Origin of the sequence: Haloechinothrix sp. LS1_15, assembly GCF_033042135.1 — a bacterium.
Taxonomy (GTDB): Bacteria; Actinomycetota; Actinomycetes; order Mycobacteriales; family Pseudonocardiaceae; genus Haloechinothrix.
The window spans coordinates 114125-171586 of sequence record NZ_WBXM01000003.1 but is presented as its reverse complement, the minus strand read 5'-3'; the positions used below and the strand labels follow the sequence as shown (position 1 = coordinate 171586).

Sequence of the window (57462 nt, the reverse complement as noted above, 5' to 3'; positions counted from 1 at the left end):
CACGCGGGTGTAGCTCAATGGTAGAGCTCCAGCCTTCCAAGCTGGCGGTGCGGGTTCGATTCCCGTCACCCGCTCCACGTTTTCCCGGCCAACCACCGATCACACGAGCGACACCGGGTTCGCGGCAGCCACCAGCCACCTCGGTCGTGATATCTTAGTGTGGAGCATTTTACGCTTGAACCTTATCCGTGGTGGGGGCAGTTTATGACGCGACGAGCCGGATCCGAACCCGATGCGGTCGACCTCATGCTGGAGCAGTGGCGACGCGAGCGACCCGATCTGGACACCTCGGGGCTGGCCGTCTTCGGCAGGCTGCACCGGGCGTTCAATCGCTACCAGGCACAGCTCACCCAACTGTTCACGCAGTACGACCTCAGCATCTCCTCGTTCAGCGTGCTCGCCGCGCTGCGCAGGCTCGGCCACCCGTACCGGTGCACCGCGGGCAAGCTGGCCGACATCGATCTGGTTTCCACCGGGGGAATCACCCAACGGGTCGACAAGTTGCAGACGGTCGGGCTGGTGAACCGGGAACGGGACCCCGAGGACCGCCGCATCGTCTATGTCGAGCTCACCGAGAAGGGGCTCGCGGTGGTCGACGAGGTGGCCACCGCCCACTTCGCCAACGAGGCGCGGATGTTAGAAGGGCTCACCCATGGCGACCGCGCCCACCTCGCTCGACTGCTCAGCCGCCTGGAACGGTCGCTGGATCTGGCCGATATGCGCTCGCAGGCCGACGAGGACACCTGACCTACCGGGCCTTGCCCGGCGCCTATCCTGCCTACGGTGCCTACCGTGCGGCCCACGGGATCGGATCCGGATCGAGGCCGAAGTACACGCTCTTCTGTCGCATGTACGCCTTGATGCCGTCGGTCCCCTTCTCCACCCCCACCCCGCTGGCTTTGGTTCCGCTGAACGGGGTCGCGATGCTGAACTGCTTGTAGGTGTTGATCCACACTGTGCCTGCCTCGACACGCCGCGCCAGCCGCCAGGCGGTGCGGTAGTCGCGCGTCCAGATGCCGCACGCGAGACCATAGACCGTGTTGTTGGCGGCGGCCACCAGCTCCTCCTCCCCGCTGAAGGGCAGCAGCACCCCGACAGGGCCGAAGATCTCCTCCTGGCAGGTCTTGGCGTCGTTGGCCAGCCCGGCCAGCAAGGTGGGCAGGTAGTAGGCCCCCCGCGACAGCGCGGGCTCCGACGGCGCCTGTCCGCCACAGAGCACGATGGCCCCTTCGTCCCGTGCGCGGTCGACCATGGCGGCGACACGGTCGCGATGCTCCACGGTCGCCAGCGGGCCGACCTGGGTCGCCGGGTCGGTCCCCGGACCCACCCGCAGCGTGCGGGCGGCGGCGACCAGCCGCGCCGTGAACTCCTCGTAGATGTCAGCGTGCACGAAGATGCGTGAGCCGGCGACACAGCTCTGCCCACTGGAGGAGAAGATGCCGAACAGCACCCCGGCGACGGCCTGGTCGATATCGGCGTCGGCGCACACGATCGTGGGCGACTTCCCCCCGAGCTCGGTGGTCACCGGCATCACCTTGTCGGCGGCGATACGACCGATCGCGCGTCCCGTGGCGGTGCCCCCGGTGAAGGACACCTTGCCGACCGCGGGGTGACGCACGATGGCGTCTCCGACGACCGATCCCGGCCCCGGCAGCACCGAGACCAGTCCGGGCGGCAGGCCCGATTCGTCGAGCAGTCGCGCGAGCGCCAGCGAAACCAGCGGGGTGGCCTCCGCGGGTTTGAGCAGCACCGCGTTTCCCGCGGCCAAGGCGGGAGCCAGCTTCTGCGCGTCGCTGGCGATAGGTGAGTTCCATGGCGTGATCGCGCCGATGACGCCCACCGGCTCATGCACGCTCATCGCCAGGTGCTGCCCCCTCGGCGGGGTGACCACCCCTTGGCTGGTCTCCAGCACCGACGCGTAGAACCGGAAGGCGCCCGCGGCGCTGTCAACCAGCGCACGGGCCTCGGCGAGCGGCTTGCCGGTGTCCCGGGTCTGCAGCAACGCCAGCTCGTCCCGGTCGCGTTCGATCAGGTCGGCCGCCCGCGCGAGGAACCGCGCCCGCCGGTGCGGCAGCATCTCGCGCCAGGAGGGCTCCGCTGCCACCTCCGCGCCGTTCCGCGCGGCCTCGTCCACATCACCGACTCCGGCCGCAGCGACGGTGGCGATCAGTTCACCGGTGGCCGGATCGACCGACCGCAGCGACTCCCCCGTGCCCGCCCGCCACTGTCCCGCCACGGGAATGTGCTCGGCCCCGGCACCGCCACCTGTCACCGTGCTGCGTGCGCTCACCTGAAACCTCCTCCGAGTACGACACAACTAACTTAGCATTAAGAGAATTAGTCAGCCAAGTCCAGGAAGTACGGCACCGCACGCCCGCAGGCGGCGACCGCCGGGAAACGACACCGGGACATGGTCCGTTACCTGCTTGGGGAGCCCCCGCGGCCGATCGGCACGACATGGTTGCACCACACCCGGCTCGATGCTATAACACTTAGCAGTAGTTGATTTATATCTAAGATTTATTCACGACGACAGCCAGAGCCAGCTGCGGGACGGCCGCACACCGCACGACACCGCAGCCGACGAACCAGCAGAGCGCGAGGTGCTGAATCCGATGAGCCCCACCGAAACCGACACCACCCCGGCACTGAACGAGCTGATCGACAGCTGCATCGCCCGGCGGGACACCCGGCACGAGGACTGGGACACCCTCGGTTTCCAGGCGCAGACGGGCGAGCAGTTCAAGCGCGCCCAGATCCGCTACATCGGCTCCGGCGCCACCGGCGACCACGCCACCGACAACCGGATCCTGCCGTCCGAGCACTTCACCTTCTCCAACATGCGGCTGCCGGTCGGCGCCATCGGCCCGGAGCACACTCACCACGACGTGGAGGAGGTGTTCTTCGTCCTCGAAGGAACGCTCGAGGTCACTGTGCACGACGTCGACGACGGAACGAAGACGGCCAGCCGCGTGCTCGGCTACCGCGATCTCATCCGTGTCCCAGCGGGTGTCCCCCGCAGCCTGCGCAACATCGGTGACACCGACGCGCTGTTCTGCGTGATCATCGGTGCGCAACGGCCGGAGCTGCCGACCTACCCGCCCACATCCCCGATGCACGGCGTGCATCGAAGCTAGACCGCTCAAGAACGGGTCCGGTGATGCGATCATGAGCACGAAGGTCCAGGTGCAGCAGACGACCTGGCTCGCCTCCGGTGTGGTTCAGCTGGTGCTGCGGCACATCGACGGGGCCGCGTTGCCCGCGTGGGAGCCGGGAGCCCACATCGGGCTGCGGCTGCCGAACGGCCTTGTGCGGCAGTACTCGCTGTGCGGTGACCCCGCCGACGAGGACGGCTGGACGGTCGCGGTGCTGCACACCCCCGACTCCCGCGGCGGCAGCGAGTGGATCCACCAACGACTCACCGCGGGAACGGTGCTCGAAGTCGACGGGCCGCGCAACAACTTCCCGCTCGTAGCTAGCAGCCGGTACCTGTTCATCGCGGGCGGCATCGGCATCACCCCGCTGCTGCCCATGGTGCGCGCGCTGGCGGAAGATCCCGCACGGCGCGACCGGTGGCAGCTGCTGTACTGCGGCCGGTCACGGGAACGGATGGCGTTCCTGTCGGAGCTGGCCGGGTTCGGCGACGAGCACGTGTCCGTGCACGCCGACGACGAGCACGGCGGGCCGTGCGATCTCGCAGCGCGGCTGGCCACGGTCGAGCCGGGCACCACCGTGTACTGCTGCGGCCCGGAGCCATTGATCAGCGCGGTGGAGCAGGCCATCCCGGACGGGGTCGAGCTACACGTCGAGCGGTTCCGGCTCGCGACGACCGACAACCCGGTCGAGGCCGGGGCCGGGGTGGGTTCCGGGCTCGGCACCGAGGCGGAATCCGGTGCCTTCGACGTGGTCTGCGCCGGTTCCGGCGCCCGCGTGCGTGTCGAGCCCGATGTCCCGGTGCTCGACGCGCTGCAGCAGGCCGGGTTCGACATGCCCTTCTCGTGTCGGGAAGGCGTCTGCGGCAGCTGCGAGACCCCGGTGGTGACCGGCGAGCCCGACCACCGCGACGCGGTGCTGAGCGAGGCCGAGCGGGACAGCAACCACAGCATGATGGTTTGTGTCTCGCGCAGCCACTCCCCCGAGCTCGTACTCGACCTCGACGAGACCGCCGGGCGGTGATCGCTCATGACCGGCAGTGTCCCCGTGGCAACCACCGCACCGAAGCAACGATCCCCGCTCAACCACCGGGAACGCGCGCTGCTGCGCGCGGTCGCCCTCGGCCGCGCCGAGCTCACCGTCAGCTGCGAACCCGACCTGTTCATCGACGGACTGGCCTGCTGTGACCAGAGCACCGCCCACCGGCTGGCACGGCACGGCTACATCAACCCGAGAACCGCCGGACCGACCGGCATCCGTGCTCCGGCCGTGCTGACCGAACGTGGCGAGCACGCCCTGGCCCAGGCCCGAGCAGAACGTTAGGAGTATCCATGGCGCCGCACCCGCACCCGGTTCAGAGCCGGACCGCGCCCACGTCCAACTACGCCGACGCGCTCGCCGACGAGCTGGAAGCGATCTACAGCTCGGGGACCCACGACCTACCCGGCGTCGTCGCCGCGCTCAACGCTTCCGGCGTGCGTCCCCCGGATGGTCGCGAGTGGACCGAAGCCACGTTCACTGCGCAGCTCGCCGAGCTCGGCGCGAAGGAGGTGTAGCTCCGATGGCATCCACATCCCGCCGATCCCCCCGGTTCACTGCCGACGACCTGGTCGAGCTCGGGCTACGGGACCACTGGTACGCGCTGTGCCCGTCGACGCGGGTCCGCACCGGCGAGCTCATCCGCCTGGAGCGCGCCGGGGAGCAGCTCGTGCTGTGGCGCGACGCCTCCGGTGCCGTGCACGTGCAGGAAGACCGTTGCCCGCACCGCGGTGCGCGGCTGTCGCAAGGTGTGCACATGGGCGACCGGCTGGCGTGCAACTACCACGGCGTGCAGGTCGACGGCGAGGGCGTGGTCGTGTCCGTACCGGGTAGCCCCGGCTGCTCGCTGGAAGGCCGTGCGGCGCTGCGCACCTTCCCGGCAGCCGAGCACGCGGGCGCGGTGTTCGCCTGGTTCGGTGTGGACGAGACCGGCGAGGCCCCGCCACTGCGGCTACCGGCCCCCATCGCGGGAGGCGAGTGGGAACACTTCCTCTGCTACGTAGAGTGGGACTGCTCCTACCTCTACTCGCTCGACAACCTGCTCGACCCCATGCACGGCGCCTTCCTGCATCGCAACAGCCACACCATGTACGGCGGCAAGCGGGAAGCCGAGTTCCAGATCCGCGACACCGACACCGGGTTCGTCTTCGAGAAGACCGACCAGCGCGACGTCAACTTCGACTGGGTCGAGTGGTCGGACACCGGCCTGGCCTCGGTCACGCTGGACATCCCCTACCCAGCCAGCGCGGGGCCCGGTGGCCCGTTCACGATCGTGGCCACCCTTACCGCGATCAACGAGAGCCAGCACGCCGGTTTCTTCTGGCGTTGCCGCGAGGTGTCCGGCTGGGAGCGGGACAGCTGGCGCTTCCTGTTCAAGCACCGCCTGGAAGCCCGCCACTGGGAGGTCCTCGAACAGGACCGCGCCATGGCCGAAGCCCTGCCGTCCGATGCCTGGCAGCGCGAGAACCTCTACCAGCACGACATCGCCCTGGTCAGAATGCGTCGCAAGCTCAAGGCCGAAGCCACCCGCCAGGCCGAAGCGCTCACGGACAAGCGCGGCAGCGGCCGCCCCTCGGCAGGTGCCGCTGCCGGGGCGACGCGCTGAGGAAGGACCGGCCGCCAGCCGGACCCAAAGCCCGTCCCGACGGCCCCGAAGCGGGCGCCGAATCCGCTCGACCCCAAGGAGGCATGCCATGCCCGAACACCCACCCCCCATCGCCCGGCTGCGATCGCTGCGCTCGGTCACGCTGCGCACCACTCGTTGCGACGACTCCGCCGGGTTCTACAACGAGGTCTGGGGCCTGAGGCCCGTCGAGCGTGATTGGGGAGCCGTCTGGTTGCGCGGCACCGGCCAGGAGCACCACGTGCTGCAGCTGCAGCAGGCGGAACAGAACGCGCTCGGCAAGGTCGTCTTCTCGGTGGCCACCCCCGCCGAGATCGACGAGGCGGCGCGCAGGCTCGACGCGCACGGCGTCGCGCTTGTCACCGAACCTGGCAAGCTCGACCAGGTCGGCGGCGGTTACGGCTTGCGCTTCGGCGACCCAGAGGGAAGGCTGATCGAGCTCACCGCCAACGTCGAAGCAGTCGTCCCCGACGACCCGGACGGCCACCCCGCCGTGCCACGCAAGCTGGCGCACGTGGTGCTCAACACCGCCGACATCGACAACACCTGCGAGTTCTACACCCGCGTGCTCGGCATGCGCGTCTCCGACTGGTCCGAGCACCAGATGGCGTTCCTGCGTTGCAACGCCGATCACCACGTCATCGCGTTCAACCAGGCGCCGTTCCCCTCGGTGAACCACGTCGCCTACGAGATGCCCTCCATCGACCACTTCATGCGCGGAATCGGCAGGCTCCGGCACCACGGCATCACACCGCTGTGGGGGCCGGGACGGCACGGGCCCGGCAACAACACCTTCAGCTACTTCGCCGACCCCGGCGGTCTGGTGTGCGAGTACACATCCGAAGTGGAGCAGGTCGTCGAGGACGCCTGGTTGTGCCGGGTGTGGCGACGCACCCCCGAGCTGTCCGACCTGTGGGGCACTGCGGGCCCGCCGTCGAAGGACGTGCGCGCGCACATGGCGGGGGTTCCCGACCCGGGCTACACGGCGTGGTGGCAGGGATGAGAATCGGCGTGATCGGGGCAGGCTCAATCGGTGCGGTGGTGGCCGCGAAGCTGCGCGAGGGCGCCGTGCCCAGGGCGGAGCTGGCCGGGATCAGCCACAAGGATCCGAATCCCCCAGACGGGCTGCACGCGATGCCCTTCGACGAGATGCTCGACACGGCTGACTTGGTGGTCGAGTGCGCGGGCCAGCAGGCGCTGGCCACGCTCGGCCCCCGGATCCTGGACGCCGGCTGCGACCTGCTGATCGTCTCCGTCGGCGCGCTGGCCGACCAGCAGCTGTTCGAGCGGTTGCTCGGCGCGGGCCCAGGCGCGGTCCACCTGTCCACCGGCGCGATCGGCGGACTGGACCTGCTGGCCGCCGCAGCGGCCATGGGGCCGCTGCACCACGTGGAGATCGTCACCACCAAGCGCGCGGGCAGCCTGATCCAGCCGTGGATGGACGACGATCAGGCGCGGCGATTGCGCCACGCCGCAGCGCCCGTCGAGGTGATGCGCGGGCCCGCGCGCACCGTCACCGAGGCGTTTCCCGCCTCGGCCAACGTCGCCGCCTCGGTCGCGTTGGCCGTGCGCGACTGGGATGTCGTGGAAGCGGCCGTCGTGGCCGACCCGGCAGCGGAGCGAACCTCGCACGTCATCACCGCCGAGGGCGCGGCGGGGCACTACCGGTTCGACATCACCAACCAGCCGTCTTTCCGGACGCCGACCAGCAGCCGGGTCGTGCCGTACGCGGTGCTGTCGGCGATCGACGGTCTGGTCAACCCGAAAGGGGTATTCCGATGAGCACGATCACCGCGCGGCACACGATCCGCGGGATCCAGCTCCGCACGGCCGGCAGCGAGGGCACGGCGGTGGTACTGCTGCACGGCATCGGGGGTTCGAGCGCCTCGTTCGAGCGGCAGCTACCTGCGCTGGCCACCAGCCACCGCGCCTATGCCTGGGACGCTCCCGGTTACGGGGGCTCCACCGACGACGTGCCCGGCACGCTGACCGGCTACGCCGACCTACTGGTCGAGCTCCTCGACGAACTGATCATCGACACCGCCCACCTGGTGGGCGTGTCCTGGGGCGGGGTGATCGCCACCCGGACGGCATTGCGCCACCCCGGCCGAGTGCGTTCGCTGGTGCTGGCCGACTCCACCCGAGGCTCAGCGAGCTCACACGAATCGGCACAGCGGATGCTGCGCCGCGCGGACCAGCTGCGCTCGCTCGGTTCGGCGGAGTTCGCCCGGCAGCGCGGCCCGCGGCTGACCGCGCCCGACGCCGAGGCTGCCACCGTGGACCAGGTCGTGTCGATCATGAGCGAGCTCCGGCAGGTGGGTTATGACGCTGCGGTGCGCTCCATGGCCGAGACCGACCACACCGTCGACCTCGCGCGTATCACCGTCCCCACGATGGTCGTGGTGGGTGAGCAGGACGGGGTGACCGGCGTGACCGAGAGCGAGGAGCTCGCCAGCCGCATCCCCGGCGCGCGGCTCCGGGTGATCGGCGGGGGCCACGCCGCCAACCAGGAGCGCCCCGCACAGTTCAACGCCACCGTGTCCGGGTTCCTCGCCACGGTGGACGCGGGCGACCCGGCGGGGAGCAGCTGATGGCCCCACATGCCACCCCGGCACCCCCGACCACGCTGGACGGCCTCCGCATCGTCGTCACCGGTGCAGGCCGTGGCCTCGGCTACGCCATCGCCGCCGGTATCGGTGCCGCGGGCGGAACCGTGGTGATGGCCGAACGCCATCCCGAGCGGGCGACCGAGGCCGAACACGCGCTGTCCGCCGACGGCGTGACCGTCACCAGGATCGACACCGATATCGCCGATCCGGCATCGGTGCAGCACCTGGCCTCGCAGGCAGCGGCCACCGGCCCGGTGCACGGTGTGGTGAACAACGCCGCGCTGGCCGACAGTGTCGGCGGCAAGCACTTCGCCGAACTTGACGTCGCGGAGTGGGACCGGCTCATGACGGTCAACACCAGGGGCGCCTGGCTGGTCACCAGCGCGCTGTACCCGGCGCTGGCCGCCACCGGCCAGGGGCGGGTCGTCAACCTGGCCTCCGATGCCGCGCTGTACGGCTCGGCCCGGTTGGCGCACTACGTCACCTCCAAGGGCGCTGTCATCGCGCTGACCCGCGCCATGGCTCGTGACGCCGGCCCGGACGGCATAACCGTCAATGCCGTGGCCCCGGGGCTGACCGAGGTGGAGGCGACCGAAGCCGTGCCACGCGAGCGTCACGAGCTCTACGCGCGCAACCGGGCGCTGTCCCGGCCGCAGCGAGCCGAGGACGTCGTTGGCGCGGTGCTCTTCCTGCTCTCGGCGTCGGCCTCCTACATGACCGGGCAGACGCTGGTCGTCAACGGCGGATTCGTTTTCAGCTAGGAGCGAGCATGGATCTCGGACTCACCGGCCGCGCTGTGGTGGTCACCGGCGCCAGTTCCGGCGTCGGGCTGGCGACCGCTGGCGCGCTACTGGCCGAAGGCGCCCACGTCGCGGCGTGTGCCAGGGACGAGCAGCGGCTGGCCGCGGCACTGGCCGAGCTGCCACGTGCAGACGGCGCCCGTACCTACACTGCGGCCTGCGATGTCACCGACGGCGAGGCGGTGTCGGCCTTCCTCGACGGCGCGGCAAGCGAACTCGGCGGCATCGACGGGGTCGTGAACAACGCTGGCCGCTCGCTGCTCGCAGCGCTCGGCGACACCACCGACGAGCAGTGGCGCGAGGAGCTGCACCTGAAAGTCTTCAGCGTGCTGCACACCGTGCGGGCGGCGCTGCCGTGGCTGCGGTGTTCCGACTGCCCCGCCGTGGTCAACATCAACGCGATCCTCGCCAAACAGCCCGAAACGACGCTGGCTGCGACCTCGGCGGCGCGATCGGCGCTGCTGAACCTGTCCAGCACGCTGTCCGCCGAGTACGCCGCCGACGGGATCCGGGTGAACTCGGTCTGTCTCGGGCTGATCGACACCGGGCAGTGGCGGCGGCGCTACGAGCGATCCGGCAGCTCGCTGAGCTGGCGGGAGTGGACGGCGGAGCTGGCACGAGATCGCGGGATCCCGCTCGGCAGGCTCGGAGCCGCCGAGGAGGTGGCCTACGCAGTGGTGATGCTGCTGTCGCCGAGGGCTTCCTACATCACCGGCACCGCCATCGACGTCGGCGGCGGCATCAGCCGCTATCTGTAGGTCCCGACACGTCACACGGAAGGAGCGCGAGCCATGGCGGACCCCCGAGGCGGCGAGCTACTCGTCCACCTCATGCGCGAACACGGGGTCGACACCGCCTTCGGTGTCGTCAGCGTGCACAACCTACCCCTGGTGGAGGCCGTGGCCGGTCAGCTGCGCTTCGTTCCGGTACGGCACGAGGCCGCCGCGGTGAACGCCGCGGACGGCTACGCGCGCGCAGGCGGCGGGCTCGGTGTCGCCATCACCAGCACCGGAACCGGAGCGGGCAACGCGGCGGGGGCTATGGTCGAGGCGCTGACCGCGGGCAGCTCGGTGCTGCACGTGACCGGGCAGATCGAGGCCGAGTTCCTCGGCCAGGGACGGGGCGTCATCCACGAGACGCCCGGCCAGCTCGACATGCTCACCGCGATCTCCCGGTACGCCGCCACCGTCAGCTCTGCGGGCGCGGCAGAGAAGGTGCTGCGCGAGGCCATCGCCGTGGCGCTGGCGCTGCCTGCGGGGCCGGTCAGCGTGGAGTGGCCCATCGACCTACAGTACGCGCGGCAGCAGCCAGGTCAGGTTCCCCAGCCAGCCACGGCCTTCCCACTCCCCCAGCCCGGTCCGGACTCGGTGCGGCGCGCCGCCGAGCTGCTGGCCACGGCGCGGCGCCCGGTGATCTGGGCGGGTGGCGGGGCCGCCGCTGCCGGCGACCGGCTCCGCGCGCTCGCGGAGGCCACCGGTGCCGGGGTAGTCACCAGCAACGCGGGCCGCGGCACCATCCCAGAGGATCACGAGCTGGTGATCGGCAACTTCGCCAGCAGCCCCGAGGGCTCCACGTTGCTCGCCGAGGCCGACGTGCTGCTGTCGATCGGCACCCACTTCCGGTCCAACGAGACCAAGCACTACGCACTCCAGCTACCGCAGCAGCACATCCAGGTGGACATCGACGCCGCCGCGCTCGGCCGGGTCTACCCTGCGACGCTGCGGTTGCACGGCGAGTCGGGCGCGGTGCTGGACGGGCTGCTGGCAGAACTGTCCTCGCGGGCAACGTCGACCGAACCCGGATGGCGGGACCGGGTAGTCGCGACGCGGCACGCGGCGCGTGCCCGGCTCTGCGCGGCGATCGGCCCGTACCAAGCGATCTGCACCGAGTTACGTGCTCAACTGCCACGGGAAGCTGTCATCGCGCGCGATGTCACCATCCCGTCCAGCCAGTGGGGCAACCGGCTGCTGGAGATCTACCACCCCGAGACGAACATCTTCCCGCTCGGCGGCGGCATCGGACAGGGCCTGGCCACCGGCATCGGGGCGGCGGTGAGTAGAAGTGGATCGCCGACCGCGGTGATCGTCGGAGACGGCGGTCTCGCGGTGCACGTGGGCGAGCTGGCCACACTCGCGCAGGAACGACCGTGGCTGGTCCTGCTGGTATTCAACGACGGCGGGTACGGCGTGCTGCGCAACATGCAAGACGCCCACAGCGGCACCCGTAGTGGGGTCGACCTGTTCACCCCGGACATCGGCACGCTGGCACGGTCGGTTGACCTGCCCTACACGCTGGTGAACACCGAGGGGAAGTTCCCGGCGGCGCTGGCTGACGCGCTCGCCCGCCGTGGGCCGTCCGTGCTCGAGATCGATGTGACCGCGCTCGGTCCCACACCGGTGCCGTTCGTGCCCCCGGTCCACATCCCCGAGGACTAGCACGAGCTCGACGTGGCTCCGGCCAGGCCAAGGAGGTTGCCCGATGCACTCACCCAGCACATCCCCCGCGGCGGCCACCGCACCGGCCGCCACGGGGGCACAGGCGCATCACCACGCGCACGGTCCGGCGAACCGGCGCCGCCGGGTGGTGGATCCGGCCGCACCGTTGTTCGTGCGGTTCGCCCCGTCCGTGGCCGCCACCGCCGTCGTCGTGCTGCACGATGTCCGCGGGCTGACCGACGAGGCCGAGCGTGTCGTGCGGCAGCTGGCGGGGCGCGGGCACCTGGCGCTGGCACCGATCTTCTACCACGACATCGGCGGTCGCGTGCTGAGCGGGCCGCACGAGGCGGCCGTCGACACGCTGGCCACGAAGAGTCTGTCGCGGCTGCGCGACGACATCGCGGGCGCGTTGGATTACACCGGGCGCCGGTGCGGCATCCCGGCGCGGGACACCGCCGTGCTCGGCATCGGCTCCGGGGGCTACCTGGCGGCGCTGGCGGCCGCCGAGTACTCGCTGGCCGCCGCGGCAGGCGTGACGCCCTGGCAGGCCATGCCCCAGGAAGGCGCGCTGGCACTCGGCGAGCTCGTCAGCCGCACCACGACGCCGTGGCGCTCCGTCGACCAGGACGCTGAAGCCGTGTCCTTCGTCGCGGCCTCGCTGCGGGCATAGGTGGTCGGCCGAGCCGAAGGACTCCTCGGGTACTGAATATGTACCGAAGGAGTCCTTCGGCTCACCCCCGGCCCCATGGGGCGGGTCAGCGGGATGCGGCGCTGCCGGTGGTGGCCGGGGCGTCGAGCGGGACCGTCCAGGCGTCGTAGCCGTAGACCCAGCCGGCGTCGGTGGATTTCTTCAACCAGGTATTGCTGCGGGAGGAGATCTGGATGCGGCAGGTGCGGCCCTTGCGGGCGTCCTCGTAGCGCCGGAACGCGGCACGGATCCCGCCGGAGCCTTCCTCGCGCAGCGCGCGGGCGAGCACCACGGCGTCCTCGATGGCCATGCCCGCGCCCTGTGCCATGAACGGCATCATCGGGTGGCAGGCGTCGCCGAGCAGTGTGACCGGGCCGGAGGACCACTGCGGCAGCGGGTCGCGCACGTACAGCGCCGACTTGAGCACCTCGTCGCAGGCATCCAGCACGGCCCGCGCTTCGGGGTGGAAGTCCCGATACGCCTCTCGCAGCTCCATCACGCTGCCCGGCATGGTCCACGACTCGTGATGCCAGTCCGCCTGCGGCGTGGTGGCGAACACGAACATGTCCCTGCCCCTGTTCAGCGGGAAGGTGACGAGCTGGGTGTCCGCATCGGGTCCCCACCATTTGGTGAACGCCCCGGAGTTCGGCATCGTCACCCGCTCGGCGGCGATCACGGCGCGGTAGGCGACCACACCGGTGAACGTGGGGTGCTCCGGCCCGAATAGTGCCGTACGGACCGCCGAGTGGATGCCGTCTGCGCCGACGACCGCGTCGACCTCGGACTCGGTGCCGTCGGTGAACCGCAGCCGGGGGCATCCGGTCGCGTTGTCGGGTTCGAGCTCGACCAGTCGTTTACCGAACCGGATGGTACCGGCTGGCAGCGCCGCTTCGAGCGCCGCGAGCACGTCGGCTCGGTGCATGGTGAGCTGGGGCGAGCCGTAGGCCTGCTCGGCGGCTTCTCCCATCTCCAGCCGGGAGGTCTCGTTGCCGGTGTCCCACATCCTGCTGATGCGGTGGCTCGGCCGGGCAGCCGTTTCACGGAGCTGCTCACCGACCCCCAGGCCGTCGAGCGCCCGCACGGCATTCGGGGTGAGGTTCACGTCAGCGCCGACCCTGGCGAACCGCTCGGCCTGCTCGTAGACCTCGACGGGGTAGCCCGCCACGCGTAGCGCGATCGCGACCGCCAGGCCGCCGATGCCGCCGCCGACGATACCGATCTTCGGGTTGTCCATGTCACCTTCCTCAATGGATGTCCACTGTGTTCACGTCAAACGGAACTGGCGGTTACGCCGTGTGTGTCGGGGCGACTCCTTCATCCATATAGGACATCATGGTCTGGTTGAGCAGCTCGGACATATCCGAACGCAACGTGCGGGACCGGTCGGCGTCCCACCGGTTGGTCATCTCCAGCGGGTCGTCCACCAGGTCGAACAGCTCGCCTGCCTGCTGCCCGGCATAGGTGGTCAGCCGGGCCTGGCCGGTCAGCAGCGTGCGCATGCGGATCGGCCCCGGCAGTCCCGGCAGGCCGAAGATCTCGTCCTCCTCCACGAGCAGTGCCTCGCGCAGCCGCCTTGTCGGCTCGGACAGCAGCGGCTCCAGCGAATGACCCTGCGTGCCGCGATAGCTGTCGACACCGCAGAGATCCAGGATCGTGCTGGCGATGTCCAGCGAGCTCACCAGCGAGTCACTGCTACCCGCCTGGTAGCCGGGTGCGCGCACCACCAGCGGCACCCTGGTGCAGGCCTCGTAGTGCATGGCGTGCTTGAGCATCAGTCCGTGATCACCGAACATGTCGCCGTGATCGCTGGTGAAGATCACCACCGTCGACTCGTCGAGCCCCAGCCTGGCCAGCGTGGCCATGATGCGCCCAATCGCCTCGTCGATCATGGTGATCATCCCGAACTGCACGGCGGCGGCGACCCGGTACTGCTCCTCGGTGGCAGCCCACCCGGTGAACGCCCCCTGCGGCACACCCCGCTGCGCCACCATGGCCTGGTAGTGCGGCAGCGACCGTTCGTGCTGGTCGTGGAAGGACTCCGGCACTGGCACGTCGCCAGGCGAATACATGTCGTACAGCCGTCGGGGCGGGGCGAACGGATGGTGCGGGTCGGGGAACGAGCACCACAGCAGGAACGGGCTTTCCTGGTCGCGCTGCCCCTCGAGGAACTCGACGCACTCATCGGCGATGTAGCTGGTCGGGTAGAGGTCCTCCGGCATCGGGGTCTGCCAGACCTGCTCCCAGGAGCCGTAGGCGCGTTCGGCGTTGGCTCTGCCCTGCAGCCGTGTCGGGTCGACACCCTGCTGCAGCAGCCACTGGTAGTAGTGCCCCGCGGCACTCGCGGAGTTGCCCCCGACGAGCCGGACGTGCTCGAAGCCGTAGAAGTCTTCCGGTACGGCGACATACCGGGCGCGGTGCTCCTCGACGTTCTCCCACCGATCCCAGTTCTCCGGTCGCGGCCGGGTGACCGCGTCGCCGCTGGCCCTGGGCAGCCAGTGCGCCACCTGCTCGCTGCCGTGGCCCAGGTTCTGCAGGTGTGACTTGCCGACCAGGCCGGTTCGGTAGCCGTTGTCCCGCAGCACCCTGGCGAAGGTCATCGCGTCGGCATCCAGCGAGATGCCGTTGACCCGCGTGCCGTGCGCCGACGGCATGCGGCCGGTGAGGATCGACGAACGGTTGGGCATGCAGATCGGGTTGGCCACGTAGGCCCGGTCGAATCGCGTGCCGGATCCGGCGAGCGCGTCCAGGTTCGGAGTGCTGACCAGCTCGTGCCCGCCGAATCCCACGTGGTCGGCGCGCTGCTCGTCGGTCATGATCAGCAGGACGTTGGGGCGTTGCACGTTGGCCATTCGTTCCTCTCTCGGGCTCGTGCTCTGCTCGGGCAGTTGTCGTCGGGCGCACCCACCCGTCGCCTCGGAAGCACCGTGAGCGTTATCACAGATAGCGGGCAACAGATGCATCGCCTGACGTGGCAACCTCTTGCGTTCGAGGTCTATGTGAGGTAAGCCTCTTAGTACTAAAGTTCATAGCGCAAAGATATTTGATGGACCCCGACAGCACAAGGAGTGGTTTCGCGACCAGACGTTTCGAGTCCGCACCTGCGGATCGACCGGCCACCGACCGTGCCGCGCGGAACCGTTGCCCAGAACTGACAGGAGCCCGATATGCCTCGATCAAGCGGACCCCGGGGCCGCCGCGCCGTCTTCGCCACGCTGGCCGCGGGCGCGCTCGCGCTCAGCGCCTGCGAGACCGGCGTGGACGAAGCCGCCGCGATCGACGACGTTCCCAGCTGCGAGGAAATCGATCTCGGCGAGCCACCAGCGGATCCCGTGGAGATCCGCTTCGGCGCACAACCTGCCAACCAGGAACCCGCCTCGCTGCAGTACGCCGACCCGGAACTCGCGGGCGCCGAGCACTACGGCAGCTGGTACACCATCGACGCCGACATCTACCCGCCAGCCGACCGGCTCGACGCCTTCCAGGCGGACGAGATCCACGCTGGTACGGCCTCGGTCCCGCAACTGGCCCGCGCTGCCGCGCAGGACCTGCCGCTGCGCAGCGTCGCGTCGACCACGCTGGAAGCGGGTGACGGGTTCGCCACCGCCTTCGCCGCGCTGCAGGGTAGCGGCATCGACGACCTCGCCGATCTGGAGGGCAAGAGGATCGGCATTCTCGACCCGGTCACCTCGACCGCGTACTGGGCTCGCAGCGCGGTCTCGGCCGCCGACCTCAACCCCGACCAGGACGTGGAGCTGGTCGCGATCCCGCCAGCCGAGCAGGAGGAGGCGCTGCGCTCCGGCACCATCGACGTCGCCGTCCTGCCGCAGCCGTTCTACGAGATCGCCGAGCGCACCGGCGGCATCGAGGTCGTCTTCGACTCACGCACCGGCCCCGGTATCGACCAGGAGCTGATCCAGGTGTTCTTCGGCATCGACTTCATCGCCGAGAACCCCGAGGCTTACTGCGCCTGGCGCGAGGACTACCGGGCAGCGGTCGACGCCTACGAGGCGGACCGCGAGGGCGCGCTGCGCGCCATGCACGAGGCCGAGGCGATCCGGGTTCCCGACCTCGAGGTGATGATCGACGCTGAGGACTACGCCCGCCCCGAGGGCGGCGCCATCGACGTTGCCAACCTCGACGAGGTGATCGACAACATGGTCGAGGTCGGCTTCCTGAACCCCAACCAGTCGATCCCGGCCGATGAGCTCATTCTGGAGGGATTCTCCCTTGTCCGTTGACAACGCCACGCCCGTGACCACCGAGACCGCGACAGGCGCTACCACCATGGACCCACCGGCGGAACGACCCCAGCTACAGATCGCCGACCTCGGCAAGGCGTTCACCCGCAACCGCGCCACAGTGCACGCGCTACAGGACGTCTCCTTCGACGTGCCGCGCGGGCAGTTCCTCAGCGTCCTCGGCCCCAGCGGCTGCGGGAAGAGCACCCTGCTGCACATCATCGGTGGCTTCGAGCACGCCACCTCGGGCGCTGTGCTGCTCGACGGCACACCGATCACCGAACCCGGCAGGGACCGGGGCATGATGTTCCAGCAGGCCACGCTCTTCCCGTGGAAGACCGTCGAATCCAACGTCGCCTGGCCGTTTCTCGTGGACGGCTGGAAACGTGACGACGCCCGCGCTCGGGCGCGGGAGCTCCTGGCGACCGTGGGGCTGTCCGGTTTCGAGGGCTCCTATCCCGCCGAGCTGTCGGGTGGCATGCGGCAGCGCGCGGCACTGGCCCGCACGCTCGGCCTGTCCCCCGACATCCTGCTGATGGACGAGCCCTTCGGAGCGCTGGACGCGCAAACAAGGGAACTGATGCAGGAGGAGCTCACCCGCATCTGGGAGGAGTCCGGTCTGACCGTCATCTTCATCACCCACGACATCGACGAGGCGGTCTTCCTGGGCGATCGGGTGCTGGTGATGGGTGCCCGTCCCGGCCGCATCATCGCCGACGTCGACATCGAGCTTGGCCGCCCGCGGGGAACCGCGACCAAGAAGGACCCGCGGATGGCCGAGTACCACGCCCACTTCTGGGAGCTCATCCGGCAACAGGCAGGCCAACGGGAAACCGCCAGGGACAAGCCAATGAACGACCCGAGCGGGGGGTCGTCATGAGCACCACCGCCACCCGACCACAGCCCGCGCCCGAGGCCGCCGATCGCGACAGCCGGGCCTCGCTCGCCGAGTGGATGCTCGAGCGGCGCTGGCCGGTGGCACTGGCCGCGGTACTGATCGTGTTTTCGGTCTGGGAGCTGTACGGCAGGACGCTCGGCCTGCCCGAGTACATCCTCACCCCGAGCGCGATCCTCGCCTCGGCCGCCGAGCTCACCGCGTCCGGCAGGCTGGTGGAGCTGGCAGCCAGCAGCCTGCAGCGGCTGGTGGCGGGCTTCGTGATCGGCACCGCCTCCGGGGTGCTGCTCGGGCTGCTGTCCGGCGTCTCCCGGAGGTTCGGTGACCTGCTCGACGGTCCCGTCAGCCTGGTGTACCCCATCCCCAAGATCACCTTCTTGCCGATCATCGCGATCTGGCTCGGGTTCAGCGACCCGGCACGCATCATCGTCATCGCCACCGCGTGCTTCTTCCCCGCCTACCTGAACGCCCACGCGGCCACCCGGTCGGTCGACCAGTCGCTGGTGTGGGTCGCCATGAACGCCGGGGCAGGCAAGCTGCGCACCATCCTGCAGGTGGTGCTGCCCGCGGCACTGCCCCGCACCGTCGCCGGGATCCGGCAGGCGCTCGCGCTGGCGTTCATCTTCATGTTCGCCACCGAGGCGATCGGCAGCGGGACCGGCACCGACGCCGGGCTGGGTGGTGAGCTCTTCGCCGCGCGCACCACCGGGGACTACGACGTGTTGTGGGCCGCGCTCGCCGCCGTGGCCGTGCTCGGCGGCACCGCCGACGCGCTGTTCCGGTGGGCCGCAGGCAAGCTCACGATCGGACAGGAACTGGAGGCCGGCCGTGGCTAATCTCACCGCGACAGCGAGCTCGGCGCTGCGAAACGCATCCCCTGGCCCGACCCTGCGCAGGCTGCTCGGCATCGCGCTGCTGCTGGCCGTATGGGAGTTCGTCGCCGTCACCAGCGGCGCTCGGCTGATGCCGACGCTGAGCGAGATCGGCACCCGGGTCGTGTTCGACATCCAGACCGGTGCGCTGTGGTTCCACGCCCGGATCACCCTTGGGCTGGCGTTCGCAGGCCTGCTCATCGCGATTGTCGTCGGCTGCGCGATCGGGATACTCATGGCACGGAGCCGCTGGGCCGAGGCGATGCTGCAGCCGATCCTCGGTGCCACCTACCCGATCCCGCGCTTGGCGCTGTACCCCATCCTCATCCTGGTGTTCGGGCTCGGCGCGGCGCCGAAGGTCACGCTGGTCGCGCTGGAATGCCTCTACCCCATGGCGCTGGGCACCTATGTCGGCGCGCGGGCGGTCACCAAGGACCAGCTGTGGCTGGCGCGCAACATCGGCGCCGGCTGGTTCCGCACGTTGCGGGACGTTATCGTGCCAGCGGCGCTGCCCGCGATGCTGACCGGACTGCGCGCCGCCGCCCCGATCATGCTGATCGTGATCGTGGTGACGGAGATGATCGGCGAGAGCCGGGGGCTCGGCTACATGCTCATGCTCGCCAGGGCGAACTTCGAGCCCGACGGGGTCCTCGCGGTCGTCGCCGTGCTCGGCGTGCTCGGGTTCGCGTTCGACCGGCTGATCGCCCTGCTGACCAGGGTGCTGGTGTTCTGGGAACGCGGCGTAACGCTCTAGATGCGCCTCTCGATTCCCGTCGGAGCCCACCCCATGACGCGGGCAGGCAGCGTGGCACCCGCACGCGCTGCCTGCCCGTAGCCACCGCCCCGTGGTGGGGCGCACGGGCGCGGGTCACGCCGTCCCGGGACGCACCGCGCGTACCGAGACCGGCTGGCTGACTCCCTTGACGCGCTTGCGAAGCGGCTTGGACAGCCGGAGCCCGTCCAGCTCCCCGGCTTCGGTGATCACCGCTTCACTGGCCAGCACCTGTCCCCCGGCTGCCAGGTCGGTGATGCGGGCGGCGATGTTGACCACGTGGCCAACGAGGTCGTCCCTGGTCACTACCGCTTCCCCGGCATGTAGCCCTGCGCGGACCTTGAGCCCTTCCGGCCGCTGATCGACCAACTCCAGTGCCGCCCGCACGGCGTAGCCAGGGTCGGGAAACGTCAGCATCAACCCGTCGCCCAACCGCTTGACCACCCGGCCACCCCAGCGTCGCACGATCGGCCCGACCGCCCGGTGGTGCTCGTCCAGCAGTTCCCGAGCCGCGCTGTCCCCGTGTGTCGAGGTATAGCGCGTGAACCCCTCGAGGTCGGTGAACACCACGGTCACTCGGGCCTGCCCGGCGGCATCCCTGATCAGCTCGCCGTCTGCGGCGAGCACCTGGAGCGCACTCAGTCCCAACCGGGTCAGCGCGGATGGACGCCGCTCGACCGAACGTTCCAAGAACCGACGCATCACCGCCACGGGCGGCACCCGGGACATGGGATGCCGTCCCGGATCCTCGAGCCAGCGATGATCGATCACCCCCATCTCAAGTGCCTGATCACGGAACTCGGGATCCCGCTCCAGCAGTTCGGCGAGCCGCACCGCGACGATGGTGTTCACCGACGCGATCGTCGAGGGCACCACCGACTTCGCTCGGCGGAACCGTCGCACGGGCACGCCGTCACGCTTCCTGCGCCGGAACCTCGGCATAACCTCAAACCGTACAGCCCCGCACCGCAGCCCGCGCCACGACCACCCCATGCGCCGTACCGGCGGTACGTGCCCGCGAGCCCGGTAGCATGGCGACACGGGCAACGGCAGCCAGTACCGAGGCAGCACGAGCGGGGAACGTAACCATGACCGAGCTACTCATCGTCCTCATCGTCGGTGCCGCGCTTGTCGTCGCCTGGATCTACTTCTCCGGGCAGCAAGCCAGCCGTCGACAGCAAGAGCTGGAAGACGCCAAGGCCGAGGCGCGGCGGTGGATGGAGCGCCTCGGCGGCCAGGTGCTCTCCCTGACCGGCACCGACGTAGCGTCCCAGCAAGCCATCAGCGACGCTGCCGAGCGCTACACCGCCGCGGGCTCGCAGCTCGAGCAGGCGCGAACGGTCCGGCAGGCCAGGCTGGTGACCGATACCGCGATGGAAGGGCTGTACTACGTGCGGGCGGCACGCAAGGCCATGGGGATGGACCCCGGACCGGCACTGCCGGACGAGGCGGAGCGGGCCCGCGCGGGTGCGGTGACCGAGCACCGCGACGTGACGGTGTCGGGACACCGATACCAGGCTTCCCCGGAGCCCGGCGCCGAAACCCCGCACTACTACCCGGGCGGCCGCGTGGCCGGACGTCCTGTCCCCGAGGGGTGGTACAGCGAACCCTGGTGGCGCCCGGCGCTCGTGGCAGGGGCCTGGGGTATGGGTTCGGTGCTGCTGTTCAGCACCATGTTCTCCGGCATGGCCGGGGTGCCCAGCGCCCAGGCGTGGGAATCGGGCTACGACGCGGGCCAGGAGGACGCGCTCGAGTCCGGCGAGGCAGGCGACATGGGCGGTGACCTGGGTGGCGATGACGCGGGCCTCGGCGGCGGCGACATGGGCCTCGGCGACATGGGCTTCTGACGCCGCGCCCCGTTCACCCCACCTGATCAGCCGGACCAGCGTGGCAGGCCTGGCAGCGCGGGCACCAGTACAGCTTGCGTGAGGCCAGCGCGCGCAGCGCGATCGCGGTGCCGCAGACGTAGCACGGCTGCCCGGCACGCCGGTAGACGTAGACCTCGCCGCCGTGCCGGTCACGGCGCGGCGCGCGACCGGTCGCCTCGGGTGCGTGCTCGTCCCGCACGGTGTCGATCCGGCCGGTCGTCACGCCGTAGGCCATCAGCTCGGCCAGGTCGGTCCACAGCGCCTGCCAGGTGTCCCTGTCGAGCCGTTCGCCCGGCGTCGCCGGGTCGATGCCGTGCCGGAACAGCAGCTCGGCCCGATAGACGTTACCGACTCCCGCGATCACGGACTGGTCCATGAGCAGCACCGCCAGCGGCGCACGCGAGCGGGAGACGCGGTCCCAGGCCCGCTCCGGATCGGCGTCGGGCCGCAGCGGGTCCGGTCCGAGCTTGCTCACCAGCACGTCGCGTTCGGGCTCGGTGATCAGCTCGCACCGGGTGGGGCCGCGCAGGTCGGTCCAGTGGGTGGGCCCCACCACGCGCATGCGTACCTTGCCGACGGGCGGTTCCACCGGCAACGGGGCCTCGGCAAACTTGCCGTACAGCCCGAGATGGATGTGCACGGTACCCGCCGCGCCGTAGTGGTGGAACAGGTGCTTTCCGTACGCCTCCGCGCCTGTGAACACGGCACCATCCACAACGGAGGCCCCGGTGGCGAAGCGACCCTGCGGACTCGAGACAGCGACGCGGTGGCGGGCGTAACGGCGATGATGCAACTCGGCGAGGCGGTGCAGCGTGTGACCTTCCGGCATACGCCGTGCCTACCCGGCTACCCACTCGCAGGCAGCGCGGGCGCCTCCCCTGTGCGCTCGTAGGCCAGCAGCTGCTCCACCCGCCGGGTGTGCCGCTCGTCGGGGTCGACCGGGGTCGCCAGGAACTCGGCAACGATCCCGGTCGCCTCCTCAGTGGTGTGCATCCGCGCGCCGATGCCGATCAGCTGCGCATGGTTGTGTTGCCGCGCCAGTCGCGCCGTTTCCGGGCTCCAGGCCAACGCCGCCCGCGCGCCCGCGACCTTGTTCGCCGCGATCTGCTCCCCGTTGCCGGAACCACCGATCACCACACCCACGCTGCCCTCGTCGGCGACAACGCGCCGTGCGGTCTCGATGCAGAACGGCGGGTAGTCATCGGCCGGGTCGTAGCTGTACGGGCCGACGTCGACAACGTCATGGCCCTGCCCTGCCAGGTGTGCGACCAGATGGTTCTTCAGTTCGAACCCCGCGTGGTCGGCTCCGAGATAGACACGCACGTTCCAGAGTCTGCCATCCGGCTACCCGCACCCGTGTCCACCCCCGCCACGGCAGAATGGCGGGGGTGGACGCCGACGCGGGAACTTGGTTGCGGATCGCCGACGGGGTGCTGGTCCGCCGTTACGCCGAGCTGGACCAGACGCTGGGGCTGGTGACGGGGACTCGGGCTTGCCTGGTCGTGGACACCGGCCGTGACGAGCATCACGGCTACGAGTTCGCCGCCGCGGTGCGGGAGGTGACGGGTCTGCCGTGGCAGGTGGTGATCACTCACGCCCACTTCGACCACTTCCTCGGTACCGCGGCATTCGCACCGTGCCCGGTATGGGCACACGCCCGGTGCCCCGGCGCGATCGCCGCGACCGATCGACCGCAACGGGAACGCTGGGCGGCGCACTACCGCGACCAGGGCAGGCCAGCAGCGGCCGCCGCCCTCGAAGCCGCCGCAACCGTGCTGCCGAGCCGACTGCTGACCGGCGCGACCGAGCTCGACCTCGGACAGCGCACCGTCACGCTGATCCACCCTGGACGCGGGCACACCGACCACGACGTGATCGTGCATGTGCCGGACACCGGAGTGGTCTTCGCGGGGGACCTGGTCGAGCAGGGCGCCCCGCCATCGGTGGGCGAGGACTCCTGGCCAGACGAGTGGCCCGCGGCACTGGAGACCATCCTGGCGCTCGGTCCTGCCGTGGTGGTCCCCGGTCACGGAGATCCTGTTGACCGAGCGTTCGTCGAACGGCAACGCGCGTGGGTGGTTCGAGAGGCCTCCGGCGCGTAATACTCGAAGAGTGAGCCACCCCACGATGCGTTTCATCGGTCACTCCACGGTACGGCTGGAGCTCGGTGGCGCCGTCGTGCTCACCGACCCGGTACTCACGCCGCGCGTGGGACCGCTGACCAGGGTCGCCCAACCGCCCAGCGAACAGGACTGGTCAGGGGTGGATATCGTGCTGATCTCCCATCTGCACGCCGATCACCTGCACCTGCCCTCGCTGCGGCTGGTCGGCAGCGACACCCGCATCGTCGTTCCCCGCGGGGCCGGACCGTGGCTGCGCAGGAAGGGCTTCCCGCTGGTAGAGGAGATCGACGTCGGCGAGCGGATCACCGAGGGCAACCTGTGCATCACCGCCACCCCGGCCCACCACTCGGGCCACCGCTGGGGACCCCGGCTGACCCACGGCCCGCAGTCCCCCGCACTCGGGCATCTGCTCGAATCTGGCGGCATACGGGTTTATGTCGCGGGCGACACCGGACTCTTTCCCGAGATGGCCTCGCTGGCGCCGGTGGACGTCGCGCTCCTGCCGGTGTGGGGCTGGGGCTGGTCCCTCGGGGAGGGACACCTGGATCCGGCCTGCGCTTCCGAAGCGGTGGGCCTGCTCCGCCCCAGCGTTGCGGTCCCGGTGCACTGGGGCACACTGGCGTTCACCGGACTGGCGCGCATGCCGGGGCCGCCAGGGAGCCGGATGCGCAGGCTGCTGGTCGACCCTCCCCAGGAGTTCGCGGCCGAGGTCGCCGCGGCGGGCAGGGACACCAGCGTGAGGATCGCCGCGCCTGGCACGTCGGTGCCGCTCGACGATGCCGTACGCCGCCCCCGGTGACCCGCCGCGGCTACCGCGTCACGTCAACGCTGGATCGACTTGATCTCGCAGAACTCCTCGATGCCGTAGCTGCCGAACTCGCGCCCGTTGCCCGACTGCTTGTAACCGCCGAAGGGGGCCTTCGGGTTGAACGATGCCCCGTTGATGTCCACCTGGCCGGTCCGCATCCGGCGCGCGACCGACAAGGCACGCTCGTCCGAGGCGGAGAACACCGCACCGGCCAGCCCGTACACGGTGCCGTTGGCGATGCGGACCGCGTCGTCGTCGGTGCCTCCGGTGTCGTCATAGGGCATTACGGACAACACCGGGCCGAAGATCTCGTCCTTGGCGATGGTCATCTCCGGGGTCACGTCGGCGAACACCGTCGGGCGCACGAAGTAGCCGGTGTCGTGACCGTCCGGCTTCTCCGGGCCGCCGTAGGCCAGCCGCGCACCTGCCTCGACTCCCGAGCGGATGTAGCCGACCACGGTGTCCCGCTGCAGCTCGGAGACCATCGGGCCGAGCCGGGTCCCTTCGTCGGCGGGATCGGCAGGCTGGTACTTAGCCGCTGCCTCGCAGGCCAGGGTCACGGCATCGTCGTGCTGTGACCGTGGGACCAGCATCCTGGTCCAGGCGTTACAGCTCTGCCCACCGTTGAGGAAGGCGTTGGCCACACCCAGCTTGACCGCCTTGGTCAGATCGGCGTCGCCGAGGATCACGTTCGCCGACTTCCCTCCCAGCTCCAGGGTGACCCGCTTGACCGTATCCGCCGCGGCGGCCGAGACGGCACGGCCACCGCGCGTGGAGCCGGTGAACGACACCATGTCCACATCGGCGTGCGCGGCCAGCGCGGCACCGACCTCGTCGCCGGTACCGTGCACGATGTTGACCACCCCCGGGGGCACGCCCGCCTCGGTGAGCACCTCGACCAGCTGGTCGGTGCACAGCGGCGCGACCTCGCTCGGCTTGAGCACGACCGTGCAGCCCGTGACGAGGGCGGGCGCCAGTTTGGCCATGATCTGGTGCATCGGGTAGTTCCACGGTGTGATGGCCGCGACCACCCCGACGGGTTCACGCTCCACCAGCGAGTTGCCGATCTCCTCGGTAAAGGCGAACTCACCGGAGGTGACCAGGTCCGCCACCGCCTTCGAGGTCGCCGCGGGAAGGCTGGCCTGCACCTTCGTGGCGAAGGTGATGGGCGCGCCGACGTCCGCGGTGATCACCTCGGCGAGGCTGTCACGCCGCGCGGTGATGCCCTCGGCGATCCGCCGCACGATCTCGGCGCGCTCCGCGGCTGGGCGGGCCGCCCACTCGCCGAAAGCCCTGCGCGCGGCGGCGACGGCCTCTTCCGCGTCGGCGCGCGAGCCGGCGGGAACCGACCCGAGTGGCTGCTCGGTCGCCGGGTTGAGCACGTCGATGGACGCGCCGTCACCGTCACGCGCCCGCCCGTCGATGAAGTGTGCGGCTCGAATCGTCGCTGACGCCGTCACGCAGGCCTCCTCGCATCGCTGGCTCGTTGCTGTACCGCCACATCGCGGTTCGGGTACCACCCTGGCACACCGCGGTACCGCCGGTCAGCGATGAAGGTGAACCGGCGAGGCCGCCGCAGCGGGTCAGTCGAACCGCAACTCGCCACTGCGGGTCCGCTTGAGCTCGAAGAAGTCCGGGTAGCCCGCGAGAAGCCGCGCCCCGTCGAACATCCGCACCGCCTCCTCGCCGCGCGGGATCGAGCTCAGCACCGGGCCGAAGAACGCGACACTGTCGATGTGGATGGTCGGGGTGCCCACGTCCATACCGACCGGATCCATGCCCTCGTGGTGGCTGGCCCGCAGCCGCTCGTCGTACTCGGTGCTCCCGGCCGCCTTGGCCAGCTCGTCGGGCAGCCCGACCTCGGCGAGCGACTCGGCGATGACGGTGTCGAAATCGCTCATACCACCGTTGTGGATACGCGTTCCCATCGCCGTGTAGAGATCGCGCAGTACCTCCTGCCCACCGTGCTCGGCCGCGGCCACGGCCACCCGCACGGGCCCCCACGCCCTGTCCAGCAGCGCGCGATAGTCGTCAGATACGTCGCGTCCCTCGTTGAGCACCGCCAGGCTCATCACCCGGAACTGCAGGTCGATGTCTCGGTGCCGCTCCACCTCGAGGATCCAGCGCGAGGTGATCCACGCGAACGGGCAGGCCGGATCGAAGTAGAAATCGACCCGCGTGGGCTGGTTGCCGGTGGGCGCAGCTGTCATACGAACTCCCTGAGATCGTCGGGATCCGGTCGGGTTCCATCTGGGGCAACACCGCACGCCCGCAGGATGTTCCGGGCTGTCTCGGGTCGAGGCGATGGGCCAGCCGGGAGCGGATGCGCACGGGTTGCTGCACGTGCGGGCGCTTCATGATTGGATTCGATTGCCCCCGTTCGGGGCCATGTGATCCCGATCGTCGACCTACCGAGGTGCTTGTGGCTGCTCCGAACCTGACCCGCGACCAAGCCAGGCAACGTGCCCACCTGCTCGATGTCGTCTCTTACGACATCGAGCTCGACCTGACCGACGGCGGCGGCGCGCCGGGCGTCGACACGTTCGACTCCCGGACCACGATCTCGTTCACCGCCACCGAACCGGGCAGCAGCTCCTGGGTGGAGATCGTTGCCGCGCGGGTGCACGCTGCCACGCTCAACGGGGTCGAGCTCGACGTTTCCAACTATGCCGAGGACCGGGGCATCACGCTGCCCGACCTCGCCGACTACAACGAGCTCACGGTGCACGCCGAGTGCCGGTACATGAACACGGGCGAAGGGCTGCACCGGTTCGTCGATCCCGTCGACGACAACGTCTACCTGTACACCCAGTTCGAGACGGCCGATGCCAAGCGTATGTTCGCCTGCTTCGACCAACCCGACCTGAAGTCGGTGTTCCGGTTGGCGGTCACCGCACCCCGTGACTGGCGGGTGATCTCGAACGCCCCGGTCGCCGCGACCGCCGACACCGCTTCCGGGGCCGTGCGCACCACCTTCGCCGAGTCGGAACGCATCTCGACCTACCTTGTCGCGCTGATCGCGGGTCCGTACGCCGAGTGGCGCGACACCTACACCGGCACGCTTCCCGGTGCCGAGCCTGACGCGCAGAGCGAGCAGGGTGGCCACGGCCGGACGATCCGGATCCCGCTAGGGCTCTACTGCCGCGCCTCGCTCGCCGAGCACATGGACGCCGAACGGCTGTTCGCCGAGACGAAACAAGGCTTCGACTTCTACCACGAGAACTTCGGGGTGGCCTACCCGTTCGCGAAGTACGACCAGCTGTTCGTGCCCGAGTTCAACGCGGGAGCCATGGAGAACGCAGGCGCGGTGACGTTTCTCGAGGACTACGTGTTCCGCTCACGGGTCACCCGGTACGCCTACGAGCGCCGCTGCGAAACACTGCTGCACGAGATGGCCCATATGTGGTTCGGCGACCTGGTGACCATGCGCTGGTGGGACGACCTGTGGCTCAACGAGTCCTTCGCCACCTTCGCCAGCGTCCTCGCCCAGGCCGAGGCCACCGAGTATCGGCACGCCTGGACCAGCTTCGCCAACATCGAGAAGTCCTGGGCCTACCGGCAGGACCAGCTGCCGTCCACCCACCCCATCGCCGCCGACATGGTCGACTTGCAGGCAGTGGAGGTGAATTTCGACGGCATCACCTATGCGAAGGGCGCGAGCGTACTCAAGCAGCTGGTGGCCTACGTGGGGCTGAGTAACTTCCTCTCCGGGCTGAAGGTGTACTTCGACAAGCACGCCTGGGATAACGCCACCCTCGACGACCTGCTCGCCGCGTTGGAGGAAGCCTCGGGACGGGACCTGTCGTGGTGGAGCGCGCAGTGGCTGGAGACCACCGGGCTCAACACGATCCGACCCGCGTTCACGGTCGACGAGCAGGATCGCTTCAGCCAGTTCGCGCTGCTGCAGGGCGGCGCCCAGCCGGGCGGCGGGGAGCTGCGCACCCACCGACTCGCCGTTGGCGTCTACGACGACGACGGTTCGGGATCACTGGTGCGGACCCACCGTGTGGAGCTGGACGTCTCCGGGGAACGTACCGAGGTCGGCGACCTGATCGGTGTCCCGCGCGGCAAGCTCCTGCTGGTCAACGACGACGACCTTACCTACTGCACCATGCGGCTGGATCCCGACTCGTTGGTGACGGTGATCGACCGGATCGCCGACATCGCAGAGCCGCTACCGCGCACACTGTGCTGGTCGGCGGCGTGGGAGATGACGCGTGAGGCCGAGCTGAAGGCACGGGACTTCGTGACGCTGGTGACGCGCGGCATGGGTGCTGGCGAGGAGATCGGCGTGGTGCAGCGGGTGCTGATGCAGGCACAAACGGCACTGGGCTCGTACGCCGATCCCACCTGGGCCGCCGAACGCGGCTGGCCTGCGTTCACCGCCCGGCTGCGCGAGCTCGCCCGCGACGCCGAACCCGGCTCCGACCACCAGTTGGCGTTCGTCAACGCGTTGACCAGCTCCGTCCTCGACGAGGAATCCCTTTCGATGCTGGCGGGCCTGCTGGAGGGCGCCCGGCCGCTCGACGGTCTCACGGTGGACACCGACCTGCGGTGGCGGCTGCTGCAGGCATTGGTGGCGCACGGCGCGGCGCGCGAGACTGAGATCGAGGCGGAGCTGGAAAGGGACAACACCTCGACCGGCAGGCGGCATTACGAGCGGGCGATGGCGCTGCGCCCCACGCGGGAAGCCAAGGAACGCGCCTGGGAACGGGCGGTGCACGACGACGAGTTACCGAACGCCATCAACGACGCGATCATCGCGGGATTCGCGCATCCGTCGCAGAAGTCCCTGCTGAGCGATTACGCCGCCCGCTACTTCGCGGAGATCGGCCCCGTGTGGCACCGCCGCTCCAGCGAGCGTGCCCAACCGATCGCGGTGGGGATGTACCCGTCGTGGTCGGTGGACCGGCGCAGCGTCGAGCTCGCCGACGCCTGGCTAGCGGAGGATCACCCGCCCGCGCTGCGGAGGCTGGTCTCGGAAGGCCGTGCAGGCATCGTACGGGCACTCGCCGCCCGCGAGTTCGACCAGAGCGGCGACTGAACCCCGCCGCAGGTGTGAGCCGAAGGACTCCTCGGGTACCGAATATGCACCGGAGGGGCCCTTCGGCTCACCACCAAACCCGCTCCCGGGCTGGTGAGAGGGGGTCAGCGGGAGGGCGCGGATCCGGCTTGGTCGGCGAGCATCCGGAGGCCGGTGACGATACCGCCGCTGAGATCACCTTCCTTGAAGGCGGCGACCATGCTCATCACCGCGAGCTTCAGGCCGCGCTCGGGGATGCGGTGCATGGCGACCTCACCGGTGACGATCTCCAGCACACGCTCACCGGGGGAGATCGCGATGAGCACCGAGAACGGCTCGCGCTCGCCGATACGGTCGAACAGCCGTTCCGCGCCCGCCCGGCTGTCCTCGCCGAGCTCGCCGAGATACACGCTGAAGTCCAGACCGGTCTCCCGACTCGACAGGGTCAGTGCCTCGTCGATACGGGCCAACTGGGACGGCCTGAATGGTCCAGTTGGAGCAGCGGGCTCGTACTCACGCGCCACGGAGACACGCCCGCTCGCCGTAACCGCGGCTCCCGATTCGCGTTCGGCTTCGCCGCCGGCCTCCGTCGGTCTGGTCAGCTCACCAAGTGCCACGGGCACCTCCCCGTTCACGTGTCTTCCCTTGCCGCGTCGGCTCTCCGGACCTGCCGCCGGATCCCACGCCCGCGACGGGCCTACCGACCCCTTCCGAGTTCGCTGTCCACCACACCGGCGGGTAGTTCCATTCCTGACCAGGACGGTACCGCGGTGCCGACACCAGTTTCGACCGCAGCGTCACCAACGTGATGAGCGCGTAGATGGCGCCGGGAATGACGACGAGGTACAAGATCGTTTCGAGATCGAACACAATCTGAGGGTATCCGATCCGCCCGCCGCACAGGCGACGCCGGGCGGGCAGGGACCGGTCGTCGCGCTACAAAGACCGTCCGCCGACTGTCGCGGACCCCTCTCCAACGATGAGCCCAAGAACGTAGCGCGAACGTTGGCAACTGACCGTAGAGATCCCCGCACTCATCGCTCGCACCTTGTTCGGCCCGCACATCCCTCGTAACTTTTCACCTGGACGGGGGTTGCAGATTTCACTCCGATCCTTGCCATGTACACGCAGCAATCAGCGATCACAAGGACACGACATGCAGACTATGACCGAAGCTCCGGTAATCATCGACGACCTCGCCTCGACCGGCCACCGTGGCACCCGCGTCACCTGCGGAACCCGGGTCACCCGTGGCACCCGCGTCACCTGCGGAACCCGGGTCACCCGTGGCACCCGGGTCACCGCAGGCACCCGCGTCACCCGTGGCACCCGGGTCACCGCAGGCACCCGCGTCACCCGTGGCACCCGGGTCACCGCAGGCACCCGGGTCACCCGTGGCACCCGGGTCACCGCAGGCACCCGCGTCACCCGAGGCACCCGCGTCACCCGAGGCACCCGGGTCACCCGTGGCACCCGGGTCACCGCAGGCACCCGCGTCACCCGAGGCACCCGGGTCACCGCAGGCACCCGCGTCACCGCGAGCTGACCATGCCTCCCTTGTCCACGGCACCGGCCGTGCATGCCGTGCCGTTGCCCACCCCTGCGGTCCTGTCGCCGCACCACGCTCCACGCCGCCCACACCGCTGAGACCCGGGGTGTGACAGGTCACCCCGATTTCGGCGGTGTGGTGCGGTCGCGAGTGCCCGACACGGGCACACAGCGTTACCCAGTGTTGCCAACCCCCGTGCTGTCGCGCCGCAGCGAAGCCGCTGGCGAGCAGCCGCTAGGCAGCCGGCGCGCCCAAGTAAGGACGCCAGTCCGCGTCCCTGTCGTTGACCTGGGCGAGCAGCCGCCAGTGTTGCCCATGAGGCGTGTGCGGGACGGTACGTAATGTCCAGCCGAGCTCGCCGAGCAACCGGTCGGCCTTGCGGTGGTTGCACTTCGAGCAGCTCGCCACACAGTTGTGCCAGGAATGGCCCCCTCCCCTGCTCCGGGGCACCACGTGGTCGATAGTCGAGGCCTTGCTTCCGCAATACGCGCAGCGGAACCGGTCCCGATGCATGATTCCCGCGCGTGTCAGCGGTACGTGCGCACGGTAAGGTACACGCACGTACGTACTCAGCCTGATCACGGAGGGAACGGGGATCGCCGTACGCGCCGAATGCAGCACCAGACCGGCCGGATCGTTGTGCACGATCTCGGCCTTACCGCAGACCACCAGCACGACGGCTCGCTTCAGCGGGAGCGCGGTCAGCGGTTCGAAGCTGGCATTAAGCAGCAGTACCCGGCTCCGGCCCCATGTGGGTGGCGAACCATCGTCGGCCCCGTCCGACTCGCGCGCTCGCCGTACACCGCGGCGCAGCGATTTCGGTGACGACCTCGAAGTCTTCGAGGACTTCCTTGCCAACGGCGCGTCCTGCCGCCGAACCGATCCGTCCCCGTTCCGGTGCGGAACGGGGTCGCCTATCGGGACTGGTTCTCGCTCCCGCACTCGACCACCTCCACCGGCGCAGGCATAGTCGACCACGCCTGGTCCCTCAATAGCACGTCTACTGAGAGACGCATCACGCACATTCGATTCAGCGACCACGTTAGCCGACGACGATCAAGGACGCACCGATCGTGAACGCATTTCTCGAACAACCGGCTTGCGCAGAGGAACGGGGCACCTGGTGCGCGAACGTCTACGAGCTCACCGGCCATGACTGGTTGGCCGCCTCGGCGGACTGGCTGATCGCCAAACCGCTCAAGATCCTGCTCATCCTCGGCATCGCCTTCCTCATCCGCTTCGCGCTGCATCGGGTCATCGGCAAGGTCACCACTCCCCCGCCGAACGGGGAGAGCAAGTCGCCCGCGCTGTTGCGGTCGCTCCGCGAGCGGAGCTCGGTGCTGAACTCCGACACGCTGGCCGAGCGCCGCCGTCAGCGCGCGGCCACCATCGGATCGGTCCTGAAGTCGATCACTTCGTTCGTGGTGTTCCTGATCGCGGCCATGCTGGTGTTGAGCGAGCTCGGCATCAATCTCGGCCCGATCCTCGCCTCGGCCGGTGTGGTCGGCGTCGCGGTCGGTTTCGGTGCGCAGAACCTGGTCCGCGACTTCCTCTCCGGAATCTTCATGATGGTCGAGGATCAGTACGGCGTCGGGGACTACATCGACGCCGGCGAGGCAGAGGGGACGGTGGAGACGGTCGGGCTCCGGGTGACGACGCTGCGCGACATCAACGGCACCGTCTGGTACGTCCGCAACGGCGAGATCATGCGAGTCGGCAACTACAGCCAGAGCTACGCGGTCGCCGTCGTGAACGTTCCCCTCGCCTACAACTCCAACATCGACGGCGCCAGCGAGCTGCTCGCCACCGTCGCACAGCAGGTCACCGGCGAGGATCCGGTGCGGGCCGAGGTGCTAGAGGCCCCGGAGGTGCTGGGCGTCACGGCGATGACGCCCGAGTACATCCAGCTACGCCTCACCGTCAAGGTCAAGCCGGGAAGCCAGTGGATGGTGCAGCGCGCGCTGCACGGCAGGATCACCACGGCGCTGGCCGAGGCGGGCTTCGAGCGGCCCATGCCCCGCATCTTCGGCGGCAACAACCCGTGAGCCGCGGGGTTCGCGACAGGCGCGAGCGATACGTCAGGATGGAGATGTGAGCACAGCGCAACCGGAGCAGCAACCGGCGACCCTCTACGAGGCCATCGGCGGCGAACCGACATTCCGCAGGATCGTCTCCCGCTTCTACCAGGAGGTCGCCGAGGACGAGGTCCTGCGCCCCCTCTACCCGGACGACCTGGGGCCTGCCGAAGAGCATCTGCGTCTCTTCCTCATACAGTACTGGGGTGGGCCGCGAACCTATTCGGAGCAACGCGGCCATCCCCGGCTGCGCATGCGGCACGCGCCGTTCTCCATCGGGCCGATCGAACGCGACGCGTGGCTGCGTGCCATGCGCGTGGCTGTGGACGAGGCCGAACTGCCCGAGCCGTACCGACAACAGCTGTGGGACTACCTGGAAATGGCCGCTCACAGCCTGATGAACAGCTGGGTGTGAGCCAGCGACACTCCCGTCGTGTCCCGCCGTGTCGGGGAGATGGCAGGATAGTTGGTCATGCGACGAGGGGTGCGAAGTAACCGTCCCGGCGTTGTGGAGTCCGGCGAGCAGGGGTCTCACTATTCCGGTGAGGAGCAGGAGCACCACACATGGTGGCGGGACGCCGTGGTGTACGTGGTGTACGTCCGCTCGTTCGCCGATTCGAACGGAGACGGCAACGGTGACCTCGAAGGTGTGCGTTCCCGGTTGGGTTACCTGGAGCTGCTCGGGGTCGATGCGCTGTGGCTGACCCCGTTCTATGCCTCGCCGATGGCCGACGGCGGCTACGATGTGGCCGACCCGCGTTCGGTGGACCCGATGTTCGGCGATCTCGAGGCCTTCGATGCGCTCATCGCCGACGCGCACGCGCACGGCATCCGGGTCCTGCTCGACCTCGTACCGAACCACACCAGTGACCAGCACGAGTGGTTCGTACAGGCCTGTGCTGCCGGTCCAGGCAGCGCTGAGCGCGACCGCTACATCTTCCGGCCGGGCAGCGGACCCGGTGGGCACCAGCCACCGAACAACTGGCTCAGCGCCTTCGGCGGCCCCGCATGGACGAGGATCGACGACGGCGGCGGCACCATGCCCAGCCAGTGGTATCTCCATCTTTTCGCCCCGGAGCAACCCGACCTGAACTGGGAGAACGCCGAGGTGCGAGCCGACTTCGAGCGGACCATGCGGTTCTGGCTGGATCGCGGGGTGGACGGCTTCCGCATCGACGTCGCGCACGGTATCGCCAAGCCGGCCGAGCTGGTCGACATGGACCCTCGCGCCGCGGAGTCCTCCGACGCGAGCCGTTTCTTCGACCCACGGTTCGACAACGACGGGGTGCACGAGGTGCACCGGCGTATCCGTGGCGTACTGGACGAGTACCCGGGACGGATGGCTGTCGGCGAGGTCTGGGCCTTCGAGGAGGAGCGATTCGCCCGGTACCTGGCCCCCGGCGAGCTGCACCAGGCGTTCGACTTCCGGTTGGCGTTGGCGCGGTTCGACGCCGAGTCGATCCGGACCGCGGTGCACCAGGCGATGACGGTCGCCGCCCGCGCTGGGACGCTTCCCACCTGGACACTGACCAATCACGATCTCCCGCGCCAGGTGAGCCGCTACGGCGGCGGCGAGGTCGGGCTGCGCAGGGCGCGCGCCATGGCACTGGTGGAGCTGGCACTACCCGGCGCGGTGTACGTGTACAACGGCGAGGAACTCGGCCTGCCCGATGCGGAGATTCCGGACGAGGTGGTCACCGACCCGATGGCACGTACCCGCCCGGGACACCCGGGGCGCGACAGAGCCCGGGTTCCCATCCCGTGGGAAGGCGAGGCCCCGCCGTACGAGTTCTCCGGCAGCGAGACCACCTGGTTGCCGATGCCGAAGGACTGGGACGAGCTCACGGTAGCTGCCCAATTGGAGGATCCGGGCTCGATCTTGTCGCTGTACCGTTCCGCTATCGACCTGCGACGAGAGCTGCTGGCCGGCGTGGACGGCGAGCTCGAATGGTCGACGGCGCCCCCGGGATGCCTGGCCTTCCGCCGCTCCTGCGGCCTGGTGTGCGTGCTCAACGCCAGCGGCGCCCCGGTGCAGCTCCCCGCCGGTGAGGTGTTGCTGTCCAGCGCCGACGTGGCGGAAGGGATGCTCCCCGCCGACGCGGCCGCATGGCTGCGGTGAGTGGCAGGCGCACGGTCGCGACGGGGCGGCGGCGTCAGAACACCAGCGGCAGTCGCGCCCGCCGCTGCCGCAGAACGGCGCCGTAGCGGGCGTCGATCCGCAGCCAGCCGTCGCTGGCACTGACCCGGACATGGTCGTCGTCCGGGCCGGTGAAACCCATACCGGCCAACGCGAACAGGCACCGGAGCGGGATCGTCAGCTCGCGCTCCTCGCCGGTCACGGTAAGCACCTGCTGGTCGAGCAGCGAGGCAGGCGGGGTCCCCTTCGGTCCCAGATTCTCGCGCGCCACCTCGAGGCCCCGGTCGGTGACTTCGCTGACCACTCGCACGGGAACGTCGTCGACCGGTTCGAACCCGCCGGTGGGTGGCAGTTCCGAACGCCACATCAGGTCCTGCGGCTTGCCGGGATTCATCAGCTCGCCACCCGCGACAGCCAGGGCGGCGAGCAGTTCGTTGCCCGACACGGTGAGATCACCCGGTTCCACCTCGCCGGTGACGCTACGCGTAGCCAGCACCTCGAACGGCGTCTTCGCCCACGCGTCCACCACGCCGTTGCCGCGCTCGCGCAGACGCACCACGGACTGGTCGTCCAGGCGCACCAGCCGCGCGGCGAACGCGCCGAGGCTCTCCCGCTCGGCCTCGTCCGGAACTCGTAGCTTCGTCACACAATCAACCGTACGCGTGGCCGTGTCGAGCGATCGGACACCCCGTGTCGAGGGCACAGGCACCTCGTGTCGAGGGCACAGGCACCTCGTGTCGAGCATGCCTGCACAGGATTCGGGACCTGCCGGGGCCCCAGCACCCGGCTCGGCCCGCCCGGTCACTCGGGGTCTACCCGGACATGCTACGCATCTGGCGAGCGGCGACGGACAGCGTCGCCAGGTCGAGTCCGCCCGCGCGGTTGATCTCGTCGAGCGCGACGCGGGCACGCGCGAGCCGGGAGGCGTTCACCGTCTCCCACTGCTCGATCTTGTCGTCCACCGGATCGCCGGGGTTACTGTGCCGCAGCGCGTCCAGAGTGATGGCGCGGAGCGAGTAGTAGATGTCGTCGCGCAGCGCCAACCGCGCCAGCGCGTGCCAACGATTCCCCCGTTCCAGCGCGCTCACCGAAGTCAGCAGCGCGTTCACCTGGAGATGGTCGGACAGCGCGTAGTACAGTTCGGCCGTCTCCTCGGGGCTGCGTTCCCGGCTGACACCGGTCTCCTGCTCCGCGAGCTCGGCGACCTCGGTGATATCCAGCAGGCCGTAGATCTCCAGCAATACCGACACCCGGTCGGCCACATCCTCCGGCACACCCTGCGCGCGCAATCGCTCGTACTCGACGCTAACGGCATCGGCCTGCGCGCCTCGGAGGAAACGTCGCACTTGCGGCGCCAGCCTGCCGACGGTGCCCGCGAAACGGTCGATCTCCGATCCGACGGCCAGCGGCTGCGGCCGGTTGGACAGCCACCACCGCGAGGCACGGTCCAGCAACCGGCGAGTCTCCAGCATCATGTCGTCGGCGACCTCGGTTGCGACGACGTTGTCCAGCTCGTCGATGCGCCGCCACAGCGCCGGAAGTTCGTACACGGCCGTCACCACCGCGAACGCACGCACCGCGTCGGTCGACGTGGCATGCATCTCCTCGTGCAACCGGAAGGCGTAGCTCAACCCCGCCCCATCGACGACCTCGTTCACCAGCAGCGTGGTCACGATGGCGCGGTTGAGGGGGTGGGCATGGATCTCCTCGCCGAAGCGGCTGCGCAGCGCGGGAGGGAAGTAGCCGGGCAGCCGCCGCTGGAACACCTCCAAATCCGGCAGCTCGCTGGCGAGCAGCTCGTCCTCGAGTTGGAGCTTGACGTGCGCGAGCAGGCTGGCCAGTTCCGGCGACGACAGCCCTTCTCCTGCTTTCTCCAGCTCCTTGAACTCCTCGTGGCTGGGCAGTACCTCCAGCTCCCTGTCGAGTCCCGCGTGCGCTTCCAGGAAGCTGACCTGCCGCTGGTGTACCGACACCATCGGGACGGCGTGCCGCCTGCTGACACCCAGTACCTTGTTCTGACGGTAGTTGTTCGCCAGCACGAGCTCGGCGACGTCGCTAGTCATGGATTCCAGCAGCGTGTCCCGCTCGGAGCGCGCCAGTTTACCCGCGGTGATGATCTGTTCCAGCAGGATCTTGTAGTTCACCTCGTGGTCGGAGGTATCCACACCGGCGGAGTTGTCCAGGGCATCCGTGTTGATCTTGCCGCCGTTGCGCGCGAACTCGATCCGACCACGCTGGGTGAGCCCGAGGTTGCCGCCCTCGCCGACGACCTCGGCCCGCAGGTCGACACCGTCGACCCGTACCGCGTCGTTGGACTTGTCGTCGGCGTCGGCGTGCGACTCCGACGAGGCCTTCACGTAGGTGCCGATGCCACCGTTGAACAGCAATCCCACCGGGGCGCACAGGATCGCGCGGATCAGCTCCGTCGGTGTCAGCTGCGTCACCTCGTCGCCGAGCCCGAGCGTCACCCGCATCTGCGGGGTAATCGCGATCGACTTCGCGTCACGGGAGAACACCCCACCGCCGGTACTGATCAGCGAGCGGTCGTAATCCTCCCAGCTCGATCGGGGAAGCTCGAACAGGCGCTGCCGTTCCCGGAACGACCATGCCGCATCGGGCTCGGGGTCGATGAAGATGTGCAGGTGGTTGAAGGCGGCGACCAGCCGGATGTGTTCGGACAGCAGCATGCCGTTGCCGAAGACGTCCCCGCTCATGTCACCGATGCCCACCACGGTGAACTCCTCGCGCTGGGTGTCCACCCCGAGTTCCCGGAAGTGCCGCTTGACCGACTCCCATGCGCCCTTGGCGGTGATCCCCATCGCCTTGTGGTCGTAACCAGCGGATCCCCCTGAGGCGAAGGCATCACCGAGCCAGAAGCCGTAGGCGGCTGAGACGTCGTTGGCGATATCGGAGAACGTGGCCGTGCCCTTATCCGCGGCGACCACGAGGTAATGATCGTCGTCGTCGTAGCGCACCACGTCACGCGGCGGCACGATGGCGCCCGCGTCGAGGTTGTCGGTGAGCTCCAGCAAACCGGAGATGAACATCCGGTAGCAGGCCACTCCCTCGTCGTGGTGCGCCCGGCGGTCATGCTCCCGGTCCCCTGTCGGCGCGGGCGGGTTCTTGACGATGAACCCGCCCTTGGCGCCCACCGGGACGATCACGGCGTTCTTCACCGCCTGTGCCTTGACCAGGCCGAGAACCTCGGTGCGAAAATCCTCCCGCCGGTCGGACCATCGGATGCCACCCCTGGCGACCGCGCCGAAGCGCAGGTGCACCCCCTCGGTACGCGGCGAGTACACGTAGATCTCGTACTGCGGCCGCGGCTCGGGCAACTCCGGCACGGCCTGCGGCTCAAGCTTGACCGACAGGTACGGGCAGGGCGCGCCATCGGCGCCGGTGACGTAGTAGTTCGTCCGCAGCGTCGCGGTGATCACGGTGAGCAGCCCTCGGAGGATTCGATCCTCGTCGAGACTGGTGACCGCGTCGATCATGGAGCCGATGTCACGTTGCTGCCGTTCCACCTCACCGGCCCGCTCTTCCGGGTCCGAACGCGGGTCGAACTTCGTCTCGAACAGCGCGACCAGCGCGGCGGCGATCGCACTGTGGCTGAGCAACGCGTCCTCGATGTACGTCTGCGAGTACGGCGTCCCGGCCTGCCGCAGGTAGCGGGCGTAGGCACGGAGCACCGCCACCTGGCGCCACGTCAGGCCGGCCCACAGCACCAGGCCGTTGAAACCGTCGATCTCCGCGTCGCCGTGCCAGGCGGCAGCGAACGCCTCCTGGAAGCGATCCCGCAGGCCCCCCAGCTCCTCTTCAGCAAGCACGGCGTCGTGCACGGTTGAGTCGATCCGCAGGCCGAAGTCGTAGATCCAGCACCGTCCGCCGGACGTTCCCTCGATCTCGTACGGACGCTGGTCGATGACCTCGACCCCCATCGTCTGCAGCATCGGCAGCAGGGCGGACAGCGTCACTCCTTCCCCGGCCAGGTAGATCTTGAACCGGCTGTCACCGGGGGCTCCACCGTCGGGTACGTAGAACCGCATGGTGACATCGCGCTGCTCGGACAGACCGTCGAGCAGTTGCAGGTCGGCGAGTCCGTCGGCGGCTGAGAAGTCCTCCTTGTAGGCCTCGGGTAGCCTGGCTGCGAATCGCTGCGCCTGTTCAGTGGCGGTCTCCTCGGCGTGCGGCTGGAAGCCACCGCTGTCGCGTCGCTGCTGCAGCAAGGCCTCGACGAGCCGATCCTCCCAGCCGCGCACTGCCTCGTTGAGGCGTTCCTGGATGCGGACGGTATCGGGCTCCTCCGCGCCCGGCTGTTCGGTGTAGACGGTGAAGTGCACCTGGGCGAGCACGGTCTCACCGAGGCGAGTGGAGAACTCGATCTCGGAGCCACCCAACTCATCGAGCAGCACGTCCTGCATCGCCGTTCGGGACCGGGTGGAGTACCGGTCGCGGGGCACGAACACCAGGCAGGAGTAGAACCGGTGGTAGGGATCCCTGCGGAGGAACAGCCGCAACCGCCTCCGGTCGGCCAGCGTGATCGCGCCGGTGGCCATGGTGTACAGGGATTCGAGGTCGGTGGAGAACAGTTCGGCGCGGGGCCACTCCTGCAGCACCTCGAGCATGCGCTGGCCGGAATGCGACTGCAGCGGGAACCCTGCGCGGCGGATGACCTCGCGCACCATCCGCTCCACCACCGGAATGTCCAGCACGTCGGCGTGCAGCGCCGAGGTGGTGAACATGCCGAGGAAACGATGTTCCCCGGTGACCCGGCCCGCGGAGTCGAAGGTCTTCACTCCAATGTAATATGGACGCACCGGACGGTGCACTGTGGACGGCGCGCTAGCGGGGGTGAGCACGAGCAGTGTGGGAGCCAGCGCCGTCGCGGCCATGTCCGGCCCCGCCGTCAGGCTGCGTGCCGCGACGCTGTCCCGGCGCAGCACACCGAGCCCGCTGGCGAGGGCGGCCCGCAGGGCTGGCTCGTTTCCCGAGCCCTCCGGGTCCTCGACCACTTCGTATCGCCGGTATCCCAGGAAGGTGAAGTGGCCGTCCACCAGCCACCGCAGCAGCGCCGAACCGTCCGAGACCTCTGCCTCGGCCAGCGGCGGCGGGCTGACCTCCAGCTCCTCCGCGAGCTCGAGCACGGTGGCCGACATCCGCTCGGTGTCCTCGACCACCTCCCGAACGTCGCTGATGACCGAGTCGAGGCGGTTTTCCAGCTCGCTGGTGCGCTCGCTGTCGCCGAGCGGGTCGAGCTGGATGCACATCCACGACTCGGTCTCGGTTCCCTCAGGGGGCTCATCCACATCGGCGTGCGGCAACACTTCGATCAACGCCCCGGAGACGTCCCGCGAGACGACTACGATCGGGTGCACGATCTGCTCCACGTCGAGACCGGATCGGGCCAGCTCGGCTGCCACCGAGTCGACGAGGTACGGCATGTCGTCGGTGACGATCTGCACCACGGTCGTCTCGCACGACCAACCGTCCACCTGCTGACCGGGGTTGATGACGTTGATCACAGGGCGCCCCAGCACGCGCTCCCCGGCAAGTCGCAGGTGCGCGCGCACCATGCCTACCAGCGTGGCCGGATCGGTGCCCAGGATGTCCTCCGGCGGGACGTGGCGATAGTACAGCCGGATCACCTCGGCGATGTCCGAGGCGCTCGTGGCTGCTTGCTCGACGAGCTCGTCCCGTTGTTGTTCCAGGCTCCTCGCCGAAGCCCCCCGTGTCCCGGCAGCACGGACCCCCGACCGGTCCGAGACTCCCGTCGTGGTCATGTCAGCAACTCCCCAACTCCTCGTTCACGGCTGCGATGCACATCACAGCCATCGCCACCCTAGCTTGCCTGGCCGGTGACGGGCACACCCGCCGCATCGTCCCCGCAGCAAGGAGCGGAGGCCGACCGCGGCGGGTGCGGAGGGTGCGGTCGAAGGCGGGGCGGGGTCGGGTTAGCCGTTACGCCGCTCGCCGAGCACGGGTGACCGGCTGCGGCCGCGGAGCCGCCGGTCACGCCTCGCCTCGGTGCCTGCCGCCGGGAAACCTCGGCCCGATGACGCGGCCGTTGGTCCCGGGGGGATGTTCGACGCCCTGCTCGTCGGCACTGCGGTATGGCACCGCGCGATCCTGCCGGTGACGGCCCTCGCGCGCCGCGCCATCCCCGGAGGCCCCTTCGGAACCGGTACTCCAGTTGCTGAAAACCTCGAGCAAGCTATCCATCTCGTCGAAGTTGGGTTGCGCGGGTTCCCGATGCGAGGCAGGCGGCTCACCGAACCCGGCTGCGTTGCCCGCGCGCGCCGAGCCACCCGCGTACGGGTTCGGTTCGCCGCCGTACCGGTCGGACGGCTCGGCGGGCCCGGCGAAACGCGGCCCCGAATCCCTGCCACGTGGCTCCAGCCCTTCCGGTAAGCGCAGCCGGGGAAACGGCGGGGGCTGCTCGCCGCGCGTGCCAGAGCGTGTGTCGTGTTGGTGCGAGCCCGCCGACGCCTGCCGGTGTTCGTGGGATCCTGCGGGGCTGTCCTGATCGCCTGCCTCGGCACGGTCGGATGGACCGGCCTGGTCGTCAGCGCGCCGCCTACCGCCGCTGCCGACCGTGACGCCCAGCCGGGCGAGCACGTCCCTGGCCGAAGGGCCGGTGTCGGCCGCCTGCCGCGCACCACTGTCCTGTGCGCCGGTGCCCGCCGCCGCACCGTGGTCGGGTGCCGCATGCGCCGATGCGGCCGCTGCCGGTGGGTGATGCTGGCCGGCCCCCGGCGCGCCCGCACCGGCCGCGGCGGGAGGCCCCTGCGCCTGCGCTGCGGCGTGGCCGGGTGGATGGCCGCCGGGGTGCTCTCCGGTGCCCCGCCGTATCGGCACGGTCGGCACCGTGTTCCCATCACGCCCGCCTACGGGACGTGCGGACGGTGCCTGCTGTGGCTCCTGGGGTGGCTGTGGCTGCTGGACCTGCGGTGCCTGTTGGGGGTGTTGGGGCTGTTGCGGTGCGGCCGCGCCAAGCAAGCTCTCGATGTCCACCCAGGTGTGCTCCCCTTTGCCGAACTCCCCGGTCAGCAACGACGATGCCTGCTTACGCGCGCGGACGTAGGTGTGCTCGGCGATGCGGGCCTCCTGCAGGCACCGGATAGCCTCGCTCGCCCTGCCGAGCTGTTCCTCGATGTGGGCGAGCTCGTGCAGCAACCGCCCCGCAAGGGCGTGCAGGTCGTGCCTGCGCGCGAAGTACAGCGCCTCCCGCACCATCGCCCCCGCCGCCTCTGCCGCGCCGGAGGGCAGGTAGACGCGTGTCGCCAGCGCGAGGCGGAGCCACGCCATGGGTGAGGCGGCCGCCGCGCGCGCAGGCTGCTTGAGCAGCGGTTCGGCCAGCGCGGTCGCCTCGTCCCTGGCGCCGGTGTCCAGCAGCGCGCAGGTGAGTTCCAGCACCAGCCGCACCCGCAGTTGCCCCCCGTCGGCCGAGCTGTCCTGCAGTTGGTCGAGCGCATCCAGCCCACGCCGGGCATAGTCAAGCGAGGCAGAGATGTCGCCGTGCCTACGCAGGTGGGCCGCGGTACGGCCAGCCACCCCGGCGCGCAGCAGCAACCTGCCGTCGGCGTCCAGCGTGCCATCGGCGTCGGCGAGCCGCGCGGCCTCATTGAGCGCGCGGTCCAGCGCGCCCCTGCGTCCCAGCGCTCCGAGGCAGCCGACCAGTTGCAACAGCGCGACCGCCCGGTCGGCCGCCCCGATGTCGCGGGAAGCGAGCACCGGGCGCAGCGCGGCGAAACCGGTCAGTGGCACACCGATGCTGCGCGCGCACAGCGCCAGATCGGTACGCAGCAGGGCGATCACATCGGTGTGCCCGCCTGCTTCAGCCGCGCGAAGCGCGGCCATCGCTCGGTCGACGACACCGGCACGATGCCCGAGCCGCACCCTGGCGAAAACGGCCAGTGCTTCGGCACGGATCCAGTGATGCTCCACATCTGCGGCCTCGGCCAGCGAAGCGGCCCGCTCCCCGCAGACCAACGCGAGCTCGGGTGCGCGCAGGCGCAGCTGCATGCCGTGATCGAGCAGCGCCTGGACCGATCCGGCATCGGCGTCTGCCGAGTCCCTCCCCCGGTACCTTCTCGAACTGGGATCGGCAGGTCGACTGCCGGCCCTATGCTTGCTGGCTGCCACGCGCCCTCCGCTCGGTCGTCGCCCGGTTCTAGTCCCTGGTCAGCTTCCGATGCGTTACCCGGTGCGGCCGGGCCGCGTCGGCCCCGAGCCGTTCGATCTTGTTCCGCTCGTACCCTTCGAAGTTCCCCTCGAACCAGAACCACTTCGCGGGATTCTCCTCGGTGCCTTCCCAGGCAAGGATGTGGGTGGCGATCCTGTCAAGGAACCACCGGTCGTGCGAGATGACCACCGCGCAGCCGGGGAACTGTTCCAGGGCGTTCTCCAGCGACCCGAGCGTTTCCACGTCGAGGTCGTTGGTTGGCTCGTCGAGGAGGATCAGATTGCCGCCCTGCTTGAGCGTCATCGCCAGGTTGAGGCGGTTGCGCTCACCACCGGACAACACACCGGCGGGCTTCTGCTGATCGGGGCCCTTGAATCCGAAAGCGCTCACGTAGGCGCGGGACGGCATCTCGACCCCACCAACGTAGATATAGTCCTTCTTGTCGGAAACCACCTCCCAGACCGACTTGTCGGGATCGATGCCCGAGCGGTTCTGGTCGACGTACGAGAGCCTGACGGTGTCGCCGACGGTGACGGTTCCCGAGTCGGGCTCCTCGAGCCCGACGATCGTCCGGAACAGCGTGGTCTTGCCGACGCCGTTCGGCCCGATCACGCCGACGATGCCGTTGCGCGGCAACTTGAACGACAGGCGATCGATGAGCAGCTGGTCGTCGTAGCCCTTACTGAGGTTGTCGACGTCGACGACGACGTTGCCGAGCCGCGGACCCGGCGGGATCTGGATCTCCTCGAAGTCGAGCTTGCGAGTCTTCTCGTACTCGGCCGCCATCTCTTCGTAGCGATCGAGGCGAGCGCGGGACTTGCTCTGCCGCGCCTTGGCGTTGGAACGGACCCATTCGAGCTCGTTCTTGAGCCTGCGTGCCAGCTTGGCGTCCTTCTTGCCCTGGACGTCCAGCCGTTCGCGCTTCTTTTCCAGGTAGGTGGAGTAGTTGCCTTCGTAGCCGATCACCTGGCCACGGTCCAGCTCCATGATCCAGCCCGCGACGTTGTCCAGGAAGTACCGGTCGTGGGTGACGGCAAGGACGGCTCCCGGGTAGCTCGCCAGGAACTGCTCCAGCCAGAGCACGCTCTCGGCATCGAGATGGTTGGTCGGCTCGTCGAGCAGCAGCAGATCCGGCTTCGACAGCAGCAGCTTGCACAACGCCACACGGCGCCGCTCACCGCCGGAGAGGTGGGTGACCGGCTCGTCCCCTTCCGGACACCGCAGCGCGTCCATCGCCTGCTCGAGCTGCGAGTCGAGCTCCCACGCGTCGGCGTGGTCGAGCTCCTCCTGGAGCTTGCCCATCTCGGCCATGAGCTCGTCGCTGTAGTCGGTCGCCAGCTGCTCGGCGATCTCGTTGAAGCGGTCGAGCTTGACCTTGATCTCGCCGAGCCCTTCCTCGACGTTCTGCCGCACGGTCTTGGCCTCGTTCAGCGGTGGCTCCTGCAGCAGGATGCCAACCGACGCGCCGGGCTGCAGGAACGCCTCCCCGTTGCTCGGCTGCTCTAGCCCTGCCATGATCTTCAGGACCGTGGACTTGCCCGCGCCGTTCGGGCCGACGACGCCGATCTTGGCGCCGGGAAAGAACGCGGTGCTGACGTCGTCGAGAATGACCTTCTCGCCGACGGTCTTACGCACCTTTTTCATGGTGTAGATGAACTCGGCCATGCCCGCGATCGTAGAGCCGTCGCCTCAGTCGCCTCACGGCGGTGTGCGTTGACGCGCCCCGTCACCCGATGTGGTAACCGTCCGTGACAGCGCTCGCGCGGCCGCTCCCGCGCTGCGCTGCCGCGACCACACCACGGTGCCCGCTGTGTCGCCACCGCTCGGCGGTTCCCGGCCGCAGGCCCCACAACACGTTGATCAGGCGGCCGCGGACTCACTCATGCGACGTGGGTGACAGGAGGGTGGGTCGCCGGAGCAGAATCTCGGCGGCGGCGCGGCTGGGCGGGACAGCGGGCGAGGTTGGGGCCGATCGCGAAGGCTTCCAGTTCGAGGGTGTGCTGGGACACCTCGCCCACGTCGTGCTCGCGGGTGGCGAGCCTGCCGGTGACGATCACGGGGTCGCCCTTGCGCAGGCAGGCCGCCACCGTGACGGCGAGCTTGCGCCAACAGACAACCCACAGGACACAGCGCCTGCCGTCCACCCACTGCCCGGATTCCTTGTCGAACCGCCGCTCGTTACTGATCAACCGGAAGCCGACCGAGTCGGCGCCGCCCTCGGCCACCCGGTGGGACAGTTCGGAACTGATCGTGCCGTTGACACTCAGGATCGTCTCACCGACTGCCATGCTCCTCACCTCACAGCTTGCTGTCGCGTCACGTCCGCTTCGATGGGTTCAGCATGCTGGTGCGGGCGCGGCTGCGGGGAGTCACGACAGGATCTGTGGACGGCTCACCCCCGTGTGAACAATGCAGCCCGTGTCGGCACCGGCACACGGGCTGATGGAGCGGACCACTACTGGTGACGTTCGCGCTCGGCCAGCTGATGCAGCATCGCGTTGTAGGCGGCGAGCTCCGCGTCGTCGTTGGCCTCGGCACGGCGGTCAGCACGCTTGGCCTCGCGCATGTCGGTACGCATCCACTGCACCATCAGCGCGATCAGCACAAGCAGCACGGGGATCTCCCCGAGAGCCCAAGCCATACCGCCGCCGAGCTGCTGGTCGGCCAGCAGATCGTCCACCCAGGGCAGACCGAGGTTGGTGTAGAACTCGCGACCGATGACGGTGGCGGAGTTCATTAGGATCACGCCGAAAAACGCGTGGAACGGCACCGACACGAACATCAGGCCGACCCTGCCGATCGGGGGTAGCCGCTTGGGCGCCGGGTCCACACCGATCAGTGGCCAGAAGAACACGTAGCCGACCAACAGGAAGTGTGCGTTCATCGCCACGTGCGCCCAGTGGTGGTTGAGCGCGACGTCGAACAGGCCCGAGAAGTAGAGCAGGAAGAACGAACCGACGAACAGCGACAGAGCCACGATCGGCTGGGTGAGCACCCGCGACAGCCGGGACTCCACAAGCGCGTGCAGCCACTCGCGCGGGCCCGGTGGCCGCGAGCGACCGGCGGGGCGCATCGCCCGCAGCGCGAGGGTCACGGCGCCGCCGAGTACCAGCAGCACCGGGGCCACCATCGACAGCAGCATGTGCAGACCCATGTGCACGCTGAACATGGCGGGTGCGTAGCGCCCGATGCCCGAGGAGGTGGCGATGAGGATCGACGCGCAGCCCGCGAGCCACGCCACCGTCCGTCCCACCGGCCAGGCGTCACCCCGCTGCCGCAGCTTGCGAACACCGAGCAGGTAAAGCACGGCCAGCGCGATGGCGAGGGTGCCGTAGATCAGGTCGGGGCGCCAGTCGAACAGCAGCCGAGCCGCGGTCGGCGGTCCGTCCAGCTCGTAGCCGATGAGTACCTCGGCAGTACCCGGTTCGGCGGTGCCCTGCGCCGGGTACGGCGTGCGCGACAGCGTGGTCGACACGCCGAGCGTGGCGAACATGATGAGCACTTCGATGGCGCCGAGCTGCAGCAGCGAACGCTGGTCGCCTCGCTCGGATACCGCGCGGACGCCGCGGCTGCGCTGCTGCTGGCCGAGCACCCCCAGCATGACCAACGCGATGATCTTGGCGAGCAGCAGCAGCCCGTACTCGGTGTCCAGCAGGTCGGCCGGGCCGATGCGGACGAGCGCGTTGATCGTGCCCGATATCGCCATCGCGATCCAGCAGGCCAGCGCCACGCGGGAGAAGCGCCGCGCCGCCAGTCCGATGTGCGGGCTGCGACGCCACCCGAGCGCGACCAGCGCGACCAGCCCACCCACCCAGAGGGCGGCGGGGACGATGTGCAGCACCAGGCTGTCGGTCGCCAGATCATGGGCACCGCCGGTAGCCGAATGCCCGGTGAACGCCACCGGCAGCAGGCCAGCGACGGAGAAGCCGAACAGCAGCGCGGTCCACTGCCACGACAGCACCATCCGGCAGCCAGCCGCGACGACCAGCGCGATAGCGGCGGTCACCAGCCACGCCTTCGGCTGCTCGACGGCGTCGACCAGACCGACGAGGACGGTGACGTCCAGCACCTCCTGCACCGGGCGGCCACCGCCGTCGGCGGCCGAGAACAGGGTGGCCGCGATCGCGGTGGTGAACCACAGCCACGCCGCGACACCGGCGGTACGCAGCGCCGCGTAGCCGTCGGCGGAGACGGTCCAGTTCCGCTGCGGCGGCACGAGGAACGTCGCCAGCAGCAGCGAACCGATACACACGACCGCGGCGATCGTGGCCAGCAGCCGCGTGACGATGACGCCGTAGCCGGTCACCGCGCCTGGCCCCTCGATCCCGGCGACGGCGTAACCGGCCACGCCCGCGAGTGCGGCAAGACCGATGGCAGCCAGGGTGGCCAGCACCGTGGCCAGCGCGATCAGCGGCAGCGCGCTCGACGGCCTGCGCGCTGCCGTGACGGTGTGCTCGATCTGTCGCTGCTGCTCGGAGGGCACGTCCCGCAGCGTAGACGCGTTCGGTGTCGCCTCCCACGGCGGGTGGGAGGCGATTGTGCCGCGTCACGCCACGGCTGGCACCTCCGCGACCCGCCGAGCTTTGCCGCGCGGCGGTCAGCCGACCCGGCGTTGCCTGCCCTGCCAGTAGGGCTCGCGCAGCTTGAACTTCTGGAGCTTGCCGGTGGCTGTGCGGGCGAGCTCGGCCCGGAACTCCACCGAGGTGGGGGCCTTGTACCCGGCTATGCGTTCCTTGCAGTGCCGGATCAGCTCGGTCTCGGTGGTCTCGGCGCCGGGTTCGAGCACCACGAGCGCCTTGATCGTCTCGCCCCACTTCTCGTCGGGCACACCGATCACCGCGACCTCCGCGACCGCGGGGTGGCTGAACAAGGTGTCTTCCACCTCGATCGACGAGACGTTCTCGCCACCGGAGATGATCACGTCTTTCTTGCGGTCGCTGATGGTGAGGTATCCCTCGTCATCGAGGGTGCCACCGTCGCCGGTGTGGAACCAGTCCTCGTCGAGTACCTCCGCGGTGGCTTCCGGCTGGCGCCAGTACCCGTCGAGCACGACGTTGGAGCGGGCCAGCACCTCGCCGGAATCGGAGGTGCTCAGGGTCACGCCCAGGGCGGGCGCGCCCGCCCTGCCGAGCTTTGCCGCGCGCTCCTCGGTGGACAGCCCGTCCCACTCGGCGCGGGAACGGTTGATCGTCAGCAGCGGTGAGGTCTCGGTGAGTCCGTAGATCTGGACGAACTCCCAGCCGAGTTCCGATTCCACCCTCGCGATCGTCTTGGTGGGTGGTGGTGCCCCGGCCACGATCACCCGCACCCGGTCCCTGCCGGGGATCTCGCCGTCCCAGTTCTTCGCGGCATCCAGGACCGCGTTGACCACGGCGGGTGCGGCGCACAGCACGGTGACGCCGTGACGCTCGATACGGCGCAGGATCTCGGTGCCGTCGATCTTGCGAAGCACGATCTGGGGAACCCCCATGGCCGCCATGGCATACGGCATGCCCCAGCCGTTGCAGTGGAACATCGGCAGCGTGTGCAGGTAGACGTCGCGGTCGCTGACCCCGGCGTGCAGCGCGAACGTGGTGGCGTTTACCCAGATGCTGCGGTGGGTCAGCTGCACGCCCTTGGGGCGGGCGGTGGTGCCGCTGGTGTAGTTGATCGTCGCGATGGCGTTCTCGTCCGGCTGCCACGCGGCTGGTTCGGTGTCGAACCGGTACAGCTGCGCGTCACTGTCGCTGCCCAGCACGAACCGGCGGGGCGCTGGGACATCGCCGAGCGCATCCGCCAGCTCGGGGTCCACCAGCAGAGCGCTGGCGTCGCTGTGTTCCACGATGTAGCGGATCTCCTCGGTGGTGAGCCGGAAGTTGATCGGCACCAGGATCCTGCCGTAGTTGCAGACACCGAAGAACGAGGTCAGCAGCCGGGCGCTGTTGTGAGAGACTACGGCCACCCGCTCGCCGAGGCCAATGCCGAGCGCGTCGAGCCCAGCCGCCTGGGCGCGGGCGTACTCGCCGAGGCGGCGGTAGGTCAGCGTGCCGAGCGGCTCGGCTGGCTGGTCCGGCTCGTCGACGAGCCCGGTGCGCTCGCCGTACACGGTCTCGGCCCGGTCGAGGAAGTCCCTGGTGCTGAACGGCACGAACATGCTGGCCTCCTGCGGTGTCCGGCTCGGTAGGCCGACTGCTGCGGCTTCGTGCCGCAGAACGCTACTGCGCGGGCCGCTCGACGCGCCAGTGCCACGCGGGCGTGCCACCCACCCGGTGCAGCGCGGGATTCGCATCCGGTCGCCCTTGGCGTGCCAACGGTCGCGACCAGGCCCCGAGCGGATGCCGCTCGCGCACCGGGGTCACCGGCGCGCAACGGGTCACGCACCCTCGGCCTGGTGCACGCTGACGGCGTAGCCACCGTCCTCGTACGGGTCGCCGTCCCAGGTGGCGTAACGCTCCCGCAGCCGAAGGCCCACTTCGGCGCACCAGGTGTCGTAGTCGCTCAGGCTCACGGTCGCCTCTGGTAGCGGCAGGTGGACGGCGTCCAGCCCGAACCCGGCCACGAGCAAGCCTCCGGGGCGCAGCAGCTCGGACAGCCGATGCACCGCAATACGTTCGGTGCCCTGCGCGAGCAACGGGATCACGTTGCCCGCTGCCACCACCAGGTCGAACGGCTCGTCGTGGCCGTGGGCAGCAAGGTCGATGGTGGCCAGATCGGCACGCACCCACGGGATTCCCGGGGCCGCCCGCTCGGCCTCGGCCAGCATCTCCTCATCGACGTCCACGCCGACGCAGTCATAGCCCTGACCGGCCAGCCAGATCGCGACCCGTCCCGTACCGCAGCCGGCGTCGAGCACCCGCCCGCCCTCGGGGAGCAGCGCCGCGCAGAACCGTGCCTCGCCGTGCACGTCGACGCCGGAGGCGGCCAGCTCGTCGAACCGGGCAGCGTAGCGCTGCCCGCGCGCCGCACCCGGCAGGTCAGCCCACCGACTCATCTCCGAGCTCCCTTCCACGCGCTGCGCATCGAACCGCCCACCCCGCCAGGCCACAAGGCCGGAGCGACACGGCCGTTGTTAACACCGACCCCGGCGTAAGACGATCACACAGATACCGAACGTTAAAATACCGTTGGGTACGGCCAAGACCGTGCCGCATGCCCTCGTAGCTCAGCTGGATAGAGCAAGAGCCTTCTAATCTCTAGGTCGCAGGTTCGAGTCCTGCCGGGGGCACCGATACACAGGTCAGCGGCCTGCATCGGGACTGTTCGACGACCACTGATGCCCACGTGTTCCAGCGCCGACATGGACATGGTGACGCCACACGGATGGTCCGCGCAGGTCAGGGCTCGGGCTCCGGTATCTGCCGCTGTTGGACGGCTGCGCCGTCGGCAGCGACCGGGATTGGCTACGAGAGTCGACGCGTCGCATCGGTGTACGGATGCCGTGCCCGGTGCGGGTGTTCACCATGACCGAATACGATGAGACACTGACGTGGCTGAGTTCACTGCCGAAAGACGCCGACGCGAATCATCGCGACATCGTCGCAGCCTGTGTCGGCGGTGTGGGCTGCGATCGGTTGGTTCGTGACATCAAGGGGCAGGACGCAGCCCAGATGACTAGGACATAGGCGCAGGTGCCTCGCCGGGGGAACCATTGCGTACACCGCCGGAAGTCGGGCGCGACAGCATCGACGAATTCTGGGCCTGGTCGTGGTCGAATCTTCTAACGACAGCTTGATAGGAGGCTCTGTCATGACCGGTGCGACGACCAAGGTCCGAGTCGCGGACAACGCTCAGCTGTGCGTCGAGACAATCGGTGACCGCGAGGATCCGGCGCTGCTGCTCATCGCTGGGGCGACGTGGTCCATGGATTGGTGGGATGACGAACTGTGCCGCAGGCTCGCAGACCGCGGCCGGCTGGTGATCCGCTACGACCAGCGCGACACTGGGCGTTCGACGACCTACCCGGCGGGATCCCCTGGGTACGGCGCGTACGACTTGGTCACCGACGCGGTCGCGGTGCTGGACGCGCTGCACATCGGCCGCGCCCACGTCGTCGGACTGTCCATGGGTGGCGGTACCGCGCAACTCCTGGCGCTTGACTACCGCGAACGCATAGCAACGCTGACGCTGATCTCCACCAGCCCCATCGACCCTGGCATCGAAGGCCTACCAGGGCCGACCCCGGAGATACGAGCAACGTTCGCCGAGGAGGGAATCCAGCCCGATTGGAATGACCGCGACGCCATCATCGACTACATCGTCGAGGGTGAACGCCCCTACGCGGGGCCGGGAAACTTCGACGAGGCCCGCCTGCGAGCCCTCGCGGGCCGGGTATTCGATCGCAGCGACAACATGGCAGCCAGCATGATCAACCACTTCGTTCTCGAGGACCCGACGTCCGCCGATGCCCGGCCAAGACTGAGTCATCTCGACGGGATTCCGACGCTGGTGTTGCACGGCACGGCCGATCCGATGTTCCCGCCCGCCCACGGGAAGGCGCTCGTCGACGCTATCCCCGGCGCGCGGCTGATCGAGCTCGACGATGTCGGCCACCAGTTGCCTCCGCCGCATACCTGGGACCTCGTCGTGGACGCGCTGACCGAGCACACCGAGACGGCCTAGACGTTATTCCCCGACTCGACGAGTTGCTCCTTTGCCTGTCAGCAAGCCGATCCCCAATGGACATACGAGCGTTGGTGATCCTCGCTGTCGCGGCCCGGACGGAGCAGCCCGGATCGACGCCAACGGCGCCTGGGCCACCGACACCGCTGTGTCCCGCCTCCGCCAGCTCGACAATGCCGCCGGCGGATGAGACGCATGTCGAGCAGCCCTGCCGCAGTACCGAGGAACTCGCCACCGTGCGGCGGCGGCCTCCTCAGCGGCGGCGACACCGGTGGTGGCGGCGGAGGCGGGGTGGGTGGGGGCGATTGACCGAGTTACCTTCCCGGATCCTGTTCACCACCACGCGCCGCTGTTCTCTCCGTACTCCCCACCGTCCAGGGCTTGGATGAGGTCGGCGTGGAGGTCGTCGACGTCCTCCAACCCGATGGACAGTCGCACGATGTCGCCGTCCGGGCGGGCCTCGGGCGGGACGGGACGGTGGGTCAGGGCGGCGGGGTGCTGGATGAGGGAGTCGACCCCGCCGAGCGACACGGCATGGGTGAACAGCCGCACGCGGTCGGTGACCCGCATCGCATGTTGGTAGCCACCTGCCAGCCGCAGGGCGATCATCGCGCCGGAACCACGCATCTGCCGCCCGACCAGGCCTGCCGGGTCGTGCTCGCCGACACCCGGGTAGTACACGTCTCGGACGCCGGGTTGCCGCTCGAGTCGGCACGCCAGCTTCTGCGCGGTGTCCTGCTGCGCCCTGACCCGGGTGGGCAGGGTGGTCAACCCGCGATGCAGCAGGTAGGCGGCCAGCGGGTGCAGCAACCCACCGGTGACCGCCCGCACCCGGCGCAGCGCCGCCGCCCAGTGCGTGTCCGTCGCGACGACACCGCCGACGACGTCGCCGTGACCGCCGAGGTACTTGGTGGCGCTGTGCAGCACCACGGTCGCACCCAGCAGCAGCGGATTCTGCAACACCGGAGTGGCGAAGGTGTTGTCCACCAGCACCGGAACCTCGCCCGCCGCGTCGACGACCGCAGCGATATCGGCCAGCTCCAGCGTCGGGTTCGCAGGCGTCTCCAGCATCACCAGACACGTGTGCCTGCGGATCGCCGCAGCCACCTCGTCCGGATCGCAGTAGGTGACGTCGACGCCGAGCAGACCGGAGCCAAGCAAGTGATCGGTACCGCCGTAGAGAGGGCGGACCGCGACGACGTGGTTGCCACCGCGGTCCGCCTTCGCCGCGAGGATAGTAGCGGTCAGCGCCGCCATACCAGAAGAGAACGCCACCGCCTCGTCGGCGTGTTCGAGCCGGGCCAGCCCGGACTCGAACCGCGCCACGGTCGGATTCCACAACCGTGCGTACACCGCGCCCCCGCCTGGTTGCGGGTGACTGCCGGTGGCCATCGACTCGTACGACGCACCGCCGGACTCGATGTCCGGCAACGGGTTCGTCGAGGACAAGTCGATCGGTAACGCGTGCACCCCCAGGGCGGTGAGGTCATCCCGCCCGGCGTGCACGGCCATCGTGTCGAACGTGAAGGAGGGGTCGCCAGCCATATCGTTAGACTGCAAGAAGACGCGGCTTCAGCGGCCAAGTTCCGCAGAAAGTTAACCAAGAATCCGTAAGACATGAAGATTCCTGCTAGCAGGCCGGTACTGCGACCATGACGTCGAAGAATCCACGGACATCCACCGCTGGCCTGGATGGCACCGACCTGGCCATCCTGGCAGAGCTCGCCGCTGACGGGCGGATAACCAACGCCGCACTCGCCGCGCGCGTGGGGGTCGCCGAATCGACGTGCATGCACCGCGTACGGGCGCTACGCGAGTCCGGCGTCATCAGCGGGTTCTACGCCCGGTTCAACCTGACCGCGTTGGGGCTGCCGATCCAGGCGGTCATCAAGGTACGCCTTGGCAGCCACAAACGAGACGACGTCCTCCGGTTCCATGCGCGGCTGGCCAAGATCCCCGGAGTGCTGACCGCGTTCCACGTCGCCGGGGAGGACGACTACCTGCTGCACGTGGCCGTCGAGTCTCCGGGGGAACTGCGCGACCTCGTCCTGGAACACCTCACCGTGCACCCCAGTGTCCGGCACACCGAAACCCAGCTCGTGTTCGAGGTGCTGCCCGGCATCGGCGTGCTACCGCAACCGGGTGGACGCACGTCACGAGGGTCGCGGCAGCACGACTAACGCGATCAGCGGTGACCGACCGGCAGCTGGTCGGCCCGGTCAGCGTGGACGCACCAGCAGCGCCTGGGCGCCGGTTGCCACCTGGCCGTCGCGGTCGTGCAGCGTGCCGTGCGCGGTGCCTACGCCGTCGGGTCCGATGACGGTGTTGGCATCCAGCCCGATCCATTCCCCGCGCGGTTCCCGGAGGACGTGCACCGTCAGCTCGGTGTTGATGAACCACCACTGAGCCGGGTTGAGCCGGTTCGACAGGCCGTTGCCGGAGTCGGCCACGGTGAGCAGCCGCTGCAGACCGGTGGGTTCCTCACCTGCCACCAGCGGGACCCGCTGGCGCATCCAGGCGGCCGACGGGCCGGGCGTGCTGAACCCGCCGGATACGGGCCGCACCTCCATCGCGTCGACGTAGCCGGGGCTCCACCCCTCCGGCCGGGCCTCCGGGACGATGCCGTCCCACGGCGGCATCGGATCCGCTTGCCCGGCGCTGACCGAGCTGGAATCCGACAGCGCGATACGCCACGCCGCCGCGGTGGCCACCGTACGGTCACCGGCGACCAGTTCGGCGGTGAGCAACTCGACCGAGCGCCCTGGCCTGCTGATCCTGGCGTGCACGGCGAGCTCCGAGATCGGCACCGGTCCGAGGATCTCCACGGTCACCCGCGCGATCCGCATCGGCCGGTCAGCGTGGACCCGCTCGAACTCGCGCGTGAGCAGCGCGGCTGGCGGGCCCATGTGCTGGGCATCGGCAGTCCAGGGTCCGGAGGTGTGCTCGGTCGCGTGGAATGTGCCGTTCTCACTGGCGAGGTAGAAGCAGTCGATGGCGTTCACGAGTGCCCAGTGTCGCAGAGGCCGCGGCCAGCCGGTGCGGGGCGATGTGCACGGCTACTGGACACCGCAGTAGTTCTCCGCCGCCACTCGAACAGAATCTCCCGATTCGAAGGTCACGGCAACCTCTCCGGTTCCCCATTCGACATGGTCGATCCGGGGCTCGTCATCGCCGAACGCGACAGGGGCCGGATAGTAACGGTCGGGCGCTCCTGGCCCGATCCGGAGCTCGTGGTGCGTACCGAGCAGGCGCGAAACGCGTACCAACCACAGCTCGCTGGACAGCTCAGCGCCCGAACAATCGTAGGTGACTCGGGAATCGGCCGAGGACTCGGCGTGGAGGTCGTCCGTGCTCAGCGTGACAGTCGGCGCAAGCAGCGCCACGATGCCGAGCGACAGCGCGAACGACACCACGCCACTGACTAGGACGAGGGCTCGGCGAGACACGCCAGCGATGCTACCGGGCGCGTCGCTCCCGTCCGGTGCGGACGGAAGCGACGGCGGGTACCGGCCCGGCCCCCACGGCCGGGCCGGTACCCCGACTGCCCCGTCGCCGCCTGCCCCACTGGGACTAGCGGCGGCGGGGCAGGCTGGGAAGGATCCCCGCCGCGATCAGGCGAGGTCGTACCGGTCGAGATTCATGACCTTGTCCCACGCGGCCACGAAGTCGTGGACGAACTTCTCCTTGCCATCGGCGCAGGCGTAGACCTCCGCGACCGCGCGCAGCTCGGAGTTCGCGCCGAACACGAGGTCGACGCGACTGCCGGTCCACTTGACGTTGCCCGTCGCGTCCCTGGCCTCGAAGGTCTCCGAGGACTCGTCCGTCGGCTGCCACGTCGTGCCCAAGTCGAGCAGGTTGACGAAGAAGTCGTTCGTCAGCGCGCCCGGCTTGTCGGTGAGCACACCCAGCGACGACCCCTGGTAATTCGCGCCGAGCACGCGCAGGCCACCCACCAGCACCGTCATCTCCGGCGCGCTCAGCGTCAGCAGATTCGCCCTGTCGATGAGCGCGTACTCCGCCCGGAGCCCGTTGCCCTTGCCCACATAGTTGCGGAAACCGTCCACTGTCGGCTCGAGGTGCGCGAAGGACTCCACATCGGTCTGCTCCTGGGTGGCATCGCCACGGCCCGGGGTGAACGGGACCTCGATGTCGATGCCTGCGGCCTTCGCGGCCTGCTCGACACCCACGCCGCCTGCCAGCACCACCAGGTCGGCGAACGATACCTGCGCGCCACCGGTGTGGTCGGCGTTGAACGACCGCTGGATGCCCTCCAGGGTGCGGATCACGGTCGCGAGCTTGTCTGGCTCGTTGACCTCCCAGTCCTTCTGCGGCTCCAGCCGGATGCGGCCACCGTTGGCGCCGCCACGCTTGTCGCTGCCCCGGAACGTCGAGGCCGCCGCCCACGCGGTGGAGACCAGCTGGTCCACGGTCAGGCCGGAGTCGGCGATCCGGCCCTTCAGGTCGGCGACCTCCGCGTCGCCCACCAGCTGGTGGTCCGGCTTCGGGACCGGGTCCTGCCAGATGAGCTCCTCGGACGGGACCTCAGGACCGAGGTAGCGGTCGATCGGGCCCATGTCGCGGTGGGTCAACTTGAACCAGGCACGCGCGAACGCGTCCGCGAACTCCTCCGGGTTGTCCTTGAACCGCCGCGCGATCGGCTCGAAGATCGGGTCGACCTTCAGCGAGATGTCGGTGACCAGCATGTTCGGCGCGATCTTCTTCGAAGAGTCGTGCGCGTGCGGGACTGTGCCGTCGGCCGCGTCGTCCTTCGGGCGGAACTGCCAGCCCCCACCGGGACCCTGGTACAGCTCCCACTCGTAGCCGAACAGGTTCTCGAAGAAGCCGTTGCTCCACTGGGTCGGCGTGGACGTCCAGGTGACCTCCAGACCACTGGTGATGGTGTCGGCTCCCTTACCACTGCCGTAGCTGTTCTCCCAGCCAAGGCCTTGTGCCTCGAGCGGGGCGGCCTCCGGGTCCGCGCCGAGGTGGCTGTCGGGCGCCGCACCGTGGGTCTTGCCGAAGGTGTGCCCACCGGCGATCAGCGCGACCGTCTCCTCGTTGCTCATCGCCATGCGGCCGAAGGTCTCGCGGATGTCGCGGGCAGCGGCGAGGGGATCCGGCTGACCCTCGGGGCCTTCCGGGTTCACGTAGATCAGACCCATGTGGGTCGCACCCAGGGGGTCCTCGAGCTCGCGCTCCTCGCTCAGGATGCGCTTGTCGCTGCCGAGCCACGTCGTCTCGGAGCCCCAGTAGACGTCGTCCTCGGGCTCCCAGCCGTCCTCACGGCCACCGGCGAAGCCGAACGTCTTGAATCCCATCGACTCCAGCGCCACGTTACCGGCGAGGATCATCAGGTCGGCCCACGAGATCCTGCGACCGTACTTCTGCTTGACCGGCCACAGCAGCCTGCGGGCCTTGTCCAGGTTCACGTTGTCCGGCCAGCTGTTGGTCGGCGCGAAGCGCTGCATGCCGCTGCCTGCCCCGCCACGGCCGTCACTGACGCGGTAGGTCCCCGCGGCGTGCCAGGCCATCCGGATGATCAGCGGGCCGTAGTGGCCGAAGTCCGCAGGCCACCAGTCCTGCGAAGTCGTCAATACCTCCTCGATGTCCCGCTTCACCGCAGGCAGGTCGAGGGTCTTGAACTCCTCGGCGTAGTTGAACCCCTCCCCCATCGGATCGTTCGCGGGGTGGTTCTTGGCCAGGACCTTCAGGTTGAGGCGATCCGGCCACCAGTAGCGGATGCTGTCACCCTGGGTGGGGTGCGGCAGCCCCTCGCCGTGTACTACCGGGCAGCCACCCGAGGCTGCGTCGTTGTTGTCTGCCATGGCAATCCTTCCAACCAGATTCAGGCGTCGTTCAGGAACTGCGTCAGGTCGAGCAGTCGGGGCACAGGCCCCAGAAAATGACTTCGGCTTCGTCGATCGTGAAGCCGTGATCGTCGGATTCGGTCAAACACGGTGCGGTACCGACGACGC

At 69.2% G+C, this 57462-nt stretch carries 52 protein-coding genes and 2 tRNA genes (1 of these 54 running past the window's edge); 30 read left to right on the top strand and 24 right to left on the bottom strand.

The window, feature by feature from the left end; genetic code table 11:
* Window positions 1-3: 3 nt before the first annotated feature.
* Window positions 4-77, top strand: a tRNA-Gly gene (locus F8178_RS05990).
* A gap of 127 nt (window positions 78-204) precedes the next feature.
* Entirely contained in the window at window positions 205-747 is a 543-nt protein-coding gene (locus F8178_RS05985; protein WP_317493656.1) for a MarR family transcriptional regulator, read from the top strand.
* A gap of 40 nt (window positions 748-787) precedes the next feature.
* Here the strand turns inward: F8178_RS05985 and F8178_RS05980 are convergent, their stop codons facing one another.
* A complete protein-coding gene (locus F8178_RS05980; RefSeq protein WP_317493655.1) occupies window positions 788-2290 on the bottom strand; it encodes an aldehyde dehydrogenase in 1503 nt (500 codons plus the stop codon).
* Window positions 2291-2615: 325 nt separating this feature from the next.
* Here F8178_RS05980 and F8178_RS05975 point away from each other — a divergent pair, with 325 nt between their 5' ends.
* The 12 genes from F8178_RS05975 (at window position 2616) to F8178_RS05920 (ending at window position 12329) form a co-directional block, all read left to right on the top strand.
* Window positions 2616-3137 (top strand): cupin domain-containing protein, encoded by a 522-nt coding sequence (locus tag F8178_RS05975; RefSeq protein WP_317493654.1) that lies wholly within the window; start codon window positions 2616-2618, stop codon window positions 3135-3137.
* A gap of 31 nt (window positions 3138-3168) precedes the next feature.
* A complete protein-coding gene (locus F8178_RS05970; protein ID WP_317493653.1) occupies window positions 3169-4176 on the top strand; it encodes a PDR/VanB family oxidoreductase in 1008 nt (335 codons plus the stop codon).
* A 6-nt stretch (window positions 4177-4182) separates the two neighbouring features.
* Window positions 4183-4476, top strand: coding sequence for a hypothetical protein (locus F8178_RS05965; protein ID WP_317493652.1), 294 nt, complete (start codon window positions 4183-4185; stop codon window positions 4474-4476).
* An 8-nt stretch (window positions 4477-4484) separates the two neighbouring features.
* Window positions 4485-4709, top strand: a complete 225-nt coding sequence (locus F8178_RS05960) for a recombinase-like helix-turn-helix domain-containing protein (RefSeq protein WP_317493651.1) — start codon at window positions 4485-4487, stop codon at window positions 4707-4709.
* Between the two features lie 5 nt (window positions 4710-4714).
* Window positions 4715-5797: an aromatic ring-hydroxylating dioxygenase subunit alpha gene (locus F8178_RS05955; RefSeq protein ID WP_317493650.1), complete on the top strand. Its 1083-nt coding sequence runs from the start codon at window positions 4715-4717 to the stop codon at window positions 5795-5797.
* 88 nt (window positions 5798-5885) lie between these two features.
* On the top strand, window positions 5886-6818 hold the full coding sequence (locus F8178_RS05950) for a VOC family protein (protein WP_317493649.1): 933 nt from the start codon (window positions 5886-5888) through the stop codon (window positions 6816-6818).
* Entirely contained in the window at window positions 6815-7597 is a 783-nt protein-coding gene (locus F8178_RS05945; RefSeq protein WP_317493648.1) for an aspartate dehydrogenase domain-containing protein, read from the top strand. The genes F8178_RS05950 and F8178_RS05945 overlap by 4 nt, the downstream gene beginning before the upstream one ends.
* Window positions 7594-8406: an alpha/beta hydrolase gene (locus F8178_RS05940; protein WP_317493647.1), complete on the top strand. Its 813-nt coding sequence runs from the start codon at window positions 7594-7596 to the stop codon at window positions 8404-8406. The genes F8178_RS05945 and F8178_RS05940 overlap by 4 nt, the downstream gene beginning before the upstream one ends.
* Entirely contained in the window at window positions 8406-9185 is a 780-nt protein-coding gene (locus tag F8178_RS05935) for an SDR family oxidoreductase (protein ID WP_317493646.1), read from the top strand. Before F8178_RS05940 ends, F8178_RS05935 begins: the two co-directional genes overlap by 1 nt.
* Before the next feature lie 8 nt (window positions 9186-9193).
* Entirely contained in the window at window positions 9194-9982 is a 789-nt protein-coding gene (locus F8178_RS05930) for an SDR family oxidoreductase (RefSeq protein WP_317493645.1), read from the top strand.
* A gap of 33 nt (window positions 9983-10015) precedes the next feature.
* Window positions 10016-11659: a thiamine pyrophosphate-binding protein gene (locus tag F8178_RS05925; RefSeq protein ID WP_317493644.1), complete on the top strand. Its 1644-nt coding sequence runs from the start codon at window positions 10016-10018 to the stop codon at window positions 11657-11659.
* A 43-nt stretch (window positions 11660-11702) separates the two neighbouring features.
* Window positions 11703-12329 carry a dienelactone hydrolase family protein gene (locus F8178_RS05920; protein WP_317493643.1) on the top strand — a complete coding sequence of 209 codons (627 nt, stop codon included), beginning with the start codon at window positions 11703-11705 and terminating at the stop codon, window positions 12327-12329.
* An 85-nt stretch (window positions 12330-12414) separates the two neighbouring features.
* Here F8178_RS05920 and F8178_RS05915 read toward each other — a convergent pair whose 3' ends face one another.
* Both F8178_RS05915 and F8178_RS05910 read right to left on the bottom strand, forming a co-directional pair.
* The gene (locus tag F8178_RS05915) at window positions 12415-13581 is read right to left on the bottom strand and encodes an FAD-dependent monooxygenase (protein ID WP_317493642.1); all 1167 of its coding nucleotides are present in this window, start codon (window positions 13579-13581) and stop codon (window positions 12415-12417) included.
* A 52-nt stretch (window positions 13582-13633) separates the two neighbouring features.
* Window positions 13634-15196, bottom strand: coding sequence for a sulfatase-like hydrolase/transferase (locus tag F8178_RS05910; RefSeq protein ID WP_317493641.1), 1563 nt, complete (start codon window positions 15194-15196; stop codon window positions 13634-13636).
* A 315-nt stretch (window positions 15197-15511) separates the two neighbouring features.
* Between F8178_RS05910 and F8178_RS05905 the strand changes: the two genes are divergently transcribed.
* The 4 genes from F8178_RS05905 to F8178_RS05890 are packed head-to-tail and all read left to right on the top strand — an operon-like array spanning window position 15512 to window position 19106.
* Complete coding sequence (locus tag F8178_RS05905) at window positions 15512-16585, top strand: ABC transporter substrate-binding protein (RefSeq protein ID WP_317493640.1); 1074 nt, start codon at window positions 15512-15514, stop codon at window positions 16583-16585.
* A complete protein-coding gene (locus F8178_RS05900) occupies window positions 16575-17465 on the top strand; it encodes an ABC transporter ATP-binding protein (protein ID WP_317493639.1) in 891 nt (296 codons plus the stop codon). Before F8178_RS05905 ends, F8178_RS05900 begins: the two co-directional genes overlap by 11 nt.
* Window positions 17462-18316: an ABC transporter permease gene (locus F8178_RS05895; protein ID WP_317493638.1), complete on the top strand. Its 855-nt coding sequence runs from the start codon at window positions 17462-17464 to the stop codon at window positions 18314-18316. The genes F8178_RS05900 and F8178_RS05895 overlap by 4 nt, the downstream gene beginning before the upstream one ends.
* On the top strand, window positions 18309-19106 hold the full coding sequence (locus F8178_RS05890; RefSeq protein WP_317493637.1) for an ABC transporter permease: 798 nt from the start codon (window positions 18309-18311) through the stop codon (window positions 19104-19106). The genes F8178_RS05895 and F8178_RS05890 overlap by 8 nt, the downstream gene beginning before the upstream one ends.
* 114 nt (window positions 19107-19220) lie before the next feature.
* Here F8178_RS05890 and F8178_RS05885 read toward each other — a convergent pair whose 3' ends face one another.
* Window positions 19221-20066, bottom strand: coding sequence for an adenylate/guanylate cyclase domain-containing protein (locus tag F8178_RS05885; RefSeq protein WP_317493636.1), 846 nt, complete (start codon window positions 20064-20066; stop codon window positions 19221-19223).
* Window positions 20067-20212: 146 nt separating this feature from the next.
* Between F8178_RS05885 and F8178_RS05880 the strand changes: the two genes are divergently transcribed.
* Window positions 20213-20971 carry a hypothetical protein gene (locus tag F8178_RS05880; protein WP_317493635.1) on the top strand — a complete coding sequence of 253 codons (759 nt, stop codon included), beginning with the start codon at window positions 20213-20215 and terminating at the stop codon, window positions 20969-20971.
* Window positions 20972-20984: 13 nt separating this feature from the next.
* On the opposite strand, the gene F8178_RS05875 is transcribed toward F8178_RS05880, so the two are convergent.
* Window positions 20985-21821: a DNA-formamidopyrimidine glycosylase family protein gene (locus F8178_RS05875; protein ID WP_317493634.1), complete on the bottom strand. Its 837-nt coding sequence runs from the start codon at window positions 21819-21821 to the stop codon at window positions 20985-20987.
* Window positions 21822-21838: 17 nt separating this feature from the next.
* Complete coding sequence (locus F8178_RS05870; protein WP_317493633.1) at window positions 21839-22315, bottom strand: ribose-5-phosphate isomerase; 477 nt, start codon at window positions 22313-22315, stop codon at window positions 21839-21841.
* Window positions 22316-22380: 65 nt separating this feature from the next.
* Here F8178_RS05870 and F8178_RS05865 point away from each other — a divergent pair, with 65 nt between their 5' ends.
* A complete protein-coding gene (locus F8178_RS05865) occupies window positions 22381-23094 on the top strand; it encodes an MBL fold metallo-hydrolase (RefSeq protein WP_317493632.1) in 714 nt (237 codons plus the stop codon).
* Between the two features lie 25 nt (window positions 23095-23119).
* Window positions 23120-23914 carry an MBL fold metallo-hydrolase gene (locus F8178_RS05860; RefSeq protein WP_317493631.1) on the top strand — a complete coding sequence of 265 codons (795 nt, stop codon included), beginning with the start codon at window positions 23120-23122 and terminating at the stop codon, window positions 23912-23914.
* Window positions 23915-23937: 23 nt separating this feature from the next.
* Here F8178_RS05860 and F8178_RS05855 read toward each other — a convergent pair whose 3' ends face one another.
* Together F8178_RS05855 and F8178_RS05850 are read right to left on the bottom strand one after the other, a co-directional pair.
* On the bottom strand, window positions 23938-25383 hold the full coding sequence (locus tag F8178_RS05855) for an aldehyde dehydrogenase family protein (RefSeq protein WP_317493630.1): 1446 nt from the start codon (window positions 25381-25383) through the stop codon (window positions 23938-23940).
* A 123-nt stretch (window positions 25384-25506) separates the two neighbouring features.
* The gene (locus F8178_RS05850) at window positions 25507-26133 is read right to left on the bottom strand and encodes a DsbA family protein (protein ID WP_317493629.1); all 627 of its coding nucleotides are present in this window, start codon (window positions 26131-26133) and stop codon (window positions 25507-25509) included.
* Between the two features lie 212 nt (window positions 26134-26345).
* Between F8178_RS05850 and pepN the strand changes: the two genes are divergently transcribed.
* Window positions 26346-28967: an aminopeptidase N gene (gene pepN, locus F8178_RS05845; protein WP_317493628.1), complete on the top strand. Its 2622-nt coding sequence runs from the start codon at window positions 26346-26348 to the stop codon at window positions 28965-28967.
* Window positions 28968-29071: 104 nt separating this feature from the next.
* Here pepN and F8178_RS05840 read toward each other — a convergent pair whose 3' ends face one another.
* Complete coding sequence (locus F8178_RS05840) at window positions 29072-29563, bottom strand: DUF5130 family protein (RefSeq protein ID WP_317493627.1); 492 nt, start codon at window positions 29561-29563, stop codon at window positions 29072-29074.
* On the bottom strand, window positions 29550-29816 hold the full coding sequence (locus F8178_RS05835; protein ID WP_317493626.1) for a hypothetical protein: 267 nt from the start codon (window positions 29814-29816) through the stop codon (window positions 29550-29552). The genes F8178_RS05840 and F8178_RS05835 overlap by 14 nt, the downstream gene beginning before the upstream one ends.
* 286 nt (window positions 29817-30102) lie before the next feature.
* On the opposite strand from F8178_RS05835, the gene F8178_RS05830 reads away from it, so the two are divergent.
* Window positions 30103-30492 (top strand): hypothetical protein, encoded by a 390-nt coding sequence (locus F8178_RS05830; protein WP_317493625.1) that lies wholly within the window; start codon window positions 30103-30105, stop codon window positions 30490-30492.
* 237 nt (window positions 30493-30729) lie between these two features.
* On the opposite strand, the gene F8178_RS05825 is transcribed toward F8178_RS05830, so the two are convergent.
* Window positions 30730-31227, bottom strand: a complete 498-nt coding sequence (locus tag F8178_RS05825) for an HNH endonuclease (RefSeq protein ID WP_317493898.1) — start codon at window positions 31225-31227, stop codon at window positions 30730-30732.
* Window positions 31228-31568: 341 nt separating this feature from the next.
* On the opposite strand from F8178_RS05825, the gene F8178_RS05820 reads away from it, so the two are divergent.
* From F8178_RS05820 to F8178_RS05810, 3 genes are read left to right on the top strand one after another with little or no spacing between them, the layout of a single operon-like run.
* Window positions 31569-32540 (top strand): mechanosensitive ion channel family protein, encoded by a 972-nt coding sequence (locus F8178_RS05820; RefSeq protein ID WP_317493624.1) that lies wholly within the window; start codon window positions 31569-31571, stop codon window positions 32538-32540.
* 46 nt (window positions 32541-32586) lie between these two features.
* Window positions 32587-32985, top strand: coding sequence for a globin (locus F8178_RS05815; RefSeq protein ID WP_317493623.1), 399 nt, complete (start codon window positions 32587-32589; stop codon window positions 32983-32985).
* A gap of 57 nt (window positions 32986-33042) precedes the next feature.
* Window positions 33043-34689, top strand: a complete 1647-nt coding sequence (locus F8178_RS05810; protein WP_317493622.1) for a glycoside hydrolase family 13 protein — start codon at window positions 33043-33045, stop codon at window positions 34687-34689.
* Between the two features lie 34 nt (window positions 34690-34723).
* Here the strand turns inward: F8178_RS05810 and F8178_RS05805 are convergent, their stop codons facing one another.
* The 8 genes from F8178_RS05805 to F8178_RS05770 all read right to left on the bottom strand — a co-directional run bounded on the left by F8178_RS05805 (window position 34724) and on the right by F8178_RS05770 (window position 49859).
* Window positions 34724-35353 carry a hypothetical protein gene (locus F8178_RS05805; protein WP_317493621.1) on the bottom strand — a complete coding sequence of 210 codons (630 nt, stop codon included), beginning with the start codon at window positions 35351-35353 and terminating at the stop codon, window positions 34724-34726.
* Window positions 35354-35519: 166 nt separating this feature from the next.
* Window positions 35520-40487 carry an NAD-glutamate dehydrogenase gene (locus F8178_RS05800; RefSeq protein WP_317493620.1) on the bottom strand — a complete coding sequence of 1656 codons (4968 nt, stop codon included), beginning with the start codon at window positions 40485-40487 and terminating at the stop codon, window positions 35520-35522.
* 229 nt (window positions 40488-40716) lie between these two features.
* The gene (locus tag F8178_RS05795) at window positions 40717-42849 is read right to left on the bottom strand and encodes a hypothetical protein (protein WP_317493619.1); all 2133 of its coding nucleotides are present in this window, start codon (window positions 42847-42849) and stop codon (window positions 40717-40719) included.
* Between the two features lie 28 nt (window positions 42850-42877).
* Entirely contained in the window at window positions 42878-44554 is a 1677-nt protein-coding gene (gene ettA / locus F8178_RS05790; RefSeq protein WP_317493618.1) for an energy-dependent translational throttle protein EttA, read from the bottom strand.
* A gap of 215 nt (window positions 44555-44769) precedes the next feature.
* On the bottom strand, window positions 44770-45177 hold the full coding sequence (locus F8178_RS05785; protein ID WP_317493617.1) for a single-stranded DNA-binding protein: 408 nt from the start codon (window positions 45175-45177) through the stop codon (window positions 44770-44772).
* A gap of 167 nt (window positions 45178-45344) precedes the next feature.
* The gene (locus F8178_RS05780; protein WP_396344997.1) at window positions 45345-47372 is read right to left on the bottom strand and encodes a cytochrome c oxidase assembly protein; all 2028 of its coding nucleotides are present in this window, start codon (window positions 47370-47372) and stop codon (window positions 45345-45347) included.
* Between the two features lie 114 nt (window positions 47373-47486).
* Window positions 47487-49022: an AMP-binding protein gene (locus F8178_RS05775; RefSeq protein WP_317493616.1), complete on the bottom strand. Its 1536-nt coding sequence runs from the start codon at window positions 49020-49022 to the stop codon at window positions 47487-47489.
* 219 nt (window positions 49023-49241) lie between these two features.
* The gene (locus tag F8178_RS05770; RefSeq protein WP_317493615.1) at window positions 49242-49859 is read right to left on the bottom strand and encodes a class I SAM-dependent methyltransferase; all 618 of its coding nucleotides are present in this window, start codon (window positions 49857-49859) and stop codon (window positions 49242-49244) included.
* A gap of 160 nt (window positions 49860-50019) precedes the next feature.
* On the opposite strand from F8178_RS05770, the gene F8178_RS05765 reads away from it, so the two are divergent.
* The 3 genes from F8178_RS05765 (at window position 50020) to F8178_RS05755 (ending at window position 51487) form a co-directional block, all read left to right on the top strand.
* Window positions 50020-50093: transfer RNA gene (locus F8178_RS05765), tRNA-Arg, on the top strand.
* A 235-nt stretch (window positions 50094-50328) separates the two neighbouring features.
* Window positions 50329-50490 carry a hypothetical protein gene (locus F8178_RS05760; protein WP_317493614.1) on the top strand — a complete coding sequence of 54 codons (162 nt, stop codon included), beginning with the start codon at window positions 50329-50331 and terminating at the stop codon, window positions 50488-50490.
* Between the two features lie 124 nt (window positions 50491-50614).
* Entirely contained in the window at window positions 50615-51487 is an 873-nt protein-coding gene (locus F8178_RS05755) for an alpha/beta hydrolase (RefSeq protein ID WP_317493613.1), read from the top strand.
* A 333-nt stretch (window positions 51488-51820) separates the two neighbouring features.
* Here F8178_RS05755 and F8178_RS05750 read toward each other — a convergent pair whose 3' ends face one another.
* On the bottom strand, window positions 51821-53032 hold the full coding sequence (locus tag F8178_RS05750; RefSeq protein WP_317493612.1) for a PLP-dependent aspartate aminotransferase family protein: 1212 nt from the start codon (window positions 53030-53032) through the stop codon (window positions 51821-51823).
* Between the two features lie 107 nt (window positions 53033-53139).
* On the opposite strand from F8178_RS05750, the gene F8178_RS05745 reads away from it, so the two are divergent.
* The gene (locus tag F8178_RS05745) at window positions 53140-53667 is read left to right on the top strand and encodes an Lrp/AsnC family transcriptional regulator (RefSeq protein ID WP_317493611.1); all 528 of its coding nucleotides are present in this window, start codon (window positions 53140-53142) and stop codon (window positions 53665-53667) included.
* A 39-nt stretch (window positions 53668-53706) separates the two neighbouring features.
* Here F8178_RS05745 and F8178_RS05740 read toward each other — a convergent pair whose 3' ends face one another.
* The 4 genes from F8178_RS05740 to F8178_RS05725 all read right to left on the bottom strand — a co-directional run.
* Window positions 53707-54480, bottom strand: a complete 774-nt coding sequence (locus F8178_RS05740) for a thioesterase family protein (RefSeq protein WP_317493896.1) — start codon at window positions 54478-54480, stop codon at window positions 53707-53709.
* A gap of 63 nt (window positions 54481-54543) precedes the next feature.
* Entirely contained in the window at window positions 54544-54933 is a 390-nt protein-coding gene (locus tag F8178_RS05735) for a hypothetical protein (RefSeq protein WP_317493610.1), read from the bottom strand.
* 165 nt (window positions 54934-55098) lie between these two features.
* Complete coding sequence (gene katG, locus F8178_RS05730) at window positions 55099-57312, bottom strand: catalase/peroxidase HPI (RefSeq protein WP_317493609.1); 2214 nt, start codon at window positions 57310-57312, stop codon at window positions 55099-55101.
* Between the two features lie 43 nt (window positions 57313-57355).
* A protein-coding gene (locus F8178_RS05725) for a Fur family transcriptional regulator (protein ID WP_317493608.1) crosses the window boundary here: on the bottom strand, window positions 57356-57462 show its 3' portion. 313 nt of this gene lie beyond the right edge of the window; 107 of the gene's 420 nt are visible here — the last part of the coding sequence; its start codon lies off the right edge, out of view; its stop codon occupies window positions 57356-57358.

Bases quoted from the DNA above. Each gene is read 5' to 3' on its own strand.
- F8178_RS05985 (WP_317493656.1), top strand. From the start codon at position 205: ATGACGCGACGAGCCGGATCCGAACCCGATGCGGTCGACCTCATGCTG.
- F8178_RS05770 (WP_317493615.1), bottom strand. From the start codon at position 49,859: ATGAGTCGGTGGGCTGACCTGCCGGGTGCGGCGCGCGGGCAGCGCTAC.
- F8178_RS05930 (WP_317493645.1), top strand. From the start codon at position 9,194: ATGGATCTCGGACTCACCGGCCGCGCTGTGGTGGTCACCGGCGCCAGT.
- F8178_RS05905 (WP_317493640.1), top strand. From the start codon at position 15,512: ATGCCTCGATCAAGCGGACCCCGGGGCCGCCGCGCCGTCTTCGCCACG.
- F8178_RS05755 (WP_317493613.1), top strand. From the start codon at position 50,615: ATGACCGGTGCGACGACCAAGGTCCGAGTCGCGGACAACGCTCAGCTG.
- F8178_RS05960 (WP_317493651.1), top strand. From the start codon at position 4,485: ATGGCGCCGCACCCGCACCCGGTTCAGAGCCGGACCGCGCCCACGTCC.
- ettA (WP_317493618.1), bottom strand. From the start codon at position 44,554: ATGGCCGAGTTCATCTACACCATGAAAAAGGTGCGTAAGACCGTCGGC.
- F8178_RS05965 (WP_317493652.1), top strand. From the start codon at position 4,183: ATGACCGGCAGTGTCCCCGTGGCAACCACCGCACCGAAGCAACGATCC.
- F8178_RS05910 (WP_317493641.1), bottom strand. From the start codon at position 15,196: ATGGCCAACGTGCAACGCCCCAACGTCCTGCTGATCATGACCGACGAG.
- F8178_RS05940 (WP_317493647.1), top strand. From the start codon at position 7,594: ATGAGCACGATCACCGCGCGGCACACGATCCGCGGGATCCAGCTCCGC.
- F8178_RS05975 (WP_317493654.1), top strand. From the start codon at position 2,616: ATGAGCCCCACCGAAACCGACACCACCCCGGCACTGAACGAGCTGATC.
- F8178_RS05875 (WP_317493634.1), bottom strand. From the start codon at position 21,821: ATGCCGGAAGGTCACACGCTGCACCGCCTCGCCGAGTTGCATCATCGC.
- F8178_RS05750 (WP_317493612.1), bottom strand. From the start codon at position 53,032: ATGGCTGGCGACCCCTCCTTCACGTTCGACACGATGGCCGTGCACGCC.
- F8178_RS05895 (WP_317493638.1), top strand. From the start codon at position 17,462: ATGAGCACCACCGCCACCCGACCACAGCCCGCGCCCGAGGCCGCCGAT.
- F8178_RS05800 (WP_317493620.1), bottom strand. From the start codon at position 40,487: ATGACCACGACGGGAGTCTCGGACCGGTCGGGGGTCCGTGCTGCCGGG.
- katG (WP_317493609.1), bottom strand. From the start codon at position 57,312: ATGGCAGACAACAACGACGCAGCCTCGGGTGGCTGCCCGGTAGTACAC.
- F8178_RS05760 (WP_317493614.1), top strand. From the start codon at position 50,329: ATGACCGAATACGATGAGACACTGACGTGGCTGAGTTCACTGCCGAAA.
- F8178_RS05775 (WP_317493616.1), bottom strand. From the start codon at position 49,022: ATGTTCGTGCCGTTCAGCACCAGGGACTTCCTCGACCGGGCCGAGACC.
- F8178_RS05745 (WP_317493611.1), top strand. From the start codon at position 53,140: ATGACGTCGAAGAATCCACGGACATCCACCGCTGGCCTGGATGGCACC.
- F8178_RS05935 (WP_317493646.1), top strand. From the start codon at position 8,406: ATGGCCCCACATGCCACCCCGGCACCCCCGACCACGCTGGACGGCCTC.
- F8178_RS05860 (WP_317493631.1), top strand. From the start codon at position 23,120: ATGCGTTTCATCGGTCACTCCACGGTACGGCTGGAGCTCGGTGGCGCC.
- F8178_RS05785 (WP_317493617.1), bottom strand. From the start codon at position 45,177: ATGGCAGTCGGTGAGACGATCCTGAGTGTCAACGGCACGATCAGTTCC.
- F8178_RS05955 (WP_317493650.1), top strand. From the start codon at position 4,715: ATGGCATCCACATCCCGCCGATCCCCCCGGTTCACTGCCGACGACCTG.
- F8178_RS05915 (WP_317493642.1), bottom strand. From the start codon at position 13,581: ATGGACAACCCGAAGATCGGTATCGTCGGCGGCGGCATCGGCGGCCTG.
- F8178_RS05850 (WP_317493629.1), bottom strand. From the start codon at position 26,133: ATGACAGCTGCGCCCACCGGCAACCAGCCCACGCGGGTCGATTTCTAC.
- F8178_RS05925 (WP_317493644.1), top strand. From the start codon at position 10,016: ATGGCGGACCCCCGAGGCGGCGAGCTACTCGTCCACCTCATGCGCGAA.
- F8178_RS05950 (WP_317493649.1), top strand. From the start codon at position 5,886: ATGCCCGAACACCCACCCCCCATCGCCCGGCTGCGATCGCTGCGCTCG.
- F8178_RS05880 (WP_317493635.1), top strand. From the start codon at position 20,213: ATGACCGAGCTACTCATCGTCCTCATCGTCGGTGCCGCGCTTGTCGTC.
- F8178_RS05920 (WP_317493643.1), top strand. From the start codon at position 11,703: ATGCACTCACCCAGCACATCCCCCGCGGCGGCCACCGCACCGGCCGCC.
- F8178_RS05945 (WP_317493648.1), top strand. From the start codon at position 6,815: ATGAGAATCGGCGTGATCGGGGCAGGCTCAATCGGTGCGGTGGTGGCC.
- F8178_RS05810 (WP_317493622.1), top strand. From the start codon at position 33,043: ATGCGACGAGGGGTGCGAAGTAACCGTCCCGGCGTTGTGGAGTCCGGC.
- F8178_RS05970 (WP_317493653.1), top strand. From the start codon at position 3,169: ATGAGCACGAAGGTCCAGGTGCAGCAGACGACCTGGCTCGCCTCCGGT.
- F8178_RS05885 (WP_317493636.1), bottom strand. From the start codon at position 20,066: ATGCCGAGGTTCCGGCGCAGGAAGCGTGACGGCGTGCCCGTGCGACGG.
- F8178_RS05830 (WP_317493625.1), top strand. From the start codon at position 30,103: ATGCAGACTATGACCGAAGCTCCGGTAATCATCGACGACCTCGCCTCG.